This is a genomic window from Sporomusa termitida, from assembly GCF_007641255.1.
Taxonomy (GTDB): Bacteria; Bacillota; Negativicutes; order Sporomusales; family Sporomusaceae; genus Sporomusa; species Sporomusa termitida.
The window spans coordinates 4,659,630-4,717,300 of sequence record NZ_CP036259.1; the positions used below are offsets into that span (position 1 = coordinate 4,659,630).

53 protein-coding genes, 1 tRNA gene, 1 riboswitch and 1 other annotated feature (2 of these 56 cut by a window edge) are annotated in these 57,671 nt (G+C 44.9%); of the genes, 13 read left to right on the forward strand and 41 right to left on the reverse strand.

Annotation, left to right across the window (positions count from 1 at the left end):
- Positions 1–1,169 carry the 3' portion of a PepSY-associated TM helix domain-containing protein gene (locus SPTER_RS21505; RefSeq protein ID WP_144352261.1) on the forward strand. Its footprint begins 376 nt before the window's first position, so only the last 1,169 of its 1,545 coding nucleotides appear in the window; its start codon lies off the left edge, out of view; the stop codon is at positions 1,167–1,169.
- A gap of 126 nt (positions 1,170–1,295) precedes the next feature.
- Here the strand turns inward: SPTER_RS21505 and SPTER_RS21510 are convergent, their stop codons facing one another.
- From SPTER_RS21510 to SPTER_RS21530, 5 genes are all read right to left on the reverse strand, one after another.
- Positions 1,296–2,159, reverse strand: coding sequence for a fumarylacetoacetate hydrolase family protein (locus tag SPTER_RS21510; RefSeq protein WP_144352262.1), 864 nt, complete (start codon positions 2,157–2,159; stop codon positions 1,296–1,298).
- Positions 2,160–2,185: 26 nt separating this feature from the next.
- Entirely contained in the window at positions 2,186–2,812 is a 627-nt protein-coding gene (locus SPTER_RS21515; protein WP_144352263.1) for a LysE family translocator, read from the reverse strand.
- 203 nt (positions 2,813–3,015) lie between these two features.
- The gene (locus SPTER_RS21520) at positions 3,016–3,573 is read right to left on the reverse strand and encodes an MFS transporter (RefSeq protein WP_144352264.1); all 558 of its coding nucleotides are present in this window, start codon (positions 3,571–3,573) and stop codon (positions 3,016–3,018) included.
- Between the two features lie 41 nt (positions 3,574–3,614).
- Positions 3,615–3,857 carry a hypothetical protein gene (locus SPTER_RS21525; protein WP_144352265.1) on the reverse strand — a complete coding sequence of 81 codons (243 nt, stop codon included), beginning with the start codon at positions 3,855–3,857 and terminating at the stop codon, positions 3,615–3,617.
- 183 nt (positions 3,858–4,040) lie between these two features.
- Positions 4,041–4,508 (reverse strand): pyridoxamine 5'-phosphate oxidase family protein, encoded by a 468-nt coding sequence (locus SPTER_RS21530; protein ID WP_144352266.1) that lies wholly within the window; start codon positions 4,506–4,508, stop codon positions 4,041–4,043.
- A 665-nt stretch (positions 4,509–5,173) separates the two neighbouring features.
- On the opposite strand from SPTER_RS21530, the gene SPTER_RS21535 reads away from it, so the two are divergent.
- Positions 5,174–5,515, forward strand: a complete 342-nt coding sequence (locus SPTER_RS21535) for a hypothetical protein (protein WP_144352267.1) — start codon at positions 5,174–5,176, stop codon at positions 5,513–5,515.
- A gap of 124 nt (positions 5,516–5,639) precedes the next feature.
- Here SPTER_RS21535 and SPTER_RS21540 read toward each other — a convergent pair whose 3' ends face one another.
- The 6 genes from SPTER_RS21540 to SPTER_RS21565 all read right to left on the reverse strand — a co-directional run bounded on the left by SPTER_RS21540 (position 5,640) and on the right by SPTER_RS21565 (position 8,619).
- A complete protein-coding gene (locus SPTER_RS21540; protein ID WP_144352268.1) occupies positions 5,640–5,831 on the reverse strand; it encodes a hypothetical protein in 192 nt (63 codons plus the stop codon).
- A 13-nt stretch (positions 5,832–5,844) separates the two neighbouring features.
- Positions 5,845–6,120, reverse strand: coding sequence for a metal-sensing transcriptional repressor (locus tag SPTER_RS21545; RefSeq protein ID WP_144352269.1), 276 nt, complete (start codon positions 6,118–6,120; stop codon positions 5,845–5,847).
- Positions 6,121–6,141: 21 nt separating this feature from the next.
- Positions 6,142–6,381 carry a hypothetical protein gene (locus SPTER_RS21550; RefSeq protein ID WP_170233363.1) on the reverse strand — a complete coding sequence of 80 codons (240 nt, stop codon included), beginning with the start codon at positions 6,379–6,381 and terminating at the stop codon, positions 6,142–6,144.
- Between the two features lie 27 nt (positions 6,382–6,408).
- Positions 6,409–7,059: a nitroreductase family protein gene (locus SPTER_RS21555; RefSeq protein ID WP_144352271.1), complete on the reverse strand. Its 651-nt coding sequence runs from the start codon at positions 7,057–7,059 to the stop codon at positions 6,409–6,411.
- A 67-nt stretch (positions 7,060–7,126) separates the two neighbouring features.
- A complete protein-coding gene (locus SPTER_RS21560) occupies positions 7,127–7,519 on the reverse strand; it encodes a MarR family winged helix-turn-helix transcriptional regulator (protein WP_246105389.1) in 393 nt (130 codons plus the stop codon).
- Positions 7,520–7,704: 185 nt separating this feature from the next.
- Positions 7,705–8,619 (reverse strand): branched-chain amino acid transaminase, encoded by a 915-nt coding sequence (locus tag SPTER_RS21565; RefSeq protein WP_144352273.1) that lies wholly within the window; start codon positions 8,617–8,619, stop codon positions 7,705–7,707.
- A gap of 496 nt (positions 8,620–9,115) precedes the next feature.
- Between SPTER_RS21565 and SPTER_RS21570 the strand changes: the two genes are divergently transcribed.
- From SPTER_RS21570 to SPTER_RS21580, 3 genes are read left to right on the forward strand one after another with little or no spacing between them, the layout of a single operon-like run.
- Positions 9,116–9,742 carry a TetR/AcrR family transcriptional regulator gene (locus SPTER_RS21570; RefSeq protein ID WP_246105390.1) on the forward strand — a complete coding sequence of 209 codons (627 nt, stop codon included), beginning with the start codon at positions 9,116–9,118 and terminating at the stop codon, positions 9,740–9,742.
- Between the two features lie 24 nt (positions 9,743–9,766).
- Positions 9,767–10,906 (forward strand): efflux RND transporter periplasmic adaptor subunit, encoded by a 1,140-nt coding sequence (locus SPTER_RS21575; protein ID WP_144352275.1) that lies wholly within the window; start codon positions 9,767–9,769, stop codon positions 10,904–10,906.
- A gap of 13 nt (positions 10,907–10,919) precedes the next feature.
- Positions 10,920–14,054 (forward strand): efflux RND transporter permease subunit, encoded by a 3,135-nt coding sequence (locus SPTER_RS21580; RefSeq protein WP_144352276.1) that lies wholly within the window; start codon positions 10,920–10,922, stop codon positions 14,052–14,054.
- Between the two features lie 54 nt (positions 14,055–14,108).
- On the opposite strand, the gene ribB is transcribed toward SPTER_RS21580, so the two are convergent.
- The 9 genes from ribB to SPTER_RS21625 all read right to left on the reverse strand — a co-directional run bounded on the left by ribB (position 14,109) and on the right by SPTER_RS21625 (position 25,614).
- Positions 14,109–14,756 carry a 3,4-dihydroxy-2-butanone-4-phosphate synthase gene (gene ribB, locus SPTER_RS21585; protein ID WP_144352277.1) on the reverse strand — a complete coding sequence of 216 codons (648 nt, stop codon included), beginning with the start codon at positions 14,754–14,756 and terminating at the stop codon, positions 14,109–14,111.
- 89 nt (positions 14,757–14,845) lie between these two features.
- Positions 14,846–14,989, reverse strand: a riboswitch (FMN riboswitch).
- 123 nt (positions 14,990–15,112) lie between these two features.
- Complete coding sequence (locus SPTER_RS21590; RefSeq protein WP_144352278.1) at positions 15,113–18,178, reverse strand: efflux RND transporter permease subunit; 3,066 nt, start codon at positions 18,176–18,178, stop codon at positions 15,113–15,115.
- Complete coding sequence (locus SPTER_RS21595) at positions 18,171–19,241, reverse strand: efflux RND transporter periplasmic adaptor subunit (protein ID WP_144352279.1); 1,071 nt, start codon at positions 19,239–19,241, stop codon at positions 18,171–18,173. The genes SPTER_RS21590 and SPTER_RS21595 overlap by 8 nt, the downstream gene beginning before the upstream one ends.
- Positions 19,242–19,277: 36 nt before the next feature.
- On the reverse strand, positions 19,278–19,853 hold the full coding sequence (locus tag SPTER_RS21600) for a TetR/AcrR family transcriptional regulator (protein WP_144352280.1): 576 nt from the start codon (positions 19,851–19,853) through the stop codon (positions 19,278–19,280).
- A 139-nt stretch (positions 19,854–19,992) separates the two neighbouring features.
- On the reverse strand, positions 19,993–20,928 hold the full coding sequence (locus tag SPTER_RS21605; protein ID WP_144352281.1) for a DMT family transporter: 936 nt from the start codon (positions 20,926–20,928) through the stop codon (positions 19,993–19,995).
- 95 nt (positions 20,929–21,023) lie between these two features.
- Positions 21,024–22,205: an aminotransferase-like domain-containing protein gene (locus SPTER_RS21610; RefSeq protein ID WP_144352282.1), complete on the reverse strand. Its 1,182-nt coding sequence runs from the start codon at positions 22,203–22,205 to the stop codon at positions 21,024–21,026.
- A gap of 263 nt (positions 22,206–22,468) precedes the next feature.
- A complete protein-coding gene (locus tag SPTER_RS21615; protein WP_144352283.1) occupies positions 22,469–23,611 on the reverse strand; it encodes a DNA alkylation repair protein in 1,143 nt (380 codons plus the stop codon).
- A gap of 271 nt (positions 23,612–23,882) precedes the next feature.
- Positions 23,883–25,067, reverse strand: a complete 1,185-nt coding sequence (locus tag SPTER_RS21620; RefSeq protein WP_211367361.1) for a M24 family metallopeptidase — start codon at positions 25,065–25,067, stop codon at positions 23,883–23,885.
- A gap of 325 nt (positions 25,068–25,392) precedes the next feature.
- On the reverse strand, positions 25,393–25,614 hold the full coding sequence (locus tag SPTER_RS21625; protein WP_144352285.1) for a hypothetical protein: 222 nt from the start codon (positions 25,612–25,614) through the stop codon (positions 25,393–25,395).
- A 136-nt stretch (positions 25,615–25,750) separates the two neighbouring features.
- On the opposite strand from SPTER_RS21625, the gene SPTER_RS21630 reads away from it, so the two are divergent.
- Together SPTER_RS21630 and SPTER_RS21635 are read left to right on the forward strand one after the other, a co-directional pair.
- Positions 25,751–26,629: a LysR family transcriptional regulator gene (locus SPTER_RS21630; RefSeq protein WP_144352286.1), complete on the forward strand. Its 879-nt coding sequence runs from the start codon at positions 25,751–25,753 to the stop codon at positions 26,627–26,629.
- 171 nt (positions 26,630–26,800) lie between these two features.
- Positions 26,801–27,031, forward strand: a binding site (T-box leader).
- Positions 27,032–27,091: 60 nt separating this feature from the next.
- Positions 27,092–28,222: a YkvI family membrane protein gene (locus SPTER_RS21635; protein ID WP_144352287.1), complete on the forward strand. Its 1,131-nt coding sequence runs from the start codon at positions 27,092–27,094 to the stop codon at positions 28,220–28,222.
- Between the two features lie 591 nt (positions 28,223–28,813).
- Here SPTER_RS21635 and SPTER_RS21640 read toward each other — a convergent pair.
- From SPTER_RS21640 to SPTER_RS21680, 9 genes are all read right to left on the reverse strand, one after another.
- Complete coding sequence (locus SPTER_RS21640) at positions 28,814–29,191, reverse strand: hypothetical protein (protein WP_144352288.1); 378 nt, start codon at positions 29,189–29,191, stop codon at positions 28,814–28,816.
- A 106-nt stretch (positions 29,192–29,297) separates the two neighbouring features.
- A tRNA-Arg gene (locus SPTER_RS21645) sits at positions 29,298–29,376 on the reverse strand.
- A gap of 286 nt (positions 29,377–29,662) precedes the next feature.
- Positions 29,663–30,550, reverse strand: a complete 888-nt coding sequence (locus tag SPTER_RS21650) for a hypothetical protein (RefSeq protein WP_144352289.1) — start codon at positions 30,548–30,550, stop codon at positions 29,663–29,665.
- 262 nt (positions 30,551–30,812) lie between these two features.
- Positions 30,813–31,118, reverse strand: a complete 306-nt coding sequence (locus SPTER_RS21655) for a hypothetical protein (RefSeq protein WP_144352290.1) — start codon at positions 31,116–31,118, stop codon at positions 30,813–30,815.
- Complete coding sequence (locus SPTER_RS21660; RefSeq protein WP_144352291.1) at positions 31,105–33,774, reverse strand: KAP family P-loop NTPase fold protein; 2,670 nt, start codon at positions 33,772–33,774, stop codon at positions 31,105–31,107. Before SPTER_RS21660 ends, SPTER_RS21655 begins: the two co-directional genes overlap by 14 nt.
- 103 nt (positions 33,775–33,877) lie before the next feature.
- The gene (locus SPTER_RS21665) at positions 33,878–35,254 is read right to left on the reverse strand and encodes a DUF4062 domain-containing protein (protein WP_170233364.1); all 1,377 of its coding nucleotides are present in this window, start codon (positions 35,252–35,254) and stop codon (positions 33,878–33,880) included.
- A gap of 86 nt (positions 35,255–35,340) precedes the next feature.
- Positions 35,341–35,871, reverse strand: coding sequence for a hypothetical protein (locus tag SPTER_RS21670; RefSeq protein ID WP_144352293.1), 531 nt, complete (start codon positions 35,869–35,871; stop codon positions 35,341–35,343).
- A gap of 60 nt (positions 35,872–35,931) precedes the next feature.
- Positions 35,932–36,822 carry an SIR2 family protein gene (locus tag SPTER_RS21675; protein WP_144352294.1) on the reverse strand — a complete coding sequence of 297 codons (891 nt, stop codon included), beginning with the start codon at positions 36,820–36,822 and terminating at the stop codon, positions 35,932–35,934.
- On the reverse strand, positions 36,812–37,258 hold the full coding sequence (locus SPTER_RS21680; RefSeq protein WP_144352295.1) for an SIR2 family protein: 447 nt from the start codon (positions 37,256–37,258) through the stop codon (positions 36,812–36,814). Before SPTER_RS21680 ends, SPTER_RS21675 begins: the two co-directional genes overlap by 11 nt.
- A gap of 204 nt (positions 37,259–37,462) precedes the next feature.
- On the opposite strand from SPTER_RS21680, the gene SPTER_RS21685 reads away from it, so the two are divergent.
- Positions 37,463–38,599, forward strand: coding sequence for a tyrosine-type recombinase/integrase (locus SPTER_RS21685; RefSeq protein WP_144352296.1), 1,137 nt, complete (start codon positions 37,463–37,465; stop codon positions 38,597–38,599).
- A gap of 110 nt (positions 38,600–38,709) precedes the next feature.
- Here the strand turns inward: SPTER_RS21685 and SPTER_RS21690 are convergent, their stop codons facing one another.
- From SPTER_RS21690 to SPTER_RS21715, 7 genes are all read right to left on the reverse strand, one after another.
- Positions 38,710–40,470, reverse strand: coding sequence for a metallophosphoesterase family protein (locus tag SPTER_RS21690; RefSeq protein ID WP_144352297.1), 1,761 nt, complete (start codon positions 40,468–40,470; stop codon positions 38,710–38,712).
- 618 nt (positions 40,471–41,088) lie between these two features.
- Positions 41,089–42,393 carry a hemolysin family protein gene (locus SPTER_RS21695; protein ID WP_144352298.1) on the reverse strand — a complete coding sequence of 435 codons (1,305 nt, stop codon included), beginning with the start codon at positions 42,391–42,393 and terminating at the stop codon, positions 41,089–41,091.
- A 429-nt stretch (positions 42,394–42,822) separates the two neighbouring features.
- Positions 42,823–42,990, reverse strand: a complete 168-nt coding sequence (locus tag SPTER_RS25990) for an ACT domain-containing protein (RefSeq protein ID WP_211367363.1) — start codon at positions 42,988–42,990, stop codon at positions 42,823–42,825.
- 8 nt (positions 42,991–42,998) lie between these two features.
- Positions 42,999–43,232, reverse strand: a complete 234-nt coding sequence (locus tag SPTER_RS25135; protein WP_211367365.1) for a hypothetical protein — start codon at positions 43,230–43,232, stop codon at positions 42,999–43,001.
- A 114-nt stretch (positions 43,233–43,346) separates the two neighbouring features.
- Positions 43,347–45,101 (reverse strand): ABC transporter ATP-binding protein/permease, encoded by a 1,755-nt coding sequence (locus SPTER_RS21705; protein ID WP_144352299.1) that lies wholly within the window; start codon positions 45,099–45,101, stop codon positions 43,347–43,349.
- A gap of 444 nt (positions 45,102–45,545) precedes the next feature.
- A complete protein-coding gene (locus SPTER_RS21710) occupies positions 45,546–46,844 on the reverse strand; it encodes a PepSY-associated TM helix domain-containing protein (RefSeq protein ID WP_144352300.1) in 1,299 nt (432 codons plus the stop codon).
- A gap of 895 nt (positions 46,845–47,739) precedes the next feature.
- On the reverse strand, positions 47,740–48,183 hold the full coding sequence (locus SPTER_RS21715) for an energy transducer TonB (RefSeq protein WP_246105391.1): 444 nt from the start codon (positions 48,181–48,183) through the stop codon (positions 47,740–47,742).
- 435 nt (positions 48,184–48,618) lie between these two features.
- Between SPTER_RS21715 and SPTER_RS21720 the strand changes: the two genes are divergently transcribed.
- The 4 genes from SPTER_RS21720 (at position 48,619) to SPTER_RS21735 (ending at position 51,939) form a co-directional block, all read left to right on the forward strand.
- The gene (locus tag SPTER_RS21720) at positions 48,619–49,905 is read left to right on the forward strand and encodes a TolC family protein (protein ID WP_144352301.1); all 1,287 of its coding nucleotides are present in this window, start codon (positions 48,619–48,621) and stop codon (positions 49,903–49,905) included.
- 283 nt (positions 49,906–50,188) lie between these two features.
- The gene (locus tag SPTER_RS21725; RefSeq protein WP_144352302.1) at positions 50,189–50,839 is read left to right on the forward strand and encodes a MotA/TolQ/ExbB proton channel family protein; all 651 of its coding nucleotides are present in this window, start codon (positions 50,189–50,191) and stop codon (positions 50,837–50,839) included.
- On the forward strand, positions 50,826–51,233 hold the full coding sequence (locus SPTER_RS21730; RefSeq protein ID WP_144352303.1) for an ExbD/TolR family protein: 408 nt from the start codon (positions 50,826–50,828) through the stop codon (positions 51,231–51,233). The genes SPTER_RS21725 and SPTER_RS21730 overlap by 14 nt, the downstream gene beginning before the upstream one ends.
- 4 nt (positions 51,234–51,237) lie before the next feature.
- Positions 51,238–51,939: an energy transducer TonB gene (locus SPTER_RS21735; protein WP_144352304.1), complete on the forward strand. Its 702-nt coding sequence runs from the start codon at positions 51,238–51,240 to the stop codon at positions 51,937–51,939.
- 91 nt (positions 51,940–52,030) lie between these two features.
- Here SPTER_RS21735 and SPTER_RS21740 read toward each other — a convergent pair whose 3' ends face one another.
- The 5 genes from SPTER_RS21740 to SPTER_RS21760 form a co-directional block, all read right to left on the reverse strand.
- A complete protein-coding gene (locus SPTER_RS21740; RefSeq protein ID WP_144352305.1) occupies positions 52,031–52,822 on the reverse strand; it encodes an ABC transporter ATP-binding protein in 792 nt (263 codons plus the stop codon).
- Between the two features lie 23 nt (positions 52,823–52,845).
- Positions 52,846–53,772 carry a FecCD family ABC transporter permease gene (locus tag SPTER_RS21745; RefSeq protein ID WP_246105392.1) on the reverse strand — a complete coding sequence of 309 codons (927 nt, stop codon included), beginning with the start codon at positions 53,770–53,772 and terminating at the stop codon, positions 52,846–52,848.
- Between the two features lie 105 nt (positions 53,773–53,877).
- Complete coding sequence (locus tag SPTER_RS21750; protein ID WP_144352307.1) at positions 53,878–54,927, reverse strand: FecCD family ABC transporter permease; 1,050 nt, start codon at positions 54,925–54,927, stop codon at positions 53,878–53,880.
- 94 nt (positions 54,928–55,021) lie between these two features.
- Positions 55,022–55,969: an ABC transporter substrate-binding protein gene (locus SPTER_RS21755; protein WP_246105393.1), complete on the reverse strand. Its 948-nt coding sequence runs from the start codon at positions 55,967–55,969 to the stop codon at positions 55,022–55,024.
- Between the two features lie 105 nt (positions 55,970–56,074).
- Positions 56,075–56,902 (reverse strand): AraC family transcriptional regulator, encoded by an 828-nt coding sequence (locus SPTER_RS21760; protein WP_144352309.1) that lies wholly within the window; start codon positions 56,900–56,902, stop codon positions 56,075–56,077.
- Positions 56,903–57,486: 584 nt separating this feature from the next.
- On the opposite strand from SPTER_RS21760, the gene SPTER_RS21765 reads away from it, so the two are divergent.
- Positions 57,487–57,671: the 5' portion of a hypothetical protein gene (locus tag SPTER_RS21765; protein ID WP_144352310.1), read on the forward strand. The gene runs 142 nt beyond the window's last position; only the first 185 of its 327 coding nucleotides appear in the window; it begins with the start codon at positions 57,487–57,489; its stop codon lies off the right edge, out of view.

A 57,671-nucleotide genomic window follows, 5' to 3' on the forward strand; every position in this document is an offset into this window, starting at 1 on the left:
TTCTGGCCCATTTCCACTTTCAGCTGCACAGCGGCAAAAGCGGTTTATGGCTGGTCAGTTTCGCCTCGGTCGTCATGCTGGCCGCCTTGGTATCCGGCATTGCCATCCGGACGCAGGTCTTTACAGAATTTTTCCGGCTGCGCTGGCGAAAAAACTGGCTAAGCGCCCATACCCTGACCGGTGTGCTCACCCTGCCTTTTGTCGTTCTCATTACCTATACGGGCCTGACAGTTACTTTATTTATGGTGCAGCCCGCCATTCCCCAGGTGTTGTATGGCAGTTCCTGGAAAAGCCCCGCCACCGTGGCGGCTAATAACTATGAACGGCCCCGCGCCAATCTGCCCGGTGAATTAGTGCCGCTTGCCCGGCTCCTGCCCCTGGCCGAGGAAGAACTGGGAAAAGGAAAGATTTCCTTCATCCGCGTCAGTAATCCCGGTGACCGGCAAGCGGTTGTCACCTTCTTCCGGACCGTTGACGACACTATTGTCGCCATGAGCAGCCGGGCTGCTTTCGACGGGGTTACCGGCGAAATGCTTGGCAGCCAGACGACCTGGAATAAATACGTCAAATTCTATCGGACCCTGGTTGGCCTGCACATCGCCAGGTTCGGCGGCTATCCCCTAGCCTGGCTGTATTTTACCGCCGGCCTGGTCAGTTGTGCAATGATTGCCGCCGGCCTGGTCTTTTTCACCGTCAAACGCCGCTGCCGCTATGCCCGGAGCAGTGCGGCGGCGCAAATGATGTATCGGGCCATTGAAGCGCTGAACACAACGGCGGTTACCGGCATCATCATTGCCTGCGGCGCTTATTTGTGGGCCAACCGGCTGCTGCCGTCCACGCTCAGCGGCCGGGCCGACGCCGAGATTACGGTGTTTTTCGGCATATGGCTGCTCATGCTGCTCCATGCCTTTCTGCGCCCGCCGCTGCGGGCCTGGACCGAGCAATTGGGTATTGCCGCCGGGCTTTGTATGGGGCTGCCTGTTCTTAACGCTCTTACCACCAAGGTCGGATTGTTGCCGGCCATTGCCCGCAGGGACTGGATGACTGCCGGCGTTGATCTGACAGCCGTCGTGCTGGGCCTATTGCTGGCAATCACCGCCTGGCAGGTCGCCTTAAAACAACAGCGGGCAGAACAATGCCGCTCCGTTTCCAATACCGTCAATAGTTAACCGCCGGCCTTTTCTCAATAGGCTGCAAACACCACTGATTTATACCAAAAGCCACAGGGGTTCTATACATAGATCCCCTGTGGCTTTTATTTGCTTATATACAGTACAGTTTCACGTATGGCTGCCCTATTTTAATGTATTCTGCAGCGTACCAATTTTTTCAATGGTGACAGCAACCGTATCGCCGGCAGCCAGCCATTGCTGCTGCGCCGGCGGACAGCCCAGAATCACCCCGCCCGGCGTGCCGGAAAAAATGATATCACCCGGCTTTAGGGTCATATAGTTAGAGCAGTAGCTGACAATGGCCGCACAGTCGAAAATCATATCCCGCGTATTGCCCGACTGGCGGCTAACGCCGTTAACACTGCAGGAAATAGCGAGATTATGCGGGTCTATCTCATCAGCCGTCACCAGCCAGGGACCGATGGGCGCGAACTGATCACAAGTCTTGCCCAGCAGCCACTGGCCGGTCCGGAATTGAAGGTCTCTGGCGCTTAAGTCGTTGCCCACGGTATAGCCAAATACATAGGCAAGAGCCTCTGCCGGCGAAATACGGGACGCTTCCCGGCCAATGACAATGACTAATTCAGCCTCATAATCAAATTGCACTGCATCGGGAGGCAAGGCAATAACCTCGTTATGGGCAGCAAGCGCATTATTAAATTTGCTGAACAGGATGGGCACGGCCGGCACCTCAATATCACATTCGTCCCGGTGACTGACGTAATTTAAGCCAACACAAATAATCTTTTCGGGATTAATGACACAGGGGGCATAATGTAACCCTGCCGCGGGCAGGGCTTCGCCCTCCTTTTCCACTAATTCCGCCAGTTGCGGCCAGGCTGCTTCTCCGGCAGCGATAACCTGTTCCATGGTGACTGGCACCTGGACGCCATAAACCTGAGCCCTTTCTTTTACATCAATAATACCACGCTCGCTTTTGATTCCCAGGCGAACCTCTTCGCCAAGCCTGAAATTAACAAATCTCATACAGCTCTCATCTCCTTATGTTTTCATCAACGCTCAGCTGTCAGCAATTTTACTCCTAAAAGTAAATAGATGCCCCCGCAGATTTTATTAAGCCAATGGGCCGCACTGTTATTCTGGCGAAGAAAAGCCGTGGCACGGGCAGAACAAAATGCCAGTAATAGACACCATAAAGTACCGGTAACTAAAAAGGTTATCCCCAAAAAAACAAATGGCACAATTCCATAACTATTTTGCGGCTCAATGAACTGAGGTAAAAACGAAATAAAAAATAGCGCTACCTTCGGATTAAGCACATTGGTGAGTAACCCCTGCCAATAGATATCCCGGCCGGACATATCGTTTTCCTGCAGGCCAAGCAGCGGGTTATGTTGGGCCCGTAAAGTAGTGATACCCAACCAGGCCAGATAAAGCGCACCGGCTGTTTTAACAACAGTAAAGGCTACTGCCGATTGGGCCAGAATAACCGATAAGCCCAGTGCGGCCAGCACGGTATGAACGGCGCAGCCGGAACTGATGCCCAGGACCGAATAGATTCCCGCCCGGCGGCCTTGTGATATACTGCGGCTTAAAATATACATGGTATCCGACCCGGGCGTAATATTGAGGATAATACCGGCAATAAGAAACATTTCGTAGTGAACAATGCCAAACATTGCATGCTGCCCCCTTTCCCCTGTAACTGGCCCCCATACGTATTGCCAGCTGTATTTTATCCCGGCGGTTGCCGGAAACAATAGTCAAAATATCAAACACCCGCAAATGTATTTTATTCAAAATCCCAGAGGTGACAATAAAAGATGGATTAGGGGCTGCCGCCACCGGCAGCCTTTTTATACCTTAAAAACAGTATAGTGCATTATACTGTTTTGTAAATATCAATCGGCCAAAATATCCATTTTGCCGCCAATAGCAGTAAGCTTCCGGCAATCGCCCCGTAGATTGCATACGGTCCCCAGACTTCGTTAAGTGTATAACCAATAAACGGGCCTAACGCCGCCCCAATATCAATGGCCAAGGCATAGGCTGTCATAAAAGCCTTTTGCGGTGAATAACAGGCAACAGCATCAATTACGGTCGTTAAAATTGTGGCGGTCAACAGAATGGCTACAATCAGTAGAAGCCACACGGCAACCGGAAGTTGTACCGGGATTAGTAAAAACAAGGCGGCCGCCAAGGTTAAGGTTACCATTAATATGGCCCGGCGGCCAAACCGGCCATCTGATATCTTGCCAAACCAGGGAGCCAGCCACGGCTCCCAGCCCCAGCGTAAAGCCTGCAGAAAACCGGCAACTGAAGCGGCTCCCCAAGTGATGCCGAAGATCAGGTTAGTTTCAGAGTAATGAAGCTGAACTAAATAACTTAACGTTGCCACGAAGATCCCCTGATACACCGCAGCAATAACCAAACCTGTCATTAATGTCCGAAATACATTGAGGTTAAACAGTTCCGGAACGGCTACCGGCTTACTTCTGTCATTGACAGGCAGGGTTGAGCCGGAAAGGGACCGGACTGCAGACGGAATAGCCAGCAAGGTGACGGCCCCAAAAAAATTGCGGTGACACTAATCCCATATTGATCGGCCAGAATCCCGCCCAGCAGCATGCCACCCAGGCTTCCCAGGCGGTATAGCCCGTTATATAAGCCCATATAATAGCCCCGGTTCGTATTGTCTGCAACCTCAAGAATGGTAAATCGCACAAGCTCGTCATGCAACAATTATCAGAGCCGGCACCACAGCGCATTTGCTACAAAGTAACACCCAAATACCCCAGCCAAAGAACGCTGGACAACATTAGCCTGGTCGAACAATATCTCCGGCTGTGTGGCCTCATAACTGCGGTTTACAAGTAAGTCCGACAATCTGTGTGTTAAAAATATTGCTTATCTGCCAAATTTGCCGGTCATATGGATAATTTCTATTTTATAAACACTAACCGCTTTAATCGCCCTGTCGATATAGGCCTGTCCCTGCGCTTGATAATTGCCGGAGTATTTCTCTATTAATAATACCAGCGCCTTTCTTTTCTCCTGTTCATCAGTGACTGCCGCTGCCCGGCCATAGATTATCGCGCAGTCATATTCTGTATCAAATTTCTCCGGCAGTAATTTATAATAGTTAACCGCTGAAAAACTAACCTTACTATTTTTTTTAATAGCGTCAATTTTATAACCGTCCCGGGCTGAGTGAAAATAGATCGTCCTGTCGCTATAAACATAATTTAACGGCACAGAATAGGGATAGCCATTTTCCCCCATACAGGCCAAGGTCCCATAATCAGCTTCCTTTAAAATTGTGACAGTTTCCGCCTGGGACATAAGTTTTTCTTTACGCCGCATCTCCCTGAACATGACAACAGCCGCCTTCCTCGCAAAGTCGAAATTACTCTCTCTATATTTCCATCAGTCTATAAAATATCTCCCGGGTCAGTATCTATTTTTGCACCGCGCCAGTTCTTGTCAGCCCCGGCTTATAGCATATTTCCCGGACAGGGGCCCGGGCCCCGTCCTTTCCGGAAAAATCCCCGGCCGGCCAGTTGATCTTACTTGCAATTCACCGCAAACAGGCTATAATTAGAAATAGGTGGAAATTAAAGTCGCCGTGACCTGAAAGTGTTAGCGCACTTCCAGGCCCGCGCAAGGTGAAAACAGCACCTACACGTAACAGTCAAGCTGTCCACGACGATATTTTTATTATACACCCGTCTTTCGCCGCAAGACAAGCGGGGCGCGGGGATAAAAGATATTGCCGCCGGCGCCGGGCTGTGAGTGCGACTTAGACGCAGCAAAGCATTCCCTCTCCTCACGCCTGCCATTGTCAGCAGCAGGGTAACATTGCCCTGCCGGTTTGACCGCCTTGCTGACCGGGACCGGCTAGGTCCGGCTTATTGGGGTTGGGGATTTAGCAAGCATCGCAGCCAAGCGCATGTGTAGACCAACGACCTCGCATGCGCTTTAATTTCCCCCTGTAAACAGCTGGCGCCTTCTGCTCCAGCCTTAGTATAGGGGGTATATATGTGTTTGATGAAAATGGAACCCGGGTTGGGCTAAGAGAGACGTTAAACCAGGCTTTTGATCAGTATGTCTTTATCAGGGTTGACCATATCCTCAACCTGGCCGGCACGAAGGACGCCGGCTACAGCAAGACGGCCCGGGAAGTCAGTGCCGCCCTCGACCGGCTGCTGGCGTTGGCCCGGGCCCTGAAAACCCAGCAGCCGGAAATGACCGGTCTGGTCATGGATTTTGAGGCTTTGACAGCGCTGGAGTCCGGACAGGCGGCCGAGATTGCCTACAGGCAGGGACTAAGGGACAGCAGCCGCCTGCGGCAGGAATTTATGACCCTCCTGCAGCAGCAGTAGGATTGCCGCCCCACCGGCGCCGCCAGGCCGGTGCGCCAGAGTAAAAAGCGCTGTTTGCCTATTGCCAGCCCAATAGATAAACAGCGCTCTTCATTATGCTCAGGCAGGATAACCGCCAGCCGGTTTATCTGTTATCGCCCCGCTGCCTGAAAGCACGCAGCTTTACAATCAATTTAGCAATCGACTTCCAGACAAGGGGAACAAAAGCAACCGCCAGGGGCACATAATTGACCACAGACCGGAAAACGGTGCCGGAGTGAGCGAAAGTAATCGACGGAATAAACAATAAGACTGCCACCAGTACCAACGCCTTCATAAGCTTCCCTCCACTAACGAATATAATGGTTAAGCGCCGCCTGCAGCTTACCCATGAATTCCTCATGTTCACCTTCATTGACGGCGTGAACCAGACAATGCTCCAGATGATCCTTCAGGATAAGCTTGGCTGTATTATCAAGCGCCTTGCGGATAGCGGCAATCTGCAGCAAAACCTCCGGACAGTCACGGCCTTCGGCCACCATTTGCTTAACGGCCCGGGTATGGCCCTCTATGCGGGCCAGCCTGTTTACTACCTGCTTCTGATGTGTGTGTACATGGCTATCCACGCTAACACCTCCCTCTATATTTTATCCCCCCCAGGGGGATAAAGTCAAGATATTAACAAGTAAAAATTGGAAAACCGGCTCACGGCCGGTTTTCCAATTTTTGTTTCTCAGTAAAGCCCAGGCATTGCTGCCCGGACGACTCTCTGACAACAGCGCTGGGTGTTTTAAAGCTTTTAAACCCCATAGCCTTACACCCATAGCGGAAATTCTTATCCCAGGTAATATAATAGTGCTGGCAATTTGTACATCTTGGTTTCTCATGCATCTGCTGCCACCTCAGCCTACAGCTTACCCGCGAATCTGAAAGACGTCGTCTTCCGGCTTACGGGGGCTTACGGCCGGCTCGCGGGCGGGGTAGCCCACAATAATTGCGGCCGTAATGATATCTGTATCACCTAACTCGAAATAGCTTTTGATTTCATTATATGTAACACTATCAACCCCAGAAAGTTCATTGTCAATTTCCCCGACAATACAGGCTCCCAGCCCTTGATTCATTGCCTCCAGAATCATGAAGCCATAAGCAATACCCATATTTTCAAAGGTCCTGGCTATTAACGAAGACGTCGTATTAGCCAACGCCTCGGCAATCCGGTTATTTAAGAATGTTTTATCAATATCCTCATTGGCCATCGCAACACCGGTGTTCGCAAGCAGTTCTCTTAAACGGTCCCGCTGATGCTCCCGCTCCCAGGAGTTCAGTTTACCCACACAGAGGATAACAGCAGGGGCCTTCTTGATGAGCGCGCCCATGGAAAACCCGGCCGCCAGTTTATCTTTATCAGGCGTTTCGGCCAGTGCGATAAACTGCCAAGGCTGGATATTTTTCCAGGACGGCGCCCGGCGGCCGGCCTGCATAATACTGATAAGCTTTTCTTGCTCTACCGGTTGGGGTAAAAACTTTCTAACGCTTTTCCATTCTGCAATTGGTGCTAACATGCCTGGTTCCTCCTTATGTTCTTCATCCAATATTATGTGAGCAAAATATGTAGAAACACGAATATCCCTATAACCTGGCAAAAACATTCAGCAGGACTTTGCGGAAAGCAGCGATTTCCTCCTCAGTACATTCTGCCAGCATAGAATTGCAAATGCGATCCATAATCTCGGTAATCCGGCCCTCCAGCGCCCGCGCCGCTGCTGTCAGACAAATAAGAAAAGACCGGCGGTCCTCCTGCTGTCCTGTCCGCAATACCAAACCGGACCTCTCCAGGCGGTCGATGATGCCGGTTAAGGTAGAATTATCCAAATAGCATTTTTTACCCAGCTCAGTGATTGAGATGCCGTCACCTTTATACAAGGTATAGATAACAGCCATTTGCCCGGGAGTAATGTTAAGCTTTTCCTTAGCCAGCAATCTTCTGGTATAGTTATAGTGTTTTTGCTCCGCCTTAGCCAACAATAAACAGGTACTGTCAAAAATTTGCAACATACTATCTAATCCCTTTACAAAATACTTGCATGCAAACCATATTAAGTACTATATCACACCTGCTGGCACTGGTGCAAGTCTCGATATTTGCGAAAACTGCTGCCAAGGGATATACGGAATAGCACAGCCCCTATCCCCTGGCAAGGGGGCAATCAATAGACAGGCATACAAAAATCCGCGTATTTTTTCAGCCTGGCAGTCGCAACCTGGAAGAAAAGCTCTTTAAGCTTCCGGCATACCGGTCCCTGCTGGCCGGTGCCGATCCTGCGGTCATCCACCTCGACAACGGCGACAACCTCCATCGCGGTGCCACTAAAAAAAACCTCGTCAGCGGCATATAGCTCGGTCCTGGTAATGCTCCTCTCAATGACCTCAATCCCCAGCTCCTCCCTTGCCAAAATCATTACCGTATCCCGGGTAATGCCTTCGAGAATATTATCAGAGGGCGGCGGCGTAATCAATTTTCCCTTACGGACCATAAATACATTCTCACCCGGTCCCTCACAAACATGACCATTACGGGTTAAAAACAGGGCTTCATCATAGCCCCGCCGCACCACCTCCAGCGACGCCAGCCCCGAGTTGAGATAAGCGGCTGTTGGTTTGGTACGCGGCGGCAGCATATTGTCCCCTAACCGTTCCCAGGAGGTAAAGGCCGCCCGCAGCTCATCCTTGCCGACAAAACTGCCCAGCGGCTGACAATAAATCACAATTCGGTTATCGTCATCCAGCAGGGTCGGGAAGATCTGATCAGACCCTTTAAAAGCAAGGGGACGGATGTAGACGGTGCTGTGAAAGTTATGTTTTTTTAGCAGGTCCAGCGTGGCCTGGCACAATTCCTCTACCGTATAAGGAATGTTGATATATAAAGTTTTACAGGACTGCAGCAGCCGCTCATAGTGCTCCCGCATGCGAAAGGCGTACAACTGCTTCTCAGCATCATCCCAGTAGGCCCTAATCCCTTCAAAGCAGCCGAGGCCGTAATTAAACCCTTTACAGCGAATGCTAATATGTACCTCACTTTCGGGAACTATCTTGCCATCATAAAAAACATACATATTTTCCATTAACAGTACCCTCCTCAGAAGTGTTAAATAAAAACAGAGGTCGCCCGGGAGCGGCTCTACAGCCGCTTATTTATAACACATTTAATAATTATCCGCATTTTATGTCACGCTTTACATAACTAAACCCGTCCCCTTATACGCTTGTTTTTAAATATACTAAGAATACTCCTGCCCGTCAAGTTTCATTTACCCACAGCCTGTGCTGGCACAGAACGTCACAAGGATACCCGCCGGTAAAATGCAGCCATAAACATATTTATTAAAGGCTAGTATATAGCCTTTTTTTATTGCCTCACTATCGTTGTCACCAGCTAATAATCCCCAGAAGCAGCGCAAATAAACCAGTAACAGGCAAAAACTACTCAGGTAAATTGACATTTATTAAGTTAACATTAATAAAGCCGATTACGCTAGACAGAAGTCCCCTTTTTAGAATATAATTAAATTCATATTTAAAATGAAGTTTTTAAATAAATACAGAAAATTTCGAAAGAAGGTGAAGACAGCGAAAGTCGAAATATGTACCGATAAGCCAACCGTTAATAAAATCATTGAAGCGGCACTCCCCTTATTTGCGACGAAAGGCATGGCTTCTGTTTCGGTTAAAGAGTTGGCAGATGCTGCCGGCGTAAATATTGCCCTGATTTCCTATTATTTCGGCGGCAAGGAAAACTTGTATGCCTATGTATTGGAAAAACAGCTATCGACATTAGGCGACGCAATCGATATTATCAGCAAGGAAGATATTTCCGCTATCATGAAGATAAGGCAGTTTGCGGATATCCTGGTCGTCATTCACAAAAAAAATCCATACATAGACCGACTTTTTTATATTGAAATATTTAATCCAACCAAATATTTTAACACCCTTGTAAAAACCGCCGCCAAACGGATGCACTTTTTTTTGAGTAATTGTATTCTAGATGCGGTGGCAAGTGGTGAATTCAGAGCTGATATTGACCCTCAATTAGCGGCTATGTCATTGCTCAGGATATTGAATTTATCATTTACATCACAGCACCTTTGCAAAGAGATTCTGCCGGCCAGAGACGACCTTGCCCAGCAATATATGGCCCAGGCCGTGGAAATTTATTTAACCGGAGTCACTAATAATTTTAAATAGCAAAAAGCGAGGAAGCGAGGAGAAATGACGGTGAACAAAAAAAACATCATATGGCTAGCTATACTACTTCTGCTGTTAACAACAGGCTGCAGTAAACAACAAGCTGCCCGTCCACCGCAGGAGGTTGTGGTTAAGGCAATGCAGGTCCTGCAGCAGGATACACCTATTACATACGAGTTTGTGGGTGAAATTGTAGCTAAAGATGAAGTCCAGATCAAAGCTCAGGTATCCGGCAATATTGCCCGCAAATTAGTTAAAGGCGGCGATACTGTCTATGCCGGTCAACCTTTATTTGAAATTGACCGGCGCAATTATGCGGCGGCAGTAGCCGACGCTCAGGCGCAGGTAGCCCAGGCCCAGGCCTCACTTAGCAACATTCGCCGTGATGTTGTGCGTTATCAAGACCTAGCTGACCAGGGAGGTATTGCCGATCAGGTTTTAGACACCGCTGTAGCGCAGGCCGAACAGGCCCAAGCCCAGGCTAACGCCTATCTGGCCAAGCTGGCTCAGGCCCAGAATGATTTGGCAGATACAATAATCGTATCACCGGTGGATGGCCGGATTGGTGTAGGCGAATTAAGTTCCGGCATGTATGCTCAGGCCGGCAGCACAGTAATCGCAACCGTTTCCACTGTTGACCCCGTACAGGTCCGGTTTAGCATGAGCGAAAACGAATATTTGAAGTTTTCCCGTCTGGGCAACACGCCTGATTCCTGGGGCCAGAACCTTAGCCTGGTCCTCAGTGATGGCACTAAATATTCGCTTACCGGGCATTTGGAGCAGGTTGACCGGGGCTTGAGCAGCCAGACTGGCACGCTGGCGATGAAAGCCGCCTTTGGCAACCCGCAACAATTACTGGTACCTGGCATGTTTGCCCGGATTGTGGCTGTCGGCGAAACCAGGCCTGGGGCATTACTGATTCCCCAGCGGGCGGTGCAGGAAATGCTGGGCAAAACCTTTGTCACAGTTGTCGGCGCCAACAATGAAGCGGTAACGAAACCCGTAATACTGGGTCCGAAAGTAGACAGCCTGCAAATTGTGGAAGAAGGTCTTACAGCCCAGGATGTTGTTGTTGTTGAAGGCTTTGCGAAGTCGCAGCCGGGATCTCCTCTCAAAGTTACAATGATCGGACTGAATGACCTGACAATTCCGGTCGCGAAATAAGGGGGGCGGATTTATGGCACAATTTTTTATCAACCGACCGATCTTTGCGATCGTTATAGCAATTCTAATTACCCTGGCCGGCGGTATTGCTGCCTTTAGTCTGCCGGTGGCCCAGTATCCGCAGATTACGCCACCCCAGGTCAGCATCAGCACTTTGTATACCGGGGCCAATGCCGACGTAGTAGAAAAAACCGTAGCCCAGGTCATCGAGCAACAGGTAAACGGCGTGGAGGGCGCGGTGGCAATGACCTCGACCAGTGCCGATTCCGGCCGTTATTCGCTTAATGTTAAATTCGAACTGGGGCAAAATCCGGATATGGTGACAATGTACACCCAAAACCGTGTCGCCCAGGCAAATGCCGGCCTGCCGCAGGATGTACAGCTTATGGGCGTAACAACCCGCAAGGTTTCACCAGACACCGCCCTGTATTTTAGTCTTATCTCACCCGACAACACCTATGACGGTGTATTTCTCAAAAACTACGGCAGTATTAACGTTATCGACGATATTCGCCGGGTCAAAGGAGTCGGCGATGTTGGCGAATATGGCACCGACTTTGGTATGCGTATTTGGCTCAAGCCTGATAAGCTGGCCCAGTTAGGGGTCACGGCCGCTGACGTTGCCAGTGCCATCAAAGAGCAAAACGTGCAGGCGCCGGCCGGTACTATCGGCCAGCTGCCGTCGGTGGCACATCAGGAATTTCAGTATACGGCCAGTATTCAGGGCCGTCTCGTCACCGAAGAAGACTTTAAGAAGGTAATCATCCGCTCGCAAAGCGATGGCTCGGCTATTCACCTGGGTGATGTAGCCACAGTTGAGCTAAGCGCAAAAGACAATGGTTTTAAGAGCAGCTTCAATGGGCATGATTCGGTTGTTTTTGCCGTGCAACTGACAACAGAAGCCAATGCCCTGGAGACAATCGCCGGGGTGCGGCAGGTTATTGAGGATGCCTCCAAACGGTTTCCCCCAGGAGTGGAATACCGTATCCTTACCGATAATACCAAGTATATCAGTGAATCTTTAGAAAAGGTTCTGCATACTTTTCTGGAAGCCCTGGCCCTGGTACTTATCATCGTTTACCTTTTCCTGCAAAACTGGCGGGCCACGTTAATCCCTATGCTGGCCGTGCCGGTTTCCCTGATCGGAACCTTTGGCGCTTTTGTGTTCCTGGGTTTCTCTATCAATACACTGACACTGTTTGCCATGGTACTCGCCATTGGCCTGGTTGTGGATGATGCCATTATCGTGGTCGAGGCAGTTGAGCACCATATGCGTAAATCCGGCCTTAACCCGAAAGAGGCTACCGTCCGGGCGATGCAAGAGGTTTCCGGCCCGGTTATCGCTATCGCCTTCGTACTTGCCTCTGTTTTTATTCCGGTGGCATTTTTCGGGGGAACTACCGGTGTTTTGTATAAGCAGTTTGCCCTGACAATTGCCGTCTCCATGGCCCTGTCGGCAATTGTGGCCCTGTCGCTGACCCCGGCGTTATGCAGCCTCCTGCTGCAGCCGCATACCGGCGAGAAGCGCACCGGCGTACTGGGCAAATTCTTCGATCGGTTTAACATGTGGTTTGACCACATTACCGAAAAATATTCCAACGGTGTCCGCCATTCCATCCGCCGGGCCGGTTTATGGGGTGTAGGACTGGCAGTTATCGGCATCTTGTGTGTCGGTATGCTGCGAATTATTCCATCTACCTTCGTGCCGAGTGAAGACCAGGGCTTCATGTTATCGGTTGTCAGCCTGCCTGAAGCCGCCAGCATGAACCGTACCCGGGCCATTGCCACTGAGGTCGGCGAAATCTACCGTTCGCTGCCAGGTGTGGAAAATACGATGGAAATTACCGGTTATGATATGCTAGCCGGCGGCCAGAAGCCGAACGGCGCCATGGTTATTGCCGGCCTGAAACCATGGGCGGAGCGGACTGAGCCCAATACCCAGCTTAATGCGATTATCGGGCAGGCAATGGGACAAGTAAGCACAATACCGGAAGCCACCGTTTTCGCCTTTAATCCGCCTTCCCTGCCGGGAATCGGCTCTGTCGGCGGCCTCACGTTTATGATTCAGGACAGAGGCGGCTCAACGCTGGAGGAAATGAATAATGTATCCCAGCAATTTGTTGCCGAAGCCAGGAAACGGCCGGAGCTGGGCATGGCCCAATCAAGCTTCCGCGCTGATACGCCTGCTTACCGCTATGACGTAGACCGGGAAAAAGCCAAAGCCCTGGGGGTTCCGATTCAGGATATTTTTACAACCCTGCAAACCTTCCTGGGTGGCGTTCAGGTCAATGACTTTAACCGGTTTGGCCGGACCTACAAGGTTATGCTGCAGGCTGAACCTGAATTCCGGGCCGATGTGGATGCAACCCGCTTCTTCTATGTGCGCAGCTCGGCCGGTACTATGGTACCGCTCAATACCCTGGTCACCCCCGTTGCCACCAGCGGTCAGACACTGATCAAACGGTTTAACGGTTATCCGGCTATGCAGATTACTGCCACCACAGCCGCCGGTTACAGTTCCGGCCAGGCCATGCAGGCCCTGGAAGAAGTAGCGGCTACTGTTTTACCCTCAACATTTACGTATGAATGGGCGGATTTAAGCCGGGAAGAAAAACTGGCTAGCGGTCAAACCCCGGTTATTTTCGGGTTTGCGCTGTTATTCGTGTTTTTGTGCCTGGCAGCGTTATATGAAAGCTGGAATATCCCCTTTGCCGTATTACTTTCAGTGCCCACAGGCATTTTAGGCTCAGTGCTGTTCCAATATGCCCGCGGACTGGAAAACAGCGTTTATATGCAGATCGGCCTGGTCATGCTTATCGGTCTGGCCGCCAAAAACGCAATCCTGATTGTCGAATACGCCAAGGTCAGGACGGACAATGGCATGGAGCCTGTGCAAGCGGCAATTGAGGCCTCTAAACTCAGACTGCGGCCAATTCTCATGACCTCCTTTGCCTTTATCCTAGGCTGCATCCCGCTAGCCTTGTCAACCGGCGCCGGTGCTGCCGCCCGAGCCGCGCTGGGGACAACGGTCGTAGGTGGCATGCTCATGGCCACCGGCCTGGGAATCTTCCTGGTTCCTGTATTATTTGTTGTTATTGAATACGGAGCTGCTAAATTCAAGGCTTTCAAACTAAGACGCAGCGCCTAATATTAGGCACTAAGAAAAGATCCGTAGACAGGAAAACTGTCTACGGATCTTTTGCTATTTAGACTCCAGGGCCTCCCGGTACCGGATAATATCGGCCACAGTGACTACCGGCATGTTATTCTTTTCAGCAAACGCTATTATTTCCGGCAAACAAGCCATCGTCCCCTCCGGATTGGTAAGTTCACATAAAACACCGTAAGGTTTCAGGCCGGCCAGCCGCATGAGGTCAACATTAGCCTCGGTATGGCCCGGGCGTTCCAGTACGCCGCCGGCCCGCGCTTTTAGCGGAAATACGTGCCCGGGACGCCGCAGGTGATCCGGGCAGGCCTGTTCGGCAATCGCCGCCTGTACTGTTGTAACCCGGTCAGCCGCAGAAACCCCGGTAGTGACGCCGCTTGCGGCCTCAATTGATATAGTAAAGGCAGTTTGAAAGTGGCTTGTATTATGATCTACCATCATCGGCAAGGCCAAGGCCTCCACCTTTTCTGCCGGCAGGCACAGGCAAACAATCCCGCTGCCTTCACGGATGAGCATTGCCATCTGCTGTTGAGTCAGTGACTCAGCCGCAAAAAATATATCTCCCTCATTTTCCCGGTGTTCATCATCAGTAACCAGGACACCCTGTCCTTTACGCAAGGCCTTAAGAGCCTGTTCCACCCGTTCAAAAGGATTGCCAAACCGGACTAATAACTGCTGATTCAAAGTAGTCGCCTCCTATTTTTAGTCGACTCACCCGAATCAGGGCGCTGGGGACAGCTAGCGATAAGTGCTGTCAATAAACTGGCTAACTGTCTCATCCTCTTTCATCCGGACTATACCGTCGGCTCTGGCTTCTCACCAGATCTGCTGACCTCCTTAAACAAGGAGCGCTCGCGGGCTCCCCAGCTGCCTGGGATACCGCCGGTGGGGACTTGCACCCCGCCCTGAGAATAAGTCTGACTATAGAATACTACTTTCACCAGGATTGTCAAGCATAGGCACGACTAAGGCTGCCGGCGGCCTAAAGGGCTTGGCCCAAGCCAAGTCTTTGCCGATTACCGGCACCAAGCGATCGGTTCTTAACCAGCCTTGCTTTCTTTAGTTTCCGGGTTGACATTAAACCAGACAGCATACATTGTCGGCAAAACAAGCAAGGTCATCGCGGTTGCGCCCAGCAGGCCGCCGCTGATAGCCACCGCCATCGGCCCCCAGAACGTGCTGGGAACCAGTGGCAGCATGCCGAAGATTGCCGCCGCCGCCGTAAGCACGATGGGGCGAAGCCTCAGCACGGCTGAGTTGATGATGGCCTCCCAGGGTGTCTCGCCGGCTTTGATATGCTTCTCAATCTGATCAATCAGTATGACCGAGTTACGGATAATCATCCCGCTAAGGGCCAAAATCCCGAGTTCGGCCACAAAGCCCATCGGCCGGCCTGTTAACAGCATGGCCAGGCTGACCCCGATAATTCCGAGCGGAGCGGTTAGAATGGTAAGGATCATTAAAGATATATTTTGCAGCTGCAGCATAAGCAGTACTACAATAACCACAATCATTACCGGCACCGCTTTAAGCAAAAAGTCGATGGAGGTTTTGCTTTCCTCATACGAACCGCCAATGTCAATACTATAGCCGGAAGGAAGGCCCTCGCGGACTGACGCTAGACTTGCATACACCTCTTTGGTGGCATCATTACCGGTTACACCTGGGGCTACCTCTGCTTGCACAGTAATCGTTGGCTTCAGGTTGTGCCGCCAGATTAAACCTTCTTCCGCATCGTAACTTATTGTGGCGATTTGCTCTAGAGGCACAAATTTACCGTTGCCGATGTGTACCGGCAGATCTTTAATACTGGCTAAATCTTTCCTGGTTTGGGCATCTATGCGAAAAACAATACCCACCGTCTTGTCCTGCTCGTAATACTCGGCAATGGCAGCGCCGGACAGCTGGCTCTGTAAATCCTGAGCCAAGCCCTGGCTATTAAGGCCAAGCATTCTGGCCTTGTCCTGGTCAACCGTTAAATGCATAATTTTGCTTTTTTCATTCCAGTCAAAATTAACCTTTGTAAGGCTTGAATTAGCGGCCATCGCCTCACTGACCTGGCTTGCGATCTCCCGTACTTTCTCGTGATCATACCCGGTAACGCGCAGCATAACCGGGTATTCTGAGGGGGGACCGGTTTGGATCAGCTTAACATGGCCCCGCACATTGGCAAAATTATCGTCAAACAACTTATCGATCTTTGTATTCAGAGCCTCCCGGGCCTGTAAGTTTTTGGCAACGATGATAAACTGGGCATAGTTGCTAGTGGGCAGCTTGGGCTCCATGGTAAGAATAAAGCGTGGTGCCCCTTTGCCGACATAATAGCTGTAGCTCTCAATATCCGGGTCACCGGCGAGGCTGTCGGCTAATTTTTTCGCTTCCTGCCCGGTTGCTGCCAGCGAGGTCCCTTCCGGCAACGTCATTTCAACAATTAGCTCCGGCCGGACGGACGGCGGGAAAAACTCTTGTTTGACAAACTGTAATAAAAAGATCGAACCAATAAAACAGACTGCCGTTATGCCCAGCACCAGCTTTTTATGCTGCAGACACCACGTGAGAATCCGGCGGAATAGCCGGTAAAATTTTGTATCATACATATTATGGCCTGACCCTGCCGTATGTTTGGGCTTGATTAACTTATACCCCAGCAGCGGCGTTACCATAACAGATACAAGCCAGGAAATTAACAGGGCAATTGTTATCACCGGGAATAAGCTGCTGGTAAATTCAGCCGCCGCCCCCTGCGAAAAGCCGATAGGTATAAAGCCGGCGCAAGTGATAAGTGTACCTGTAAGCATTGGGAAAGCGGTAGCCGTGTAGGCGTAGCAGGCAGCCTCAAAACGCCCCCACCCCTGCTCCAGCTTTACAGTCATCATTTCAATAGCGATGATAGCATCATCAACCAGCAAGCCCAGAGCCATGATTAAGGCCCCTAACGATACTTTGTGTAAATCTATACCCCCGATCTCCATCCCTACAAATATCCCGGCGATAACCAGGGGAATGCATAAAGCAACCACGATGCCTGACTGAACACCAAGGCTGAGAAAGCTGACTGCCAACACAATAATGACAGCTTCCCCCAGGGATTTAATAAATTCGTTAATTGATTCTTTAACTACTTGGGGTTGATTGGACACCTGACTGATTTTCATGCCGAGCGGCAAATCCTTTTTTATCACCGCTATGGCCTTCTCCAGCTCTGTACCCAGGGTAAGAATGTTCCCCCCGCTGTCCATAGAAAGAGCAATACCGATTGCCGGCTGCCCGTTAACATACATTTTAGGTTCCATGGGTTCGGCATAACTACGCTCAATCTTAGCAATATCACCAAGGCGAAAAGTCCGTTCACTAATTCGAATCGGCATGTTACGCAGGCCATCGACGTTTTCGAACAACCCCGACACCCGCAGGTATATATTGTCTGAGGCTGTCTCTACCATACCGGAGGCCGCCATAGCACTTTGTGCTTTTACGGCCGCAATAATCAGATTAGGGTCTATTCCCAGCCCGGCTAGTTTGCTGCTTTCCATTTCAATATAAATTTTTTCCGGTTGAACGCCGATGAGTTCAACCTTTTTGACATTATTTACACCAAGGAGTGTCCTGCGGATCTCCTCGGCTTTTTCCCGCATATCCTCGTAGCTGAACTCTTCAGAGGTGAGGGCATAAATACTGCCGAACACGTCATCAAACCGGTCATTGAATGCAGGTCCGACCACCCCTTGCGGCAGTGTGCCTTGGATATCATTAACCATATTACGTACTTCCAGCCAGGTGGGCCGCACATCCTTTTCGCTTACCGTATCTTTTAATACTACATAAATTACGGCTTGGCCCGGCCGCGAATAGCTTTTTAAATAATCCAAGCCAGGAGTATCCTGCAGCTTTTTCTCAATTTTATCTGTGACCTGCTCTTCTACCTCGCGGGCATTGGCCCCAGGCCAGGCAACCGACACAATCATCTGACGAATGACAAAGTCAGGGTCCTCCATCCTGCCCAGTTTCTGGTAGGAAAAAATGCCGGCCACAAAAACCAGCAAGACAAAGAAATACACAAGCTGCTTATGGTTAAGTGCCCATTCGGTCAGATTTAACTTACTCATAGCGCACCTTTTGACCTGCCCGCAGCTTCTGAACACCGGCGGTAACTATTAGGTCCCCATCCTGAAGCCCGTCCAAAACTTCAAGCTTGCCGTCACCGAATGCTCCGGCTTTTATAGGACGCAAGCTTACCATGCCATCCTTAATGATCCACACCTGTGGTGTATCGCCAGTCTGATACACGGCCGACAGTGGAATATACACGGCCTGCAGGTCAGTGGGACCGGCCACCGTCACATTAGCAGTCATCCCCAGATTGATGCCGTCAGGCGGGGTAGGCAAACTAATTCTGACTTTGTAAGTTCTGGCCACTTTGTCAGCCACCGGCGAAATCTCTCTGACTTTCCCCTCGGCGGTAACGCCAGGCAGTGCCCAAAAGCCGACCTGCACCTGCTGGCTATTACGCATTTCATCAATGCGATTTTCCGGCACATTGATTTCTATTTCACGTTCCCCATTCTTTACAATGGTAACGACTGACTGTCCGGCACTTACTACCTGGCCGGCCTCAGCATCAACAGCAGCGATAACTCCGGCACTATCGGCCACCAGCGTGCTATAGCCCAGCTGGTTAGCGCCCTGGTTATATTGGGCTGTTGCCTGGCGGACAGCAGCCAGGGCGACTTCATAGGCATTCTGGTATTGATCCAGCTGCATCCGGCTGGCCGCGCCTTGCTCATATAAATTACGGTAACGTTCAAGATTCGCCTGCGCCAAACTCAGCTGGGACTGGGCTGAAGCTACTTGCGCAGAACTAATGTTGACCGTTTGCGCTATATCTTTGGCATCAATTTCCATAAGAACATCCCCGGACTGAACCACACTGCCAAGCTCAACATTTCTTTTCATAATCTTCCCGCTGACCTGGAAAGCAAGCTGCGTCTCATACCGGCCGCGCACTTCACCGGCATAGTTTGCGGCTTGGCCGGAAGCGTCCAGCCTGACAAGCTGTGAGCGGACAAATGGTGTATCTTCCCTAGCGGTCTCTGTTTTCGTGCAGCCAGTTAGGCTAACCGACGCCAGCAGCACCAACAGTACGGTAAAGCTGGCAAAAGACTTATGCATAACAGGCCCTCCTTTAACATTCATTTATAAGCCGGTCTACTTTTTCACAAGCGCATTAACAATGAAATCAATGAGTACCTCGGTATAGTGCTGCTCATTTTGCTCCTGGCGCAGCGGCCCCGTGCGGGCGTAGCTGAAGGCCTGGAACAGCTTAAAACCGGCATAGGCAACAATTCTTTCATCCACTTCACGGAACCTGCCCTGCTGCTTCCCTTCACGAATAATCCCGGCGATCATTGAGATAATCTCCTCATCAATCATTTCATGGTACTTTCTGTTGATAAACGCCAGGAACAATTCATCATCTTTAAGAATTCTGGTGACAAAATGGTCCTGGTTAAAATGCCCTATTGCTTTGCGGGTTAGCTGGATTAAGCGCTCAAGCGGGTCAGACACAGCTCCCATTTGAGCAAACAGAAGTTCTATCGTTTTGTGGCACTCACGCAGTAACAGACAGCTGAACATATCTTCTTTGTCGTTAAAATGCTCGTAAATTGTCTTCTTGGAAATTTTGCAGTCCTTGCTGATCTCATCCATCGTGGTCTTCTTGAAGCCGAAGCGTTCCATGCGCTCTTTGGCCTTATCGAGAATAAGATTTTTTATGTCCTCCATTATCTTCCCCCTGTTCTTAGGGATCGGCGAATTTGGCCTGTGTCATTTCTTCCCTAACTCATAAACTATTATAGTGTTTTAGTTTCCAAAAATCAATAGGTGCCTGCTTTCCCAAGCCAGGTTTTTCACCCCGGCCCTTTTACTGCGGACTCCTCCTGGCCGCGCTCTGCCGGTGTTCACGGCTGTCCGCAGCTTCCCCCTGGGCATTATTGTTGCATTGCACAGAGACTACCGCTGCGATAACCAGAATAACGCCAACCAGTTGCCAGGAAGTCAGGACCTCGCCGAACAACAAGATCCCCACCAGGGTGGCTACGATTGGCTCCAGGGTTGCGGCGATAGCAGCCCGGCCTGCCTCTACATAAGCTAAAGCCGTTGTGTAGCACCAATAGGCAAGAATGGTGGAAAAAAAGCTGAAACCAATACAGTAAGCGACCACCGGCCAGTGAAAAAACATGGTACGCGCTGCCCACAACTCACTTACCGGCAGCATGGCGGCAGCAGCAAACCAAAAGGTATAAACGGTTACAGTCAGCGCGCTATAATACTGCAAGGCGAATTTACTGAAGATGCTGTACAGCGCGTAGCCAAAACCGGCACCGAGGCCGGCAGCCAAACCGTAAAAAGGAACCGTCCCCGCCGCGCCGGGCAGAATTCCCACGACGAGGGCGCAGCCGCAGAAAGTTACGGCAAGGGCCGCAATTTTTCCCTTAGTCAGCCTTTCGCCAAACAGCAGCCTGGATAATACCAGTACAAAAGCCGGCGCCGTGTAAAGCAGGATGGCAGCAACCGCCACTGAGGTTTCCCGGATGGCAGTAAAATAGCTCCAATTGAAAAAGGCAATACTCAATACACCGGTACCAATAAAATACTTGGCATGCTGTAGCCGGATTCTAAGCAGGCTGCCATCTTTAATAGCAACATATACAGTTAAAACAACAGCACTGATGCCCACCCGCAGCGCCACAATCTGAAGTGTTGAAAACCCGTATTCTGCCAGGCCTGTTACAAAAATCGAGATAATGCCCCATAATGTGGCGGCAATCAGGATCAAGGCATACGCCCATGTCTTCATTCTTGTTCCCGCTTCCTCAGTTATATTTAGAACTGTTATGATAATCGCATCTTGCATAATAAATGCATCGGTCAAACGGCTAAAGGAAGTATTCCTCAGTACTCCTTTATTACCATGGCCAGGCGTCTAATTCCTTCCCAAATTTGCTCTTCCGGCATATTGGAATAATTCAGCCTAAAAGTGTTTTCTACCTTTCTCGTAGGAAAAAAAGAATCACCGGGGACAAAAGCGACATTGTGCTGGAGGCAACGGTTTAACAATGCAACCGCATTTACCTGCTCCGGCAACACTACCCAAGTGAATAAGCCCCCGTGAGGACGGTTAAACCGTATTTCCCCGGCGAAGTATTCCTGCATGGCATTGATCATCGCATCTCTGCGCTGTTTATAAACCTTGATTATCCGCTGTATGTGTTCTTCAAAATTATATACTTCCATATACATGGATATTTCTCTTTGACTGATGGAGGAAGTATGCAGATCAGCACCTTGCTTAAGCAGAACATATTTTTCAATAAACCTAATGTCGGCAGCTATCCAGCCAATCCGGAGACCGGGGCAAAAGGTCTTGGAAAAGGTACTCACAAATATAACCAGGCCTTTGCTGTCAAAGGCTTTAATTGCCGGCAGCAGGTCGCCTTCATACCGCAATTCACCATAAGGATTATCCTCAATTACTGGCACTTCATACTTGCTTATCACCTTGATAAACTGCTTACGCCGCTCTAAGGACCACGTCCTGCCGGTAGGGTTCTGGAAATCAGGAATAACATAAACAAGCTTTATATTGGCAACAGTTTGCAGAATTTTTTCTAATTCCGCAATAATAATACCCTTATTGTCGGTGGGCACTTCCATAAATCTCGGCTCATAGGCTGAGAAAGCGCTTATAGCCGCTAAATAAGTAGGGCTCTCACATAAAACTACATCACCGGCATTTAAAAACAGCTTTCCCGAAAAATCAAGGGCTTGCTGTGACCCGCTGGTTATTAAAACATTTGCCGGCTGAACAACTGTTTTAAATCTGGCATTCATCCTGGCGGCAATTTGCTTGCGCAACGGTTCAAAGCCCTCGGTGGTGGAGTATTGCAGCGCCTGGCTTCCTGACTCTTCAAGCACTTTGACAGCAATATGTTTCATTTCCTCCACCGGAAACAGCTCCGGCGCCGGCAGGCCGCCGGCAAAAGAGATTACCTCCGGCCGCTGAGTAATCTTCAATATCTCTCGTATTTCCGATTTTTTCAAAAACTCTGTCCGCCGGGCAAAGGTTACAGTCATAATACCCCTCCTATGATCAAACGTCCACTATAACAGGTCTTGCAATAATTCCTCTTATCATACACCTTCAAAAGACAATCGTAAATATCCACTGCCGCGCTATTTTGAGGAAATTGGATACTTTATACAAAAATCAACGTTGGAATAAATATTACAATAATTAGAAAAATCCGTAGATGGAACACTACGGATTTCATATTTGGGGTAATCTACACCAGCTTCCAATTGACAACTCTCCAGGACAACCTTAGTAAGCCCGCTGATTAACACTGTTCAGGCTCATCTTTCTTGTTCTGGCCCAGAACAAGTGTAACCTCTGAATAAGCAACTTCCTGTCCGTTTACCAGCAGTGTAATCCGGTGCCGGCCCGGATAGTGGCGGCGGGTGGTCAGATCTGACCAGTTGTGAGTACGAACCCCGGTCAAATGTGCTCCACCGGGCACTGTTTTATCTGACAGCAGAAACAGTTTGCGTACTGTATGGCCTCTGGCCTTCACGAAATCAATCCCGTATTCGATCCGGATATGCGCCGGCTCGCCTTCCCGGATAGCAAGCTCATACCGCAGTTCGCAACTCCCGCCGCCCGGCAGCACCGGCGGGAATGCCGTTAAGGCGGCACCAGCGGTAAGCGCTGCTGCACCTGCTGGTTCGGCATAACCGAATAGCGCCAAAGCCTCCGGCTCAGCGTTGCGTATCAATGTACGGCAACCATGGCGCACAATCCAGTCAGTGTGCGGGTGCACACCTTGCCAGCGACGGGCTGTTGCCAGCACAAGCGCCGGGTGATCCTTGGCGATGTCATTGAGGTTGTTAGCAACGCTCTTACGCACATAGGGCGACGGGTCTGTCTTCAGTAGTTCCAGTACCTGCAAAACCAAAGCAGGGTCATGTTTGAACATAGTAAGCGCCTCACCCCACGGCAAACGGGGGCGGCAGCCCTCACTGGCCAGCCGCCGGACATGCTCATTCGGATGTTTCGCCCACTTCGCCATTTGCTGCATCATCCGCTGGGGCTCGCGCAGCAGAAACGGCCTTACGGCAAACTCAGACGAGGACTGCACCGTAAATCTGGCCAGCGCTTGCATAGATAGATCCCAGTGCTCCTCGGCCTGGCCATACACGGCCACAAAATCGGGGAAGAACAAATAGGGAAAACCGCTGCAGCTTTCGTCAATGGCATATAAAATTCTCAGCGCCTCTTCGTAGCTACTTGGCAAATACAGCCCCAGCGCCGTTGTAATTCTTCGCATACGGGCCTTCAGCGCCAGTTGATCCCACACCGCTTGATTGCCTGTCACGGTAGTGATAAAACCGACGGTGTCAAAAGCAGGATAAGCACCGCGCACCTTCTCGCTGAATTGCTGCAAAAACACCTTATTATATACCGCTTTTAAAGGGTCGGCCACTTCGTTCCCTCCTACTACTTCATCTCCCTCAAAACCAAGAATATTTGCGCATCTTTTCCCTCACTGCTGCGTTGTCGTCACCTTACATATGTCCGATATGCGCGGCCCGCGCAAGTAATAAGAGACATATCACCTACCAGCCTTATTAAAGCAGATCTTACTGAATCAGTTAGCGTCCTCCGCCTTGCATTGCGAAAAAATCTACGCAAACTATTCCCCTGGTTTTAAGAAAGATGAAGTACGAGTTGCTGCCGTTATCCATAAGCAAAAATTACTTTATATAGGTAATGCCATTTGGTGTAACACTCAATTGTTCAGGTCCCTGTTCTGTCATTACGAAGCTGCTTTCCGTCCCGATTGCCCCTTCCGGAAATACAAACTTAGGTTCCAGCGCAAAAGTCATGCCCGGTTTGACCGGAGTAGTGAGCCCTTTAGCCAATATTGGCCATTCATCAAGTTCTAAGCCTATCCCATGGCCAATAAACTTAGCCTGGTTTTCCTTGTAACCCATAAAATAATCTTTGTAGCCCAATTCTCCGGCCAGTGTAATCGCTAATAAATATGGCGCCTCGGCCGGTATTCCCGGCTTCATGGCTTTAATTATTTCCGCTTCTATGAACAAGGCATCTTCGTAGGCCTTAACCAATCTGGGGGTGAGTTCGCCGATACAAAATATTCTGGTCTGGTCACCTGTATAACCTTGCAGTACACAAGTATAATCAATATAAATGACTTCATTACGCTGGATCGGTTTCCAGCCTGCGCCCTGCGGCTGGGACGGACTAACCCCCATTCCCCCTACCGGCCCGTCAAAGAAGCTGGGGAATGCGCCACTGCTGCCTGTACACAGATTGCCAAAAAACAGCTCCTGATTAAACGCCCTCATTTTACAGCAATTAGAGTAGCCGCGTTTACGCATTTCTGCCTCAAATAAGGCAGCCGCTTCAACCTCCAGCATTCCTTCGCGCAGAAAATCCGGAACTGCTGAGAAGGCTTTATCAATTACCTGTAAGGAGTTACGGATAAGCTCGATTTCATACGGTGATTTAATGGCGCGGGTATCTTTGATCAAGGGAGAGACATCACTGAACACGACATGGGGAAACATTTTTTTATAGGTATTATACAGATTGACCGGCAGTACATCTAAGGCCAGTCCGAGCTTAACGGGATTAGCAAACTGGTCATTGATAATACCTGCAATTTCCTTGGGGCTCTTAATAGCAATAATGTTTTTTAAAGGTGATTCGTTTTGGGCACGATGTAAACTTTTTTTTACCATAAGTAACGGCTCGCCCTTGGCCGGCACGTACAACACTGAATTTTGCACAGTACCTGTGAAGTAAAACATATCACTGTTCAGCAAAATCAGGGCCCCATCAAGGTCCTGCTTACACAAAGCCGCCTGAAACCTAGCGATTCTGGTTTTAATCTCTGCTCCCGGGGTAAAATTCATTTTCATTTCCTCCCATCCATGCTGTTCATTGGCCCAGGCTGAATTATTACAGTTAACTTACCTCGTTACTCTGACACAGATAAGTTATGCCAATGCGCTTTACAGAACTACAATCTTTTAGTTTAATTTATATTTCAATTTTATCGATATTGCTGATTTCAGTCAATCTTAGCCTCTCCAACTTATGGGGTAAAGAAACACGGCTTGCGCCGAGCCTTTGGCGAAAGTGTAAGCCGGTGTTGCCCTTAGCCAGGCAAAGCTATACTTTCTATCACGATAAAAAATCCGTAAACATTAGTTTACGGATTAATAGCCCGGGGATTGTTCAGCAGGACGCCTGTTTTAGATATTTAAGCAAACGGGTCAGCTTGCCACAGTTTAAAGAATCGTAAATAGTCATATCATAAGTGTCAACGCCTCTTAATATAGCCTGCGCTGCACTCATAGCCTGCAGATGCTTTTTACATATAAAGCCGAAGTCCCTCCGCAATTCCCAGGTAATAGCCGGAATATTGTCTGAACAACGTGTAATAGTCTTGTTCTTCATTACCTTTCACCTCAGTTTATATCAATAAATCCAATTTATTTTTATGTTTGATACTAGTATAACCCAGTTATATATAAATTTAAAATATATGATTTTTATGTTAATATAGTTATAAGTTATACAAAGGAGGGGCATTATGGAATTACGGCAATTAGAGTATTTCCAAATGGTTTGTCGTTTAAATAGCATATCGAAGGCGGCCGAACAATTACACGTTGCCCAGCCCTCTGTTTCCATTGCAATCCAAAAATTAGAGGAAGAACTGGAAATCCAGTTATTTTATAGGACACACCGGCGAATAACCCTAACCGCGGAGGGAATGGTCTTTTTGCAGCGGGTTAACACTATTCTCACACTCGTTGGCGATTCGATCAACGAGATGAACGACCTCAAAGCATTGCCCAAAGGATCGATTAAAATAGGCATCCCCCCGATGATCGGGATATTTCTCTTTCCACGAATATTTGCACAATTTCGCAAAAAATTTCCTCACATTGAGCTCTCAGCGGTTGAGGGCGGTTCATTAACCATTCACAATTTAATAGAGCAGGGTAGAATTGATATTGGTATTATAACCCAATCAGACTCGTCCTCCGCTTTAGAAATATTACCGATTACCACAGGTCAGATCCACGTATGCCTGCCGCATTGTCATCCGCTTAGCACCCTGTCAAGTATACCCTTTGACAAACTGGTTGATCAGCCATTCATTTTACTTAAAGAAGATACCTACAATCGCCAGGTAGTCCTGGAGGAATGCAAAAAACATCTCTTCGTACCCCAGATTGTTTTCTCGTCCAGCCAGGTTGAGACAATTATCAGTTTAGTTGAGCTGGAAATAGGTATTTCATTTCTCTTTGATGCCATCGCAAGGAACTACCCTACTATTTACAGCTGCCCTTTATCTGAGCCAATGAATTTTCATATTGTACTGGCATGGAATAAAAACAAATACTTAACAAGCACCGCCAAGGCTTTTATTAATTTTATGACCAGCATGCATCGGCATCAGTAATTATGCAGATCCCAAAAGCCTGCCGAAATCAACTGCCAGCAGACTGTTGTTTTCCCTTAGTACTATTTTTTAAAAAAAGTTACAATTTATTCTTGACAAACACCGATATCCATGCAACAATGTAACAAGTTATTCGTCTGCAGGCGTATACTATCAAGTAATTTACATTGATTAAAAATGATGATTGGGCAATATGCAAACATATCTCGCTTTCAGAGAACCGGTGGCTGGTGAAAACCGGTGCAGATATTTGCTAAACTCACCCAGGAATTCTTTTGCTGAAACTAAGCGAAAACCTTAGGTAGGCTAAAGCGTTTATCTGCGTTAAAGAAATCAGCCCATATACAATGGCTGAGTAATGAGCCTAAGTTAGGGTGGTACCGCGATAACATCGCCCCTATTGACGTTAATGTCAATAGGGGCTTTTTTATTCACAAAATTAAAGAAAAGAGGGCGCTATATATGGGAAACCCAAAAATTGGTTCGGCCGGAACAGCCTTTGCTATGGCGGCAGTCTGGTTTGCAACCCATAGTGGTGGTGGCTTTGCCACCGGCAACCAGGAAGTAAATTTCTTTGTAAAGTATGGCTGGTATTCAGTTTTTCTGCCACTAGTAGCTATGGCACTGCTGGGCTGGGGACACCGCAATGCACTGGTCCTGGCCAAAGACTATAAAACCTATGATTATAAGAGTTTTGGTGATGCCCTGTTTCATCCTTATGAAAAGTACTTTTCCTTAGTCTTTGAGTTTGGCTTTATCATGCTGATCGCCTGTGGTGTAAGTACCGCTATCGCCGGTTCCGGCGCCCTTTTAAAAAGCTCGCTGGGGATTCCCTATGGAATAGGGATAGTGACTGTAGGCTTTGTTTTACTGCTATTGACGATATTCGGCAGTGAGTTAATCATTAAAGTCTTAAATCTGAAAACTTATTTTCTGATTGTTACTTTACTGATACTTTGTGTATTAGGCATTCAAATGGGGGCGTTTAATTTTCAGCGGGTTTTAACGACTAATGAAACCTTTGGCACCAGCTTTGTTGATGCCGTTTGGTACATGTTGATTTATATCGGCTTTCAGGCTTTTACTGTTTTGCCTATTATTTCCGTTTCCCACCATATAAAAACAACAAAAGAATGCAATATGTTTATGTTATTTGGCACCCTCTTAAACGGGATCTTCCTGGCAGTTGTCTGTATCATGTTATTAGGGTTTAGCCCGGAGATTCTCGACCAAACGCTGCCAGTATACTTTGTCACTGTACAACTTGGCTTACCCTGGCTAAAAATATTATATAGTGTCATATTATTTGTTGCACTGCTGGGTACAGGTATATCCCTGGTATTTTCCACAGTAGCCCGCTTCGAACCGGTTCTGACCGGCAAGGGTATGTTAAACAGTTTGCGTGCACGCAGAATAGCAATCTCTTTCATTACCATAGCTATTTGTACCGGTATCTCAATATTTGGCTTAACCAATATTGTGGTCAAAGGGTATGGTTCAGTAGGTTATATCGGTCTGTTTTTTGTGCTGCTGCCGGAAATTATTGTCGGCACAATAAAAATCCGGAAGAATGCCAAACTGCGCAAAGAATAAGCGATTGATCCGGAACTTTTAATTGCAATCCACATAACACCAAGAATAAATCTTAGAAATCAGCCAACCCCAAGAACTGATTGTTCATGGGTTGGCTGTCTGATTATTATATATTCCCGACCGTGACTGAATCCCGGCTGCCAGTCACCTGGATTCAGCTTGCCAAAGCCGAGTATTATTGGGGGTTGTATTTTTTGACCCAAAATAAAAAGCCGTCTACAGCAGCAGACGACTCTACACGAACCAATAAATAAGCGGGCGGTAACCTCACAAATTGGTTGTGTCTCCATGATAAAACGGGCATTAATTTTTAGCAAATTGAGTTACAGTCATCTTCAAAACAGAACAGTAGTAAAATAATAATGATAATTATGATAAACCAATTACCACCACCACGACCACCGAATCCTCCCCATCCCATAGAAAAGACCTCCTTTTTTTTTGTGTAGCGAAGTGATGTACATTATATCTTATGATGCTGGCACAAGATCTGTCACTGGGATGATAGACTGCCCCGCAAAAAAAAGCAAAAAACAAGCCCTGCCTTTAGAAAAAAACAAAAAGCCCCCGCTTGCGAGGGCTAAATTAACATTACCGGCGATGGAGAATTCTCTTTATTTCATATACTGCTCTCTTATGCCGTTCTATCTCACGTTTTTGCCGTTCATGCCAGGCCCTTCTGCTTTCAAAGGGCCGGCGCTTCATTTCGTGTTTATGCCGTTCGTTTTCCCGGCGCAGCCGTTCATTATACTCTCGCCGCCGCTCTCGTTCATACCGCTCCCGTTCGTGCCGGTCCCGTTCGTATCGATGATCCCGGTGGCGGTCATGTCGATCATGACGGGCAAGCTGTACTATTCGTTGCGCATCATCATTATATAGTGCTGAAGCTTCGGCTACGGTTGCAAACAAACCAAATTGCATGATCCCAGCCAGGGAATAAACAATCGTCTTCTTAACCAGGATATTCATATATTGTCCCTCCTCCAATTGCTACTTCAAGCATAATGTGGAAGTGTGACAAAAGAATGACAAAATATAAAAAGCCTCCCGACAAATGCCGAAAAGCCTTATTTTCTGGTGCGCCCGGGAGGACTCGAACCACCGGCTGACGCGGTTTAGGAAACCACCGCTCTATCCACCTGAGCTACGGGCGCATGTTATAAAGTGTTGATTTTGCTGTATTCCTTACCTGCTTATCATAGCCTATTTTTGCTCAAAAACCAACTTTTAATGCACAAATGGAATTCGAATGGAATTCAAATTGGCATCGTTTGGAGTAACGGCAAATTGGCATAATTGGCAGGCTCGGCACTATTTGAGATACGATAATTAGTATAGCATTTTGGATATCAAGTGTCAATTGTCAGGTAGTGGGAAAAGGAAAAACCAACTAAATCATTATCTGCTTTATGCAATGACATAAATTAATTCTCCAATAAGTTATATGCTACTTGTGAAAACTTTATAAAAATTGTTACGCATACCCTCTATATCCTTATCACCTGTCAGGCGGCTCAGACAGGCTTGAGAAATAGACATTCCCGCTAAACCATGAATTAAAGCAATATAATGGCAATTAAAGGCATCCGTACAACATTCTAAAATCACACTATTTAAATCTTGATTAAACAACTTATAAGGGAATAAATGGTTTACTATTTTTTCATAGCTATCAACAGCCTCGACCTCGGCGTCTTTATCCCACATAAATAATAGAAACATAGCTGCCCCCAATCGAAACAGGTATTTTGAATGCAAATCTGGAAATTCAGCAGCATTCTCTAAAATATATTCATTAACTTGGCAGGTTTCGTAATTAATTACTCCACCTGGCAACAACTTTGGCTCTCTAATAAATTGAATTTTTAAGTTACCATACTCTTGAGATGGTACGGGCGACATGTTCATCCAGAGACCACCGAACAAAGACACTTTGCAAGAAGGTAAACATGCCTTACCCATAATATAATCCAAATTCTTTTGAAACCAGCTAACATCAGCATTCTCAACCCTGGCTGAATTAAAAGCCATCTTTAGGAGCCAGCGAGTAACGGTGTGATAATCGTATTTAATCTCAAATTTCATATCCTCGGAAAAGTCCTGTAAAAAGTAAGTTTCTACAAAGTTTTTCCCATAACTATCAAGTGAACTAAGTACACCTCCATTACAATTTGGGCAAACATCTTTAATAACTGCTTCGCCAGGATATGCTTTTTTTCGAACGAAATCAAAAGCAAGGTCACATTCAGGGAAAAGTCTAATTATTCCAGCAGGTATAATGTGTTCTCTAGTAACTTTTGTATCATTATTACAGTATGCACAAATCATTTGAAAGTCCCTCCAACCCAACATCCAGTGACGTCCATTGTAAGTAACGGAAAAGCTTTACTGTTAATTCTCAATAAATGTTGTAACCCATTCAATTATACTGTCTGGCAAGTCATGAATGTCCATTATGTCTTCCCTATTATATATCGCTCGTTGAATGTTGTTCTGTTGCCCAGCCTTGATATCACCACCAGAAATATGCTTAGAAATTTCATTAGTATTGAGGAAATACGCATACCCATCCTCATGAGCCAGCACCCATTTAAGATACTTGCAGAAGTATAGCGGTTTCTTCTGCAGGATTTCTGGCTGAAAAACCATCTCCAATACCATCTCCGATACCTACCCTATTTTTTGACCTAGTGAAATATTTTAGCTCTAAAAACAGAGCTATTGGAGCTTCTGTGTTTTCAATACATAGGATAACGTCTGCAACATTTTTGCTTTCCAAAACTATTAATGATAAGCCTCTGCCTTTTACTAATCCATCAATATTCGTTATGAGCCAACCTCTAAAATCCTCTTCATTAATAAACATAACTTCTCCTATCCATTTATCTGCTAACATCCCCAAATTTTCCCCAAGGACTTAAATTCTTACCTTTTAGTGCATCCTCAAACATATTCAAAATCTTTATTTGCTCCTCGTTAATAACATCTCGGTTAATTTTTTCCACGCGTTTACAAAACAAATCAAAATTTCCATTAAGAAGCCTTTTGATATCAGCTAAATCATAATATACAATTTCTGTATATCCATAGTTTGAGCCTGCTTGTGTTCGTCCAGTATTTATATATAATCCAATAAAATTTATAAGGAAACTATCTTCTACTATTTTCTCTTCAAGATATTGGTTTACTTCCTCTTTTCTTCCCCAAACATTAGCCCATGTTTTCCAAACGTGCAGTAACATTCTCAATTGTCTATGTTCTTCTAGCCTTCGGGATGTTGACCACTCCCGAATTTTTGATAAACCTTTTTGTTCTAGCAAATCTAAGTCTTGAGTTGAAAAAGTCCGATATTCCTCTGGTTCTGGGTTTTTCTTCAACCCATATCTTCCATGCTCTTGGTCATATAGATAGATATCATAAATAAGGGGATATAAGCTATTATTCACTTTATCCGAAATACTTAAGAATAATTGTCCTCTATCTAGTTGATTAGAAAATCTTTTACATAACTGATAAGTAATTCTTGCAATTTTTAATTCCGTAACTATTAAATCTGAACTATAACTATTAGGGAACTTATCTCCTTCATCTAGCAGAACAGTTAAAACAGTATTTATAGTAGAAGTAGGTACTTTATTCTCTAAAGAGGTATAATTTTGAAACACCTCTAAAAATCGAAGTATTCTTCCATCTTCAATTAAATCGTTTATATATTTTCTAAATAAAATTTCATCATGTAAGGCTTGTAATATACTATCAATTTCAAAAGGAGATATATCATCCTTAGAGATATCTAACTGGAAATATAATTGAAATCTTTCAGGGTGACAAATACGGTTTTCCGTAAACCATTCATTTAATGAACCAATTCCATAAAAATTATTATCATAAACACTTTCAAGTTTAGGAAATAATCTTTTTAATAAAGCTAATATGTTATATTTTGATTGCTTTACCGCATCATCAATAATAGTACGTATTCTCCGTTGTTCTTCTTCTTTATGTTGCAAATCTTCTTTCGCTATACCTGCTAGTAAGTTTATATTATCCCGAATAATACAGTATGTGGTGTAGTCAAAGACCTTTATTGCAATAATAGCCAGTAAATCAATAGTATTAACTTGATTTTTCGTCAAGCTGAACTGAAATCGTAGAGAATTCATATATCTATTTACATCTCGAATATTAAAAAAGAAATCTTTAAAGCCATCATACCAAATATTCATCCACCGCATTTGGTCAATTGTAGAATTAGCAAATATTCCATTAAGATTATCATTCAGTTTAAAATAAACATTTTCTAATTTGACTGCTGGAATATCTAAATCCACTTGTATGATTTTTTCTAAATACTTTTCACCATCTATTTGCTGACCAGTTCCCTGCTCCGAGCATAAACTGTTTATAACCACTTTTTTATCAAAAGATAATACATATATAGTATTGGTGAAATTTGCTATTGATTTTACTAACTGAAAGACTTGACGTACTTCAATATTTGTTAAACGGTCTATATCATCAACTATTACAATTATCTTCCCTGAATATTCACCTATAGCTTTATCAAGCTGACTTCTTGTTTCCTTCAAGCTGTTTACATGATTGTTTGCAATTAATCCTCCTAGGTTTTTTATGAACTTTGAAAAATCTACAACGGGTGTAGTTAAAGCTGTTGATGTTAATACTTGCCCTAATAAAGTTGAGTAAGCATCCAATTTATCACTAATATTTTTTGAACCTAGATATGTATTTGAACTCTTAATAGCGTCTGATAAAATTTTAAAGAATTGCTCTATCAACTGGTTTGGGTCTGAAAAATTCCATGGATTAAATTCAACTACACAAGGTTTGATAAGTTTATCTTTATAATAGTTATTTATATATTCTACAGACATATTTACAACTGACGATTTCCCAGAACCCCATTCCCCAGTTATCCCAATGGCAAGGCTATTACTATCTGTATAACCAATAATTGCCTTAGCTATTGCTTCTGAGAACTCCTTTCTGTCAAGTTCATCTTCACTTGTCGATTTTATTGGAACATCTGTTTTAAACATCTCTAACGAAGTACTACTATTCGTGTATAGGTCTTTCAATTTATTGAAATAGGCTACTTTCATTTTGGCTATTATCCAACGAAGAAAAAACAAAATACTAAAGAATAAAATGGCTAAAATTAACTGATTTAATTTGAATCCAACGTAGCCACCTGAAAAATAAGCAATAGCCGAATATACTAGAAACCCAATTGGGATGAGTAATATAAAATAATCAATCAGAACAAAAGGCTTAATTGAAAGTAATCTAAATAATAAAAGAACAACTCCGACTAATCCTATTGCCCATACAAATACAATAGGATTAGTCATTAGCTCTGATAACTTTGGTATCTGCTCTGAAGATAATATAACTCGCCTATCGATATAAGCAAAAGCAATTACAACGATAATTCCTATTCCCCAGATTAATTGATACACATTCAGATATTTATATAAAGCGGATAGATTTCTGCAAAGTTGAATAAATTTTAACTCAAACCATTTTTTCATAATATCACCCCTTTTAGAAAAGCGTCCTTATAAACAACAAAACGGAACTATATGTACCGTTTTTGTATTTTACCTAATACTAGTCGTTTTAGCTGAATTTTAATCATATTTCTAACTGTTTATCATCATTACTGTTCTGAACTATTGTAATAGGTAAGCTATATGTTTGTGGCTCGGAATATTCTTCACATATTATAGTTACTTGTACCTCAAATTTTCCAGGTTGAAATGGAATTAACACGAATTCCCCAATTGTTCGTGTTTTTGTATGCATAAGTGTATCTAGTTGTATCGAGACTTTATTTTGTTGAATATCTATGGAATAATCTCTATTAATATTCATAGCTAATAATTTATTTGACGTGTTAGACAAATTATAACTTGGCAAGGTTATATTGCTATGTTGTTGCAACATTAACCAAGAAGGTCCAGAAAGTCTTTTCTCGCGTTCTTTTTTATATTTCCGCTCACCTTTTTCTATAGGATTTTCAGGCATAATATTCTCGGGAAATTCCCAGTCTTCAACATCTTCTTTCTCAGCCACAATTACACCTTGAGGTAAGATTATGTCTACAAATATTTCATTCGCTTTACTTTTCCCATGGTTTGAAATCGCAATAGAAAAATATGTCGGATTATTTTTGGCTATATAATATTCCGTTATTTTCTGATTATAACTATCTATTTCTTCTTGAGATGGAAATTCTGCATTATTGTATTTATCAATATCCTCTTGAGCAACGTATTTAGTAAGATGGCTGGGAACATCGTCCATGTTTAATGGTTTAGGGTACTCTACCAGTGGCAACTGCAAGTTTTTACAAATGACATTAGTCAAATCATCCTTCGTAAAGCAAACATCAATTTCAGGTGCTTTTTCTCCCACTTGTTTTTTCAACTCATCTAAGGCTTCACGCAAATCTCTGTTTTCTTTACTTAAAGCAGTTAATTCATTTGTCATTTCTGGCGAAATAGCTTTATCGGCTCTAACCCATCCAATACCTGGTTTTTTCCCAAATGTTTTTGTTAAAGCAACTGCAACTTTTCCACCTAAATCATCTATATTCTTCCATGTATCACGCATCTTATTAGCTTCAGCTTTTATAATAAATCTATTAAGTTTTTCTATCTTTTCAGCTTCGCTATCACGTTCGTCTGGTTTTGTAGCAACATTTCGGTCACGAATAAATGCCAAAATAGGTATGCCCTTTGATTTTGCATAGTCATATTCCTTTTCAGTATAACTAATGCCTTCAGCAGTTTCAGAACCATATCTATGACCTATGATAATAACATAATAGTCACTTTGGTCTATTGTATCTTTTATAACTTGCCATTGGTCATCATCAGCAGCACTAAACATTTCCATTCCAATTGGAAAATGGTACATACTAAGAACAGTTTCAATAACCTTTTCTCTGGCTTTAACTAAATCGTTGTATGTCGAGCTAATAAATATTTGATATTTCTTTTCAGACACATTATCACCTTCAATCCGATGCTACTATTTCCTATGAACATATCATACTGCTATAAAAATCATATAATCACAATACCTTTTGCTATTTACACATATAGATAGTCTCCATTGGGGGTATGAGTAAACGAATATCCATACTCCCTAGATAATTTATTCCATATCGCCAGAACTTGTCTCTTATGCTCGTTAGTCCAATCTGGATAATTACTCGACAATATCATAAGTACATTTTGAAATTCCGTAATTATCTCTTGTCCTCTGTTTTCAGGACATAAACTGTTAATAAAAAACTCCTCCAGTTTTAACCCTATAACTATTCCGATTATTTTAGCATGTTGGATAAGTATAGTCCAAAATAAAAAGGCAGCATTAAATGCTAAATCATATAATGTTTGTTTGCCATCAAGAAAATCACTCTTTATGGTTTCGACATAATTAAACATTTGTGCCAAGTTTTCTTTGGTACTTTTTATTTCAAAATCTAGTGCTTTTTCACTCATCCATTTTGCTGAATGTATGCAAGCTGCAAGTTCACTAAATAAAATATCAATATTATAAAAAAATGCAGGCTCAATTATTTTACTTTCTTTTTCTTTTTGTGTGCATATAACGTACATAAAACATTAAGATAGTCAAAATATTTATTGTCAAATAATAGTTTAATTGAAATCGGTAAGTTATTCTTCAAACCTTTTATCCCCCCACCATACATCACGGTCCATGTCAATATCATCTGCAATTAAATGAATAAATCCCTTTTTATTTATATCAATTGGCATCGTGTGTTTATCTAATATGTTTGCAATACGCTCATACTGCAATTTACTTAATGCATTATGTACACTTTGCAAAAAGTCATCACTATTTTTATGAATATTATAGACTTGTAGTAAAATATCTTTATATTCCATATAACACAAATCAAGCATATGTCTAATGATTTTTTCATTACTACGTATACCTGACTTTTTTAACCATCTAATATATTGTTCAGCAGTAAAAAAACACTCTTTACTATAATCTATTCTTTTATCATCTATATTCTCAAGTCTCATTTTTTGGCAAAATAAGTTTTTTTCTAATTCCCTTTTTTCCATTGTGTTAGGTAGGCTATCGATTAATCCATCAATGAAGTCTTCCGCAAGTTCTTCTGCTGGGGCATCTGTAGAAGAAGCAATATCATGCAAAATTTTTCGTATCTCATTTGCATGAGAAGAAGCTTCACTATTATAGCTTATGGTTTCTATGTTATAACTTTTCTTTAAATATATAATCTGCTCATCACTTGGATTATTTAGTACAATATAATGCTTAGAATTAAAATATTCATTATGCTCTTTTATGATATTTTGAATAAATACATCATTAAAAGAGAAGCCCATAAATAAAAACGTTTTAGTTCCTGTAAAAAGTGAGAACAGGGTTTTATATTTATTATCACTATAAAGTTCTCGATATTTATCATTGCTTATAACAATGCTACTAGTATCTGAAATATTACCATGAAGATGAAATATCCTGACTTTATCTTTTTCAGTTAAAATTCTTTGAGTACTTTCATTTGATATCTGTCAAATTAACAGGAATAAGGTTCGATTTTATAAAATTATTAAGAATATGGTCATAGTTCGTTGTAATATAATTAGTAAAATTCATATTACCTAAATCCGCGTAATTATGTTCCGCGTTAGCAATACTTAAATTTATACTTTTATTCACTTTATCAACTATATACTCCTGGATGTCTTGTTCAGACCGTCCTAGGTATTTCTTGAAAATATCAACGGCTTCCCAATACTCATATTTATTTAAATGAAATTCAAGAAGCGTATTTAGTGGTAATTCTTCCTTACTGTTAATATCCATAGCTATTGCCATATCTCTAATAAGGCAACCCCAATCGGGAACACGAAATGCTACCGATAACCCTGCACCTATAAACGGTACTAGATTACCTTCATGATAAAGCTTTCTTAAACTATTAATATAAACTCTATTACTCATAAATTACTCCTCTAAGTTACCAGAATTATTTTTCTGAATTTTAATTCTGCTTATATTCAGGAAAGTCCTTCCATTTAAGGTCAAAATTCAACATTTTAACCATTGTTCACTTGATTGTTTTTCGGTGAATTATTGCTGCCATTTCTCTCATAAAAGGTGTAAAATACTTGGACCAGTATTTACCCCTTAGAAAGGTGGTCCACTATGGCACGAGCAAAAGGTGAGGGAACTATATCCCAACGCAAAGATGGGAGTTGGATAGCTCAGTATGATTTAGGCACTGTTAATGGCAAACGAAAAAGAAAAACGTTGACAGGTAAGACAAAAAAAGACGTTCTTCAAAAGCTGAATGACCTAAAAGTTACTCTTCAAACTCAGACCTATACAGACATAAACCGAATAAGTTTTGGAGATTATCTACTCCAATGGTTCGAACTAAAAAAAACGTTACAACAAATAAAGGCTTCTACCTTACGCGGCTATGAAATAAATATGCGTATGCACATTATACCCGAACTTGGTCATATTCAACTCCAAAAGCTAACTACATCAATGATAAATAACTTTTATGCTAAAAAAATGAAACAAAATTGCTTTGACAGTGAGAAGCCACTATCGGCTACAACCATACTCAGAATGCATAATATTATTCATAACTGCTTAGAATTTGCTGTTCGGGATAACCTAATAATCCGCAATGTTGCTGACCATGCAATTCGCCCAAAAGTCCGAAAAAAAGAAATGAAGGCATTGGACAACAATGAAATTAAAAAATTTGTACAAGCGGTAAAAGAATATCAATCATTGCCATCTACTCGAACAAAAAATGTATATCCTTCTCTAATGCTTACTCTGTCTACTGGCTGTCGCAGGGGTGAAATTCTTGGACTTAGATGGAAAAACGTTGATTTTAGAAATAAAACGGTCAAGATTGAAGAAACCGTACTAGAGCTTGGCGGTGATGTGATTGTTGAAACCCCTAAGACTGAGAAATCACGTCGTACTATTTCTATACCTGATGAAATGGTAGAAATATTGAAACGGCATAGGCAGTACGCCAAAGGAACGTATGTCTTTCCTGTAAAGAACAATATGGATAAGCCCATGAAACCAGAAAACGTGGTCAGATTTTTTAGGGCTGTATTAAAGCATGCTGGCATGAAATTTAGGTTTCATGACCTGCGACACACCAATATATCTCAGATGTTATTAAATGGCGTAGACTTAAGTACTGCCATGGCAAGAAGCGGTCATTCACAGGTGTCAACATTAATGGGATATTGCCATACCAATATTGAAAAAGAGAAAGAAGCGGGTAATCTATTCGCCAAATTCATATAATTATTGACCCCCACCAAAATATTGGTGGGGGTCAATAAAAATTTTAAACTTAAATGATTGATATTAAAAATCATATTGGGAAGAGGCATGAATAATACCTCTTTTCCAACTCAAACTAAAGGTAAATTAACTCTGTTTTTGTACTTAAATTCCCCCAGCTTAAGTTCATATTCATCAATAATAATATTAAAAAGAACACCTGATTTTATATCCCTCTCCAAATCTACCACTTGAAATGAGTTTCGATTATTTCTAATTTTCCCCGAAAGTGACCCAGCGGATACTAATAAAATATCTCCATTTAAATCTTCAATATATATTTGCTGACGTTCAATCATGGGTTGATGTTGGTGTCCTGAAAAGACGATTTTAAATTTTTTCTCCATTAATATTTGCTTTAATTGAAATATATTCAAAATATCTTTATACTGATTTATTTCAATATTGGGATGTGGATTAAGATTATGATGAACTACAGCAATTCTTGTATATGTTGAGAAACCAGATATCTTTTCAGATAGTTCATCAATAAGTTGCTTAAATGACTGCATTTCCTGTTCTTCAATGAATATAAAATCACTATCACAAGAATAAATCGTATTAAACCCTATAATAAACATTTTTTGTTCATCATCTATAAGGTATCTCCTGTTTCTATTAACGGGACTAAAATAATCTTGGAAATAGCATAAAAAATTTGCATATTGTGTCTGTGGTGTAGAACTTTTATTACAATCATGGTTTCCTGGAACTAAATAAATTCTTTGAAGATTGATACCTAGTTTCTCAATAGCCTTTTGGCATTGAATATAACCAGCTTCTTCATTTTTTGAAGTAATGTCACCACTGATTGCCATAAAGGTATTGGCATCATAAATTGTTGGCAAAATTCGAGAAAACGCTTCAAAAGCTGGTTGCTTTACTTTTAATACATCTTTCGATTTATCTTTATTATCAAGTCCATCATTTTCGAGAGACCCGAAATGTAAATCTGAGATATGTATAATTTTTATTCTCTCAGAGTTTCCTCTTTCAATCTGCTCTTCATCAACAGTAACTTTATCACTAGACGCGATGTCCCCTTTGCTCTTCTTAAGATATTTAATACCTTCTTTTGTAATTTCAACTGCGGTAAAATTTCTAAAATCATAATATAATAAATTCTCGCGAAAGCATTGTATAACTCTTGCTTCCACATAGCTCTTAGCTGTTGAAATAGTTTCTTTATCAAATAGAGATTTTACTTCACTCCAGTATTTATATTGACTTAAATCGGAATTATATTGACTAAAAAATCTCAAAGACAGTTCTTCGAAATACATTTTTTTTTCGAACTGATTTTTATAATCATACAGTATTTCCAATATATTTATTCTTATTTTTTCTTCATCTTCATTTGGAATACACAACTCAACCTTCGGGATTTGAAAGGTTTCTACTGCTATTTCTTCATTCGTATTTGTAATTTTACTATCACTAAAAATTTCAACTTTTTGTTTCTTCTGAACTAACTTAGTCCAATATTTATACCCGTCTAAAGTCAACTTAATATCTAAATCCTTTTTGAAAACATCGTGTACTCTACAAATTAGCCCCTTCTTTTCTAAGCCACTAACGAGATAATGATAAAGAGCTTCAATAGCTTCATACTCATCAATTTTTACTTTATGGATAATATTTCCCCAGGTATCTTCATCTTCTTCAGAAAACTTATATGAAAAGAAAAAATTTAATAAATCAATTCTAATGCCTGCTCCTTCTGCCTCTCCGTATACAAGTGTCCCATTATCAGACAACCCAGATTCCACATATATATGAGACAACATAATTTTTACCGCTTGGTTTAAATTCGTTACATTATAATCAATCATGAGTTCGCACTCCCTTGAAGTTCTTTTTTAAGTGAATTTTCGGTTATAACTTAAATAATTCCTTTATTTTACGCAAATTTTATCATTCACTTCAAACAATATAAAAAGCCACATAATATAGCACTTAGGAAATGGCACTAATGGCATTTAAAAGGAATTCAAAAACAAAAAAGCTCTGAGGAAACTCCTCAGAACCATTGATTTATCTATAATTATTCATTATGTAAACTCGGCTTTAGGAAACCACCGCTCTATCCACCTGAGCTACGGGCGCATGTTTTAATCCTTAAAATAGCTGTAATCTGCCGCAGTTTCTCACCTGTTATCATACTATTTTTTGCAGATAAAATCAACTTGTAAGCACCAATGGTATTCCAATTGGCAGGTAGAAAGTAACGGCAAATCGGCAGGTTGGCCTCTGTTGAGTAACGATAATTAGTATAGCATTTGTGATATCAAGTGTCAATTGTCAGGTAGTGGAAGGTCAGCAAATATTAAACAAGGATGTCATACTCCATACGCTGTGCCGTATTTTTAGTGATTTTATGCATTCTAATAGGCAAAAAAGCCTGTCTGGTTCACAGACAGGCTTTTTTATAGCAGCCTAATTACCAAGGGTTAGTCCAAACCCTCAAGGTCGCGGTGCATCTTTTTAACAAGCACTCTGGTTACGCGCATATGATCAACCTCAGTAATGATAAACTCATATTCTTTGTATTCAATTTTGCTATTTGCTTTTGGCGGTAATTCTATATGCAGGCTGATCCAGCCACCGAAAGTGTCGACCTCTTCTGTTTCCAGTTGTAATTCAAAAAATTCATTGAACTCATCCAATAATACACGGGCATCTACTGAGTAAGTGTTATTATCCTGTATTTCAATCCAAGGACGCTCTTCATCAAATTCATCCTGAATTTCGCCAACAATTTCTTCCAATATATCTTCCACGGTTACTAAGCCGGCCGTACCACCATACTCATCAACTACAATCGCCATTTGCGTCCTGTTTTTTTGTAGCACTTTCAATAAATCACTGATATGCATGGTTTCCGGGATTGCCGTTACCTCCCGCACCATGTCCTGTAACTTAGGATTTTCTCCCTTTGCAATTGCTTTTAGAATATCTTTAATATGAACAAAACCAATAATATTATCCTTATCATCATCACATACCGGATAACGTGTCAGTTCCTCCGCCAGAGCTTTATCCAGATTTTCTTCAAAAGTATCCTGGATATCTAAACACACCATATCAGTACGGGGGACCATGATTTCCCGGGCATTGGTTTCGGCAAAATCAAAAATATTATCAACAAAAGTAAGTTCTGTCTTATTAATAAAGCCTTGCTTATGACTTTCTTCCATTAAAATTCGAATTTCCTCTTCCGTATGGGCAGCTTCATGCTCATTAACAACCTGAATACCTATTAGACGGAGAATCCAGTTGGAAATCGTATTTAAAATCCATATGAACGGATACATTAACTTATAAAAACCAATCAGTGGCACTGATGTCCATAATGTGACTTGGGCTGCTTGTTGTATTGCCAAGGACTTAGGGGCTAATTCACCGAGGATAATGTGTAAGGCAGTAATGATAGAAAAAGCAATGACAAAAGAAACCGTGTGAACCACCTGGCTGGAAAAACCCCAATCCAGCATAATAGGTTCAAATATTGCGGCAACAGCCGGTTCACCGATCCAGCCCAAACCAAGTGAAGCAAGGGTAATGCCCAGCTGGCAAGCCGATAAATACGCATCAAGATGATCGACAATTTTTTTTGCAAATTTTGCTCTTGTGTTTCCTTCCTGCAAAAGTGTTTCAATTCGAGTACTTCGTACTTTAACCATGGCAAATTCAGCGGCAACAAAAAAACCATTAAAAAAAACAAGCAATATTACCAGAAACAAATTTAACAGCATAGACGCAGGGTCCAATAACTCCCTATCTCTCAGTTAGTGGAGAGAATAGGCTCACCTCCATATATTTTAATATCTGTTTTTCTTTTAAACCAGTGTCCTAATTGAAAAGAGGTTGACTGCTGCCCAACCTCTCTTTACTGCATATAAACTGGGTAAATCCTGAATATTGATGGGTTACATGCCATATAATATTCATATTTGATATACATTATATTGGTTCCAGCCATAAATCACAACAGCGCTGTATGTTCAAAATAACCCAAACTAAGCCGCTTAGGCATAAAAAATCATACTAAAGTACTTAAGTATTATTAAGGGTACCTCCCAAAGGCTTATACTAGCCTTTTCATTATATTTCCCTTAGTTAAAGCCTTACCCACTTAGAAATAGGTCCCATTTACGGCTAGCGACTCTTAAGCGAGCATCAAATTACAGTGAAGCCCCTGCTTCAAATGCTATTTCATAGCCGGCATAAGTAAGTGTTTGCAAAGCTGCCTCAAGGTCTCTCGCTTTTACCAGAATATAATCTGTATTATATGTGGAAATAGCAAAAATGCTAATACCTGCTTGGGCAAGGACTGTGGAGATTGCTGACAATATGCCGACTAACTAAAAGTCAGTACTCCGGTTATTTTAAGCGCCCGCCAGCTTCGCTCACACAGAACCGTGTCCGGTGGAATTACCGGATCAGGGCAGACAATTGATATTTCCTCAGTTGTTTTAGTAATTGAAAAGAACTCACCCTGATAAGCCCACTGAGGAATCTGCTGGCTGGAGTTTAGTTGACAAACCCCCAGTTGAACTGGTAAAACTGCAAATTTCAGCTTGTTTCTGTTCATTTTTCCTCCTTAGCAAGCGCGGCCTGTTGCCAATAGATAGACGAAAACTAAGATTCGTTAACCGGTTGTATATATAAAATATATACTGAATATATTTTACAATATTTCCAGGTGTCATGCCACTAAAGCCCAGCCGCCTTTCTCTTTAATCGTCAGTATCTTATCGTGATAGGGAAGAAGGCTGCTGCGGTGGCCCACACTGACAATCCCGGTTGTCTTAAGCTCATTGCGGAGCATTTTATACAGCCTTTTTTCGGTTGCCTCATCCAATCCGGAAGTGGCTTCATCCAAGAACAGCCACGGCGGTTGCTGCAAAATAGCACGGGCAAAAGCAATCCGCTGCTGCTCTCCCGTGGACAGGATGTGCGACCAGTTTTCCCGGTCATCCAGAAGTTCCACCAGGTCATTTAAATTACACTTTTTCAGAACGGCCACGATTTCTTCATCAGGGCAGGTCAGACCTGACTGCGGATAAAGCAGCGCCTCCCGTAAAGTTCCTTCCGGCAGATAGGGCTTTTGCGGCAAAAATAAGCACTGCTGGTTGTGCGGTATCCGGGTACAGCCCTCGCCAAAAGGCCAGATGCCGGCTATCGCTTTGATCAGCATGCTTTTACCGCAGCCTGACGGCCCGGTAATCAGCAAAGAATCTCCGGCCTGCAGCTTCATGGCAAAGTCATGTATCAGCAACTTGCCATTTGGCAGCCGGACATTTAATCCCTCGACCGAAAAAGTCATATCCGGAGAAGCAATAACCCGGATTGCTGAATTTCCCCCTACCAGCCGCATCTGTTCCATCATGTCCATAAAATTTGCCAGTCTTTTGACGATTGCTTCCAATTTTGCCAGTTCTTTATACCAACCAACAAAAAATGTCAGGGACTTTTGCACCCTGTCAAAGGCCGCTGTGATCTGCATCAGACCGCCGAGTTGAATCTGCCCGCTGAAAAACCGCGGAACTGTTATGATATAAGGAAGCGGTTCAGCGCCCCGGTATAAACAAAAAATTAAACAATCCAGCACTTTTTGCCTGTTTATATATTTATATAAATTATCATAGACTTTTTTTAAATAGCCCTTCAGCAAATATCGCTCCCGCTGCTCGCCTGTATATAGGGCAATTGCCTCCGCATATTCCCGCAAACGTATTAAGCCAAAGCGAAAATTAGCCTCAAAACACTGCTGTTGAAAATTAAGGTGTACCAGGGACTGTCCAAATTTGGCCACAATTAAATTAACCATAATAGCATAGCCAAGCGCAATCCAGACCATATCACCGGGAATAACAATACTCCATTCTTGCCAGGACAAAGAAAAAGATCCGGACAATTGCCAAAGAATTATTATAAAACTGCATAAAATCCCTAATGTATATAAAAACCATATGAAAATTTTCAAAAGCAGTTCAATGAACAGTTTAACATCTTCACTCATGCGCTGGTCAGGATTATCAATACTATTATCGCTTATATGCATATAATAGTATTTTTTAGAGTGCAGATATTCCTGTATAAACCGTTCTGTCAGCCAGGTGCGCCATTTCAGCTCCAGTATTTGGTGCAAATAACGCTGATAAACAGTCACCGCTAAAGCGGCTACAGTTAGAATAAGCCAGAGAAAAATAGAATCAAAAAATGCCGCCAAATCCCGGTCCTGCAGGGTATTAAAAAAAATATTACGCCACTTGTTGAGCCATACCTGCAAATAAACATCAATAGCTGTCAGGCTAATGATGGCCAGTAATAATAACCCGGCATATTTTTTTTCTTGGGATCGCCAATAGCCATTGCCAACTCGCCAAATTCCCCGCAGCAACGTGAATTTTTTTACTTTCGCCAACTGATCTTCTGCCAGCTTATTTTCTACTAACATAAAATTGTCAACCTACGCTCCTCATTTAATGCCAGATTGTGAAATACTGTCATTTTTCTATTCAAAATAGGCTATTTTTATAAATTGTAAATTAATGAATCATTTCTTCCGGGGTTATTATTTTTATAGGTGAATTTAAAAACAATTATATATGATAATGAAAATCAATGTCAATTAAGCAATGATTTATCGCCCTCTGTCTCTTGCCCGCTGAAAGTAGGAATACATCTGGAGCAAATGCTTCCCCGTAATTATAAATAGCAAGAACCACTACCGCATTAATTATAAGACGGTAATGGTTCTTTTATCTTTATTCTATGATACTGCCGACTAGTAATATATCACCAGCGCCCGAGAAATACGGCACAGGCAGCCCGGCTCAGGATTAGACCCTGGGCAAGCTGTATCGCAGTGGAACTACCGTGCCCATACACCCCCCAGGTGCTACTGGCGCCACCAGTGATATACTGTCAGCACAAGCGGGATCGCCAGGGCAAGCGCGGATGCGTCATTCCATTCCCGGCCTGCCAGCGGTGCAATAAGGCCAAACAGGGTAAGCACGATGATAGCAGCCGGTAAACGCCAGATTTGCCATGCTGACTGCCGTACCGGCCGTACAGGTTTAACAGCCGGCTGTTTATTGGCCGCTGCCTTGCCTTTATCGGGACTGAATTTAACAAACCAGGCGTAAATGCCGGTAATAATCATAATACAGGTCAGGCCATCTGTAACAAACCATAAAATTTTCAGCGGCAAGGTGTCATGATTGCTGAAATGAACCGGGCTGGCCATTGAAAATGCCTGCAGGTACCAGGGCTGCTCAGGAATGGCGGTAATCTCACCGGTCGCCGCATCGACCCAGACAGACTTATTCACATAGGCGCCAAAACCCTCGCCCTGGGTCCGGACTGTATAATGCCAGGGCATCTTCCCGCCTGCCTGCGGCAGTTCCAGTCCTGTTATCCGCCGGTCAGGCAAGGCTGTTTTGGCGCTTGCCAGCGCAGAATCAAGAGAAATACGCTGTTCAGGAAAAGGCTTGCCCTCATATGCCTGCAGAAACTCCCGGCGGATATGCTCATTCCAGGCATTGTGAGCCGGACCGGCAAATACAAATATAAAACCGCTTATACTTAATAATACCGTCCAGGAAAGCGTGACAATGCCCAGCAGTTTATGCCAGTCCATCCAGTAACCCCGCCGGCTGGTGGTGCGAAGGGAGCCAAATGCTGCCGTTTTCATAAACGGGGCATACAGCCACAGGCCTGAAATCAGGGCAACCACACTTAACCCGCACATAAAGCCGAGCACCTGCCTGCCGAAAGATCCAAGATACATATCCACATGCATCCTGTACATAAAATTGATAAATTGTTGAATAAACTCATACTTAACCTGTTGATTGGAGCGCTCAGCAAATTGGCCTGTATTCAGGTCCAGGCGAGTATACTGATAGCCTTTGCCGGCCCCCTGCAGGGAAAAGCCGATGGTCTGGTTAGCATGGTCCAGGTAAATGGCCCGCAGATCGTAACCGGGATAACGGGCCACAGCCGTTTCCGCCAGCCTGCTTACAGACAGGTCTGCTGCGGCCGCCGTGACTACAACTGAATTTGCCGGGTTACTGACCTGGTTAAAGGCTGCGATCTCCCGGCCAAAAATTAACGGCAAAGCGCTGAAACACATGATGAAAAGAAAAATAGCGCATATCAGACTTGTCCATTTGTGAATTTTATACCAGTATTTCATAGTTATAAAAGCTCCCCCCTGCCCGGTAGTAACGGGCAGCTATCCGGTAGTCCCGGGTATCAAGCTGACAATACTGCCATGACTTGCCGTTTTTTTTAAATAAAAATAATAATCATTATCATATAGGTGTTAAAAATTTTTTCCTGCCGCCTAATTTCACTGCTGGGGATATTCAGAACCTAATTGCACTTTTACTAGTATAACAATCCCGAATTTTATCCGTCAAGAACCTTGGCTACCGCCAAACCATTTGTAATGTACGCCTGCACACTGCTGAGAATGCCTGCCAGCCAACAGGTAAGCGGTGCTAAACGAGTCTGCCGCGTGCCAGAAAGGAGCAGAAATATATCATTGGGGATTATAGGGCCGCCTTTAATCCGTTAGGGGCAGCCTGTGCAAAAACAGCATCGCTGTCGGCGGCTACCGGCATAGGTAGAAAAAATAAATACAAGGGGAAAAAAGCGTCTGCCATGCTTTGGCATGCAGACGCCTTTTGGCAATGAGTGAAGTCCTGTCAATTTGCCCTTACCTGTCCAGGCTTTAAAGCAACGGTTGAGTTTAGAAACGCTCATGCCGGCAAACTGCGCCAGTTGGCTGGTCTTGGGCGAGTGGAGTATATCTGTTTTCCTTGTCAGCCGGCCGGACAGTGCGGCTTACCGCCTCCTGCCGCTGGTAGACGCAGCAAAAGACCGACAACCAGCAACCGGTTTGACGCCATAATTGCGCTAGGCTGCGCCACTGTTATAAGTTGTATTATGAATGCGGTGCTTCAGTATGCGGTTGCTATAAAGTACTTAAATTAAAAATAAGCTGCCAAAAAGCACAGGACATACAAGCTGTGCTTTTTGGCAGCTATTAATCATCGGGCTGAGATTCCCTGCCCGGCTGGCATTTTTTATTGATCCGGGGCCTGTTCGTCGCCGGCCTGGCTGACAGCTTCCTCTTCCGGCAGATATTTTTCCACTTTGATATTTAGCGGCAGCACAATGGAGCTGGCTATCGCCTGCTGATCGCCCGTGTAGGCCGGCGTAAACACCGATTGCTGAATGGAATCAATAACTGCCTGATCGAAGGCTGCATCGCCGGAACTTGTTATGACCTGTATATTACTGTCCATAGTTCCGGTCTCAGTGATTGTTGCCTTAATTCTTACCAGTATGGTTTGCTCCGAGTATTTCTCCCGCAATTCCGAGGTGAGGCCAACAGGCGCTAATGTGACAATCTTAGGAGGTGTCACAGGGTCTTGCCCCTGAGCCATAGCCGGCATGGTCATCCCCAGCCCCATCACTGCAAATAACAGGACTGCAACAAACCATTTTACTTTCTGAATATATTTCATGCAACCACCCTCTCCTGACTTTTATCTATTGGTTTCGGCAAAAGGATGTAAATTCCTGCACATGAGAACAATTCTTATTTATATATAAAGCAAATTGTTTGCAATTTTGTTGCCGGTCAATAGAACACACCGTAAAGGCAGTGAGCTAATTTGTTAACTATTATCAAATTCAGCAAGCTTGTTGCCCATGGCTAGTGCTCCAAAGCAACATAAGTTTACTCCTGTTTAACAGGCACTATTGCTATTTGCCTTTAGAGAAGTCAACAATATTGCCCTCTGGGGCATAGGCTACCCGTTTTTCCACCTGCGTCAGGCCGGCGCTGTGAGAGTTGACCGCCCTGATGCCAATTGTTATAATAATCAGGGTGCATTGATAATGATTACATTTATCATCAAAGTTTCGTAAAATTCCACCACGGTCCTATTATAAGGCTAATGACAGCAAAGGGGGCGAGGACGATTAATATAAGGCAGACAATCCTCCAGGCCGGCTTTGTTCTGATTTGCTGCTGCCTACCGCTTCAGAGCTATGCCACCAGTCCGGTCAGGCTCACCCTGCCGGACAGCATCCGTATGGCGATAACCAGCAGTCACGAGGTCAAAATTGCTGAGTTGGAGGCACGCAAAGTTGATTTGGAACTAAAAAAAAATAAAGCCCGTTACCTGCCTACGGTAAGCATGACGCATACTCAAACCCAGGTAGCCGAAAAGCCCAAACCGGAGTATGGCAACTATGTAACCGTCAGGCTTCCTTTATATGACGGCGGGCGAACCAAGGACCGCGTGGCCCAGTCAAAAACCACGGTTATTGGCTTAACCGACTATTTGGATCACGCAAAGCAGCAAGTGGCGGTTAACGTATTCCTGGATTATTATGATGCCCTGGCAGCGCAAGAGCGCAAAGTTCTGACTGAACAGGCTGTCCACCAGCTTACACATTATCTTGACGCAGTCAGACGCCAGACTGCAGACGGCGATAGATCCCGGACAGAAGCTGATCTGGCCCGATTCCGCCAGTATGATACACTGCTGCGCCAGCAGGAACAGCGGCAGGCATTCGGTAAGCTGAACCATTTACTGCACCTGCCGCCGGATCAGGAGCTGATCCTGGCCGAAACACCTGCGCAACCGGTGCCTGGCAGGCTGGATGAGGCAATCGACCTAGCCCTGAACCATCGCCAGGATCTGGCCCAAACCCGCCGGAACCTTCAGGTTGCCACCTTAGGCACAAAGGTGGCGGCCAAAGAATCCCGGCCTACTGTTTATCTCTATTTCGTCATGTACGATCTGGGGATGCCCGAACAATACTGGTACTCCAGCCTGTATGTAACCGGCGATTTGTTTGATGGCGGCCAGACTAGATTGAAAACCCGGCAGTCTGATCTAAATGCCGCTATCGCGGCAGAGCAGATGCAGCAAAAGATAGAAACTATAAGGTGGGAAACAACAAAAGCATTTGAATGCTGGCAGCAGTCAGGCCGGAATCTGGCTGTCGCCGAACAGCCGGTAACCAGGGCGGAAGAAGCATATGCAGCGGTTGCCGAGCGCTATCGAGCCGGCCAAAGCAATATAGAAACTGTCCTAGGTGCGCATGCGGACTTAATAACGGCAAAAACCAATCACCTCAACGCCCGCTATGACCACTACAAGAATCAAGTCCGCTTATTGCACGCCACCGGTACGCTGCCAACATTCTCACAAGCAACAGATATGGCTCCGTAAATAATGAAAAAACCGCTGCCGGAAAAACATGTTATATATATTCCTGCGCTGAAAATAACAGTTAGCATAGGCTGGGGTTATTTTTCAGGGTTTAATTGTAAATTGATACTGCTGTCTATTTTTTATAAAATAATTGCATTCATCTATTGAAAATGATTATCAGTTTCTGCTATTATAAAAAGGGGCAACTCTTTCGCTCAGATATACGGCCTTGGTGGTATACAGTATATCCAGGCAAGAGTATAGATGGTTATTAAATGATTACATATAAAAGGAGAGAATTATGGAACTTATTACACAAACTATTAATTTATTTCACAAAGGCGGGCCAGTCATGTACCTTTTGCTTGCCTGCTCGCTGTTTGTCGTTACTATTGCCGTCGAACGTTTTCTCTACTACCGCAGCCGGTCTGCCCACTCACAGTCTTTCCAGCAGCAGCTGCTGCCGTTGCTGGAAAAGCAAAAATTTAGTGAGGCCGGGCAGGTCTGTGAGCAAGCAAGCCCCAATTTTTTGGCCGCCGTTGCCTTGGCAGGCCTTCAGGCCTGCCAGCGGGGTAGTCAGATTGAGAATGCCCTGGAAAGTGCGGCCACGCTGGCAGCAGCCCGCCTCCGTGAACACCTTGACGACCTGAGCATGATTGTCACCATCGCGCCTTTACTCGGGTTATTAGGGACTGTTATCGGTATGATCAATTCTTTCAGTGTGTTCAATGTACAGGCTGGCCAGCCAATGGCCATTACCGGCGGTGTTGGTGAGGCCCTCATTGCCACAGCTACCGGACTCAGCGTCGCAATACTGGCACTAATCCTGCACAATTATTTCTCCCGCCGGGTCAACCTCATGGTAACCGACATTGAGCAAATGGCAGCCCTGATCGTCAGTCATGTACTGATCAAAAAAACGAGCAGGAGAGAATCCCATGAAATTGCGTAGCCTCCGTGTGGAAAACCAGCCGGAGCTTATGATCATCCCGCTGATTGACATTATTTTCTTCCTACTGGTCTTCTTTATGATGAGTACGCTATACATGGTCGAACAGCATACAATCCCGGTTAACCTGCCCCAGGCAGCCACTGTTCAGCAGGATAAGCCCAGCAGTATCAATGTCACAGTATTAGAAAACGGCAGCATCATGTTTAATCAAGAAGAAATTCCCCTGGCACTGCTGAGCAAACGTGTAAACCTGGAGATTGGCAAAAAGTCTGACACTGTTTTTATCTTGCGCGGCGATAAGCAGGTAGCCTACGGCCAAATCGTAAGCGTTTTGGATTCACTAAAACAAGCGGGAGCCCACCGGGTATCGGTAGCGGTTGAGAAAGCGAGGTAACTGTATGACCTATGCTTTTCATTGGCGTAAAGCCATCACAGTGTCCGTCTGCCTGCATATTTTTATGGTAGTCACAGCCGGTTATCTGGTAGCCAGCTTGCCAACCTTAACAGCTATACCCGAGGAAATTGTTCTGGAAATGGACCTTGTAAGTGACCCCGGTGACCGGGCAAATATTGATCCAGGACCGCCGGCACCGGTTGTAACACCGCCTCCCCCCCAACCAGTGCCAGCTGAACCAGTCCCGGCCGAGCCAATGCCAGTTGAAGCTGAAGCAAAACCGGTTATTACTACCAGTGAATTATCGGTTTCTAAGGTAGAACGTCCGGCAGTTCCCGCCGCTGGACAGCCACAGGCCGCCACTAATACTGGCAGCGGGTCCGGCACCGGGTCCGGCAGTGCGGGTACACCCGGAGCAGCCGGCGGCATCGCTGCCCCAGGTATTCTGAGCAAAGTCGATCCACATTATCCGCCAGCCGCCAGAAAGGCCGGGCAAGAAGGCACAGTGCTCTTAAGAATTCAAATTCTGGCTAATGGCCGGCCCGGTGAAATTAGTATCGCCCGTTCTACCGGTTATGAAGCCTTAGACGCAGCCGCGGCCGCGGCCGTGCGCAAATGGCAGTTTGTCCCGGCCAAAGACCGCAGCAGCGGCCGGACAGTAGCCTGCACAACAACCATGCCGGTATCATTTCGCCTCCGTAACTGACTCAGAACAGAAATAGAGAGCCATGCTGAACTATTTATTCAGCATGGCTCTTTGCTTACCCTTGCGGCTTCATAACTTTTGCCGCTGTTATCTACAACGACTTGACTAAATCATAAGTAATGCAGACAGGTCTACCGGTTCGAGCCTCATTGATTACCTGGGCGTCAATCTGGAAAACATCCCGCAACATCGCCGGCACCATAACTGCTGCGGGCACCCCGTGACAAATCACGGCCCCGCTCCGTATAGCAATCATATAATCAGCAAAGCGGGCCGCAAGATTAAGGTCATGCAGAACCATAACAATGGTGCATCCCTGGCTTTTATTCAGATCGCCCAATAGTTCCAGTATCTCCAGTTGATGGGACAAGTCCAGATATGTGGTAGGTTCATCCAACAGGATAAGCTCGGTCTGTTGTGCCAGCGCCATAGCAATCCACACCCGCTGACGCTGCCCTCCCGATAGCGTATCTACAAAGCGCCCTGCAAATGCCGCCAGTCCTGTCACGGCCAGCGACCAGGCAATTATCCGGCGGTCCTCAGGGGAATGGCTGCCAAAACCCTGCTGATGGGGAAACCGTCCATAAGCGACAAGTTCGCTTACCGTCAACCCGCTGGGAGCAAGCGGGCATTGGGGCAGAATTGCCATTTTGCGGGCAACAGCTTGTGTGGAGAGGGATCTAATATCCTTGCCATTGAGATAAACCGAGCCGTTTTGCGGCCGCAGGATACGGCCTAAAGCCTTGAGAACAGTGGATTTTCCACTACCATTAGGGCCAATAAGAGCAGTTATTTTTCCTTGTGGAATTTGCATATGCAAGGCTTCAATAATAGTAGTTTTTTCATAAGCGATACCTAGGTTTTCTGCTCGTATACTCTCCATGATTAACACCCCCTTGCTACTTATCACCTATTTTTCGCCAATAAAACCATAAAGCACGGCACACCCACAATTGCAAAGATAATACCGGCTGGTATTTCTGAAGGTTGTACGACTGTGCGCGCCAGCATATCGGCCGCCACTAGCAGCATAGCGCCGATTAAGGCACTGCACGGCAACAAAAGCTGATGCCCGGCTCCCACTAGCTGACGAGCCAGATGAGGAACAAGCAAGCCAACAAAGCTTATACCGCCGCAGACAGAAACACAGGCTGCTGCCAGCGCTACTGCAGCCACCAGCAAACCCCGGCGTTCCCGTTCCACCGCCACACCTAACCCCCATGCAGCCTCCTCCCCCATGTTTAACACATCCAGTACCCGTGCTTTATAAAGTACATAGGGAACAATAATCAGCAGCCATGGTAACACAATCATGACCTGCCGCCAGTTGGCACCGCCAAACTGCCCGGCCAGCCACACCGCTATAAAATAAAACTGGCTTTCATCGAGAATAATAGTCAGCACAATGATGGCGGCACTAATGCCTGCCTGTATGGCTATACCTGTCAGTATCAGCCGGATAGACGACAAGCCGGCCTGCTTTTTATAAGCCAGAAGATAAACCAGCGCCGCAGTGCCGCCGGCACCCATTAGTGCCAAAAACGGCAGTGTAAACAAGACCGGGCCCGCTTTGACCGGAAACAGCAGTACAAAAAGCACCACCATCAAGCCGGCGCCGGCATTGATCCCTAATAAGCCGGGGTCTGCCAGCGCATTGCGGGAAATTCCCTGAATGATGCAGCCGGCCATAGCCAATCCCGCTCCCACCAGCATTGCGGTAACAATACGGGGCATTCTAAAAACAAATAAGACCAGGTTTTCCTGATAGCTGCCGCCGCCACACAGAATGCGCAGGATATCGGTTGGCATTAAGCGTGTATACCCTTGATTCATACTTATGACCATGCAAAGAATTAATAATAAACTTAAGATAATCAATATTGTCCCTGACCGCACTCTGCGCTGCTGACTCAGAAACGCCAGGCTGGGGGAGGGCATCTATACCGCCCGCCTTTGCTGACGCACTAGATACAGGAAGAAGGGAACACCCAGGAGAGCGGTCAGAGCACCAATTGGTATTTCAAAGTCTGGATTAAGTATACGCACACCGATATCGGCCACTACCAGTATCAGACTGCCCAATACAGCCGAGGCCGGAATAATAATACGGTAATCCCCCCCTAACAGATACCGGCACAAATGGGGAACAATAAGGCCGATAAAACTCACCGGTCCGATCATTGCCACCGATGCACCTGCTAATATCAAAACAACTAGGGTAACGCCCAAACTGACAAGCCCGCTTCTCAGACCCAGCCCCCGTGCGACCTCAGTCCCCAGACTAAGCAACGAAACTGAGCGTGCCAGCATAATTGCTGCCAGCAGCGCTATTCCTATCCAGGGAACCAGGATATGAAGCTGCTGCCAGCTTACCCCGGCCACACCGCCTGTAAGCCAAAACAGGATGTCTCTGGCAACACCAAAATATATGGCCATACCCTGGCCCAAAGCAGTGAGCCCGGCACTGACTGCAGCCCCTGCCAGCACCAGCCGCATTGGAGTTGCTCCGCCACGCGGCAATGCAGCAATTCCATAAACCAGACCAGCACTAACCGCTGCCCCCAGAAAAGAAGACAGCATAATGAATACAGGAGAAATTCCGGGATAAAATGTAAAGCACAGCGACAAAGCAAAGGCTGCGCCTGCATTCAATCCCAGTAAACCCGAGTCTGCCATAGGATTCCGGGTAATACCCTGCATTAAGGCTCCCGCCACAGCCAAAGCAGCACCGGTCAACAGGCTTGCCAGCATGCGGGGCAGACGCACTTCCCGGATGACCAAATGCTGCATAGAGCCAGGATCAAAATGAAGCAGCGCTTCCCCGGCCACACTAACAGGCACCTGAATAATCCCTTGAAACAGCGATATTATGCTAACTAAAATCAATAAGCAAAGCCCCCCGGCCATAATGCATATAGACCCCGGCAGACAGCCTGATTTAGGAAAACGGTAACCGGCCTGAGCAGTGCCATCCCCGAAAACTGTCATTAATAATCATCCCCATGCAATTAGTTCAAATCCACTGAATGCAAGCGATGTGCCGGTAGCTCATTGCACCAGTGCTTGTGTCCGGTAGCTGCCGTTATTTTGTCAGACTCTCGACAATACTATTAACTCCGCATTGTACTGCAAGTGCTCCCACTGTAAAAAACGATTGATCCAAGAAGTAGACATTTCCTTGTTTCACGGCCTTTAATGCATTCCAGATGGAGTTATCGCCCAATCGCTCCCGTCTGATCTCAATTCCTTTATTTTTCTTTAGGAAGATATGGTCGGGGTTAAGCTCTGCCAGCCTTTCCAGTGAAATCCTGCCAACGTTTACCGGATAGCCTGCAGGAACTGCTAAACCCAACCCACTCTCAGCGTCAAAAAATGCCGGTAAGCTTTGCGTGCCATAGATATAAAAATTGCCTTTATCATCAAGTGTAATAACGGCAACAGTTTCTGTTTTACAGGGCGCTAGCTTAGCTCGTGATTGTTCAATCAAACTCTCTATTTCTATGATGCGCTGCTCTGCTGTCTGCTCCTGCCCAATTACTTTAGCCACTTCCCGCGGGACATTGCGCCAGTCCCGGGCAAGTTCCCGGGTGTCCAGCAAAACAACAGGTGCAATCATGGACAACTCATTATATATCCCCTCATTTAAAATTCCGCCAATAATTAAATCCGGTTGAACCTCCAATACTTTTTCGAGGTTTGCACTTGTTTGCCGGCCGAGATCAATTACGGGATTAACGGCAAGATAAGGTTTGAGAGATTCCCATTCTGACAGAAATCCCTGCATTTGAGTTGCTGCAACAGGTGGTGTATTTAACATAAACATCGAATCTACAAGGTTAAAAAATATAATAGCAATCCTCTCCGGCTGCTTGGCAATGAAAATCTCACGGCCTTTGGCATCTGTATAAATACGCGGGAAGGCTGCGTCCTTTCCCAGCTTCTCCACACTACCGGCCGGCTTAGCTACAAACTCCTGCTGCGTCTGATTACCGCACCCGGCTAACACCCCCGCCAAAATTACAATTGACAAAATGAGAGGCAATACCCTATTCACAACTTCACCTCAAAAATTCACATTTTCCGGCCGCTTTATTGAATCGCTTGCAAAAAAAAATCAGGAATACATATTCCCAATTCATCCAGTATTTTTTTGCAAACACCTTTGTAATGTACTGGGGCAAACTCCGGTGCGCTTCTTAAAAACCTTACTGAAGTAATAGGGATCAGTGTAACCTACGTAAGCAGATATCTTTGCCACTGAACAGCCTGTGTTGCACAGCAATTGCCGCGCATGGCTGATCCGCTGTTCAATCAGATATTCATTCGGGCTTATATCGGCATGTTTCTGAAATAGATAGGCAAGCTGCTTACTGTTCAAACCATACTGCGCAGCCAGGTCGGGCATCGTCAAGGGTTCCATAAAATGAGCATTCATATACTCCATCACCTGTTCCACCAGCCCCCGGCTGCTTTCATTCTGCCGATTGCTGTAACAATTCAGCACCTCGTCTATAATCGCAAAAAACAACGTTTTTGTCCGCAGAGCCTGCAGACTTCCCGGCACAATACTGGTATGGTAAAATTTTTGCAATAAATCGTTGATACGGGGGGTATACCCCGGTTCCAGTTCATAATGAGATGCTGCGTAGGAAAACAGGCTCTTGTCGTTGTCGGCAATTCTATAGTGAACTAGTATAAATTCCCACTCGCCTTCTCCTACAACCTCTTTATCCAGTGTCATACTGGGCCCTGCGTGAAAAACCCGGCCGGGCTCCATCTCATAGGTTACACCATCAAAAGTCATCCTCGCCCTGCCGCGAAGGGGAAAAACAAGCCCTGAGGCCGGTGCAGTGTATTGACCCAGCTGCTTTCTCCCCGGTTCGATCACACTTCTATGGGCGTCATGAATATCAAAGGCTATCCGGGAAAAATATTCTGCTATTTCATCAACATCAGCTTTCAATGCGCATTCCTCCTTTAAAGCAGCAACATTCGGCCCTAAAAACAAATCAAGGCTGCCCTTACAATAACCATAAAAATTTTTCGGGGCACACATTTTTATTCTAACGGAGCAATGCTTTAGGCATTACAGTTTTAGTCCCGCAGATGAAATTGATTATCATTTACATTATAATATTTTTAGTTTATGCTTGTCAATAAATAGTACCCTCTAAGTTGCTCTATTGGTTCGCCTAAGATCGAGTTGTTGAAAAAAATCTAGGTAATTTAGAAATATGTCTATTTACTCCAGCCGCTATGCTTGATATTCTAATGTCAGGCAGTGTGTGTTGATAATAAGATTCATTACATTTAAGCAATAAAAAAACCAGCTCTATACCTCCTCTTCCCAATTGGGCGGCCATATTGACATTGGGCGCGCGTTATAAAACTACTGTTAACAAGGTTCCGGTCACATTCCGCGCCAACGTCGAAAATGGCTGGACGAACACTATTGGTCAGGTCTTTTCAGTAACGAGAATTATGCCGCCCTGGGCGGTCCCCGTACCTTTAATTATCGGCTCATGCATTATAAGGCAGGTATCAGCTATGAATACAGTTATTCCCAGTTTCATTCAATGGCTCAAGCAAACATTAACTGCTACCGATAAAACAACCCAAACCAGCCTGCGCATCTTAGCCGCCGGTTTCGGCGGCTATGCGCTAACCACCAGCGTGCAGGCTGCTTTGGCGTTGTTATTACCCTGGCCGAAAGTCGATACTCTATTTTTCTG

Bases quoted from the DNA above. Each gene is read 5' to 3' on its own strand.
- SPTER_RS21510 (WP_144352262.1), bottom strand. From the start codon at position 2,159: ATGAGATTTGTTAATTTCAGGCTTGGCGAAGAGGTTCGCCTGGGAATC.
- SPTER_RS21515 (WP_144352263.1), bottom strand. From the start codon at position 2,812: ATGTTTGGCATTGTTCACTACGAAATGTTTCTTATTGCCGGTATTATC.
- SPTER_RS21520 (WP_144352264.1), bottom strand. From the start codon at position 3,573: ATGACAGGTTTGGTTATTGCTGCGGTGTATCAGGGGATCTTCGTGGCA.
- SPTER_RS21530 (WP_144352266.1), bottom strand. From the start codon at position 4,508: ATGTTCAGGGAGATGCGGCGTAAAGAAAAACTTATGTCCCAGGCGGAA.
- SPTER_RS21540 (WP_144352268.1), bottom strand. From the start codon at position 5,831: ATGAAGGCGTTGGTACTGGTGGCAGTCTTATTGTTTATTCCGTCGATT.
- SPTER_RS21550 (WP_170233363.1), bottom strand. From the start codon at position 6,381: ATGAGAAACCAAGATGTACAAATTGCCAGCACTATTATATTACCTGGG.
- SPTER_RS21555 (WP_144352271.1), bottom strand. From the start codon at position 7,059: ATGTTAGCACCAATTGCAGAATGGAAAAGCGTTAGAAAGTTTTTACCC.
- SPTER_RS21565 (WP_144352273.1), bottom strand. From the start codon at position 8,619: ATGGAAAATATGTATGTTTTTTATGATGGCAAGATAGTTCCCGAAAGT.
- SPTER_RS21575 (WP_144352275.1), top strand. From the start codon at position 9,767: ATGACGGTGAACAAAAAAAACATCATATGGCTAGCTATACTACTTCTG.
- SPTER_RS21580 (WP_144352276.1), top strand. From the start codon at position 10,920: ATGGCACAATTTTTTATCAACCGACCGATCTTTGCGATCGTTATAGCA.
- SPTER_RS21590 (WP_144352278.1), bottom strand. From the start codon at position 18,178: ATGAGTAAGTTAAATCTGACCGAATGGGCACTTAACCATAAGCAGCTT.
- SPTER_RS21595 (WP_144352279.1), bottom strand. From the start codon at position 19,241: ATGCATAAGTCTTTTGCCAGCTTTACCGTACTGTTGGTGCTGCTGGCG.
- SPTER_RS21600 (WP_144352280.1), bottom strand. From the start codon at position 19,853: ATGGAGGACATAAAAAATCTTATTCTCGATAAGGCCAAAGAGCGCATG.
- SPTER_RS21605 (WP_144352281.1), bottom strand. From the start codon at position 20,928: ATGAAGACATGGGCGTATGCCTTGATCCTGATTGCCGCCACATTATGG.
- SPTER_RS21610 (WP_144352282.1), bottom strand. From the start codon at position 22,205: ATGACTGTAACCTTTGCCCGGCGGACAGAGTTTTTGAAAAAATCGGAA.
- SPTER_RS21620 (WP_211367361.1), bottom strand. From the start codon at position 25,067: ATGAATTTTACCCCGGGAGCAGAGATTAAAACCAGAATCGCTAGGTTT.
- SPTER_RS21625 (WP_144352285.1), bottom strand. From the start codon at position 25,614: ATGAAGAACAAGACTATTACACGTTGTTCAGACAATATTCCGGCTATT.
- SPTER_RS21630 (WP_144352286.1), top strand. From the start codon at position 25,751: ATGGAATTACGGCAATTAGAGTATTTCCAAATGGTTTGTCGTTTAAAT.
- SPTER_RS21635 (WP_144352287.1), top strand. From the start codon at position 27,092: ATGGGAAACCCAAAAATTGGTTCGGCCGGAACAGCCTTTGCTATGGCG.
- SPTER_RS21640 (WP_144352288.1), bottom strand. From the start codon at position 29,191: ATGAATATCCTGGTTAAGAAGACGATTGTTTATTCCCTGGCTGGGATC.
- SPTER_RS21650 (WP_144352289.1), bottom strand. From the start codon at position 30,550: ATGATTTGTGCATACTGTAATAATGATACAAAAGTTACTAGAGAACAC.
- SPTER_RS21655 (WP_144352290.1), bottom strand. From the start codon at position 31,118: ATGTTAGCAGATAAATGGATAGGAGAAGTTATGTTTATTAATGAAGAG.
- SPTER_RS21660 (WP_144352291.1), bottom strand. From the start codon at position 33,774: ATGAAAAAATGGTTTGAGTTAAAATTTATTCAACTTTGCAGAAATCTA.
- SPTER_RS21670 (WP_144352293.1), bottom strand. From the start codon at position 35,871: ATGTACGTTATATGCACACAAAAAGAAAAAGAAAGTAAAATAATTGAG.
- SPTER_RS21680 (WP_144352295.1), bottom strand. From the start codon at position 37,258: ATGAGTAATAGAGTTTATATTAATAGTTTAAGAAAGCTTTATCATGAA.
- SPTER_RS21685 (WP_144352296.1), top strand. From the start codon at position 37,463: ATGGCACGAGCAAAAGGTGAGGGAACTATATCCCAACGCAAAGATGGG.
- SPTER_RS21690 (WP_144352297.1), bottom strand. From the start codon at position 40,470: ATGATTGATTATAATGTAACGAATTTAAACCAAGCGGTAAAAATTATG.
- SPTER_RS21695 (WP_144352298.1), bottom strand. From the start codon at position 42,393: ATGCTGTTAAATTTGTTTCTGGTAATATTGCTTGTTTTTTTTAATGGT.
- SPTER_RS25135 (WP_211367365.1), bottom strand. From the start codon at position 43,232: ATGAACAGAAACAAGCTGAAATTTGCAGTTTTACCAGTTCAACTGGGG.
- SPTER_RS21705 (WP_144352299.1), bottom strand. From the start codon at position 45,101: ATGTTAGTAGAAAATAAGCTGGCAGAAGATCAGTTGGCGAAAGTAAAA.
- SPTER_RS21710 (WP_144352300.1), bottom strand. From the start codon at position 46,844: ATGAAATACTGGTATAAAATTCACAAATGGACAAGTCTGATATGCGCT.
- SPTER_RS21715 (WP_246105391.1), bottom strand. From the start codon at position 48,183: ATGAAATATATTCAGAAAGTAAAATGGTTTGTTGCAGTCCTGTTATTT.
- SPTER_RS21720 (WP_144352301.1), top strand. From the start codon at position 48,619: ATGACAGCAAAGGGGGCGAGGACGATTAATATAAGGCAGACAATCCTC.
- SPTER_RS21725 (WP_144352302.1), top strand. From the start codon at position 50,189: ATGGAACTTATTACACAAACTATTAATTTATTTCACAAAGGCGGGCCA.
- SPTER_RS21730 (WP_144352303.1), top strand. From the start codon at position 50,826: ATGAAATTGCGTAGCCTCCGTGTGGAAAACCAGCCGGAGCTTATGATC.
- SPTER_RS21735 (WP_144352304.1), top strand. From the start codon at position 51,238: ATGACCTATGCTTTTCATTGGCGTAAAGCCATCACAGTGTCCGTCTGC.
- SPTER_RS21740 (WP_144352305.1), bottom strand. From the start codon at position 52,822: ATGGAGAGTATACGAGCAGAAAACCTAGGTATCGCTTATGAAAAAACT.
- SPTER_RS21745 (WP_246105392.1), bottom strand. From the start codon at position 53,772: ATGAATCAAGGGTATACACGCTTAATGCCAACCGATATCCTGCGCATT.
- SPTER_RS21750 (WP_144352307.1), bottom strand. From the start codon at position 54,927: ATGACAGTTTTCGGGGATGGCACTGCTCAGGCCGGTTACCGTTTTCCT.